At 71.0% G+C, this 54373-nt stretch carries 65 protein-coding genes and 3 tRNA genes (1 of these 68 only partly in view); 9 read left to right on the top strand and 59 right to left on the bottom strand.

All coding sequences use genetic code 11. The features are described from left to right. The 5 genes from glmM to O2W53_RS10420 all read right to left on the bottom strand — a co-directional run. Positions 1 to 419, bottom strand: the start of a protein-coding gene (gene glmM, locus O2W53_RS10440) for a phosphoglucosamine mutase (protein WP_269162950.1). 937 nt of this gene lie to the left of the window's left edge; the window shows 419 of its 1356 coding nt (coding positions 1-419); it begins with the start codon at positions 417 to 419; the stop codon falls past the left edge of the window. Between the two features lie 10 nt (positions 420 to 429). Further along, positions 430 to 849 carry a 30S ribosomal protein S9 gene (gene rpsI, locus O2W53_RS10435; RefSeq protein WP_164699893.1) on the bottom strand — a complete coding sequence of 140 codons (420 nt, stop codon included), beginning with the start codon at positions 847 to 849 and terminating at the stop codon, positions 430 to 432. After that, entirely contained in the window at positions 846 to 1289 is a 444-nt protein-coding gene (gene rplM / locus O2W53_RS10430) for a 50S ribosomal protein L13 (RefSeq protein WP_269159179.1), read from the bottom strand. Before rplM ends, rpsI begins: the two co-directional genes overlap by 4 nt. Positions 1290 to 1441: 152 nt before the next feature. Beyond that, positions 1442 to 1945 (bottom strand): beta-class carbonic anhydrase, encoded by a 504-nt coding sequence (locus O2W53_RS10425; protein WP_269162949.1) that lies wholly within the window; start codon positions 1943 to 1945, stop codon positions 1442 to 1444. 52 nt (positions 1946 to 1997) lie between these two features. Further along, positions 1998 to 2963: a PfkB family carbohydrate kinase gene (locus O2W53_RS10420; RefSeq protein WP_269162948.1), complete on the bottom strand. Its 966-nt coding sequence runs from the start codon at positions 2961 to 2963 to the stop codon at positions 1998 to 2000. A gap of 165 nt (positions 2964 to 3128) precedes the next feature. Between O2W53_RS10420 and moeA the strand changes: the two genes are divergently transcribed. Genes moeA through O2W53_RS10405 form a run of 3 tightly spaced genes read left to right on the top strand, consistent with a single transcriptional unit; the run spans position 3129 to position 5361 of the window. Next, complete coding sequence (gene moeA / locus O2W53_RS10415; RefSeq protein WP_269162947.1) at positions 3129 to 4334, top strand: molybdopterin molybdotransferase MoeA; 1206 nt, start codon at positions 3129 to 3131, stop codon at positions 4332 to 4334. After that, the gene (gene moaC, locus O2W53_RS10410) at positions 4331 to 4819 is read left to right on the top strand and encodes a cyclic pyranopterin monophosphate synthase MoaC (protein WP_036334311.1); all 489 of its coding nucleotides are present in this window, start codon (positions 4331 to 4333) and stop codon (positions 4817 to 4819) included. Before moeA ends, moaC begins: the two co-directional genes overlap by 4 nt. Beyond that, positions 4816 to 5361 (top strand): MogA/MoaB family molybdenum cofactor biosynthesis protein, encoded by a 546-nt coding sequence (locus O2W53_RS10405; protein ID WP_269162946.1) that lies wholly within the window; start codon positions 4816 to 4818, stop codon positions 5359 to 5361. Before moaC ends, O2W53_RS10405 begins: the two co-directional genes overlap by 4 nt. A 161-nt stretch (positions 5362 to 5522) precedes the next feature. Here the strand turns inward: O2W53_RS10405 and fdhD are convergent, their stop codons facing one another. Next, on the bottom strand, positions 5523 to 6353 hold the full coding sequence (gene fdhD, locus O2W53_RS10400) for a formate dehydrogenase accessory sulfurtransferase FdhD (RefSeq protein WP_269162945.1): 831 nt from the start codon (positions 6351 to 6353) through the stop codon (positions 5523 to 5525). A gap of 42 nt (positions 6354 to 6395) precedes the next feature. Here fdhD and mobA point away from each other — a divergent pair, with 42 nt between their 5' ends. Then, positions 6396 to 6983 carry a molybdenum cofactor guanylyltransferase gene (mobA, locus tag O2W53_RS10395; RefSeq protein ID WP_269162944.1) on the top strand — a complete coding sequence of 196 codons (588 nt, stop codon included), beginning with the start codon at positions 6396 to 6398 and terminating at the stop codon, positions 6981 to 6983. A gap of 58 nt (positions 6984 to 7041) precedes the next feature. Next, complete coding sequence (locus O2W53_RS10390; protein WP_269162943.1) at positions 7042 to 7707, top strand: NAD(P)H-binding protein; 666 nt, start codon at positions 7042 to 7044, stop codon at positions 7705 to 7707. Between the two features lie 42 nt (positions 7708 to 7749). Here O2W53_RS10390 and truA read toward each other — a convergent pair whose 3' ends face one another. The 36 genes from truA to rpsL all read right to left on the bottom strand — a co-directional run bounded on the left by truA (position 7750) and on the right by rpsL (position 30649). Further along, positions 7750 to 8592 (bottom strand): tRNA pseudouridine(38-40) synthase TruA, encoded by an 843-nt coding sequence (gene truA, locus O2W53_RS10385; RefSeq protein WP_269162942.1) that lies wholly within the window; start codon positions 8590 to 8592, stop codon positions 7750 to 7752. Positions 8593 to 8620: 28 nt separating this feature from the next. Continuing rightward, complete coding sequence (gene rplQ, locus O2W53_RS23905; RefSeq protein ID WP_442929278.1) at positions 8621 to 9340, bottom strand: 50S ribosomal protein L17; 720 nt, start codon at positions 9338 to 9340, stop codon at positions 8621 to 8623. Positions 9341 to 9509: 169 nt separating this feature from the next. Next, positions 9510 to 10577, bottom strand: a complete 1068-nt coding sequence (locus O2W53_RS10375) for a DNA-directed RNA polymerase subunit alpha (protein ID WP_269162941.1) — start codon at positions 10575 to 10577, stop codon at positions 9510 to 9512. Positions 10578 to 10704: 127 nt separating this feature from the next. Then, positions 10705 to 11331: a 30S ribosomal protein S4 gene (gene rpsD / locus O2W53_RS10370; RefSeq protein ID WP_036334300.1), complete on the bottom strand. Its 627-nt coding sequence runs from the start codon at positions 11329 to 11331 to the stop codon at positions 10705 to 10707. Positions 11332 to 11366: 35 nt separating this feature from the next. Continuing rightward, the gene (gene rpsK / locus O2W53_RS10365) at positions 11367 to 11774 is read right to left on the bottom strand and encodes a 30S ribosomal protein S11 (RefSeq protein ID WP_026844840.1); all 408 of its coding nucleotides are present in this window, start codon (positions 11772 to 11774) and stop codon (positions 11367 to 11369) included. 128 nt (positions 11775 to 11902) lie between these two features. Next, complete coding sequence (gene rpsM / locus O2W53_RS10360; protein ID WP_036334299.1) at positions 11903 to 12277, bottom strand: 30S ribosomal protein S13; 375 nt, start codon at positions 12275 to 12277, stop codon at positions 11903 to 11905. 14 nt (positions 12278 to 12291) lie between these two features. Beyond that, positions 12292 to 12405 (bottom strand): 50S ribosomal protein L36, encoded by a 114-nt coding sequence (gene rpmJ / locus O2W53_RS10355; protein ID WP_014742835.1) that lies wholly within the window; start codon positions 12403 to 12405, stop codon positions 12292 to 12294. 72 nt (positions 12406 to 12477) lie between these two features. Then, positions 12478 to 12699, bottom strand: coding sequence for a translation initiation factor IF-1 (gene infA, locus O2W53_RS10350; RefSeq protein WP_012950459.1), 222 nt, complete (start codon positions 12697 to 12699; stop codon positions 12478 to 12480). 291 nt (positions 12700 to 12990) lie between these two features. Next, positions 12991 to 13794, bottom strand: a complete 804-nt coding sequence (gene map, locus O2W53_RS10345; protein ID WP_269162940.1) for a type I methionyl aminopeptidase — start codon at positions 13792 to 13794, stop codon at positions 12991 to 12993. 81 nt (positions 13795 to 13875) lie between these two features. After that, positions 13876 to 14496 (bottom strand): adenylate kinase, encoded by a 621-nt coding sequence (locus O2W53_RS10340; RefSeq protein ID WP_269162939.1) that lies wholly within the window; start codon positions 14494 to 14496, stop codon positions 13876 to 13878. Beyond that, entirely contained in the window at positions 14496 to 15806 is a 1311-nt protein-coding gene (secY, locus tag O2W53_RS10335) for a preprotein translocase subunit SecY (protein ID WP_269162938.1), read from the bottom strand. The genes O2W53_RS10340 and secY overlap by 1 nt, the downstream gene beginning before the upstream one ends. Before the next feature lie 195 nt (positions 15807 to 16001). Further along, positions 16002 to 16445 (bottom strand): 50S ribosomal protein L15, encoded by a 444-nt coding sequence (gene rplO, locus O2W53_RS10330; RefSeq protein WP_036334296.1) that lies wholly within the window; start codon positions 16443 to 16445, stop codon positions 16002 to 16004. A gap of 25 nt (positions 16446 to 16470) precedes the next feature. Then, on the bottom strand, positions 16471 to 16653 hold the full coding sequence (gene rpmD / locus O2W53_RS10325) for a 50S ribosomal protein L30 (protein WP_164699904.1): 183 nt from the start codon (positions 16651 to 16653) through the stop codon (positions 16471 to 16473). Position 16654: 1 nt separating this feature from the next. Beyond that, positions 16655 to 17296, bottom strand: a complete 642-nt coding sequence (gene rpsE / locus O2W53_RS10320; protein WP_036334292.1) for a 30S ribosomal protein S5 — start codon at positions 17294 to 17296, stop codon at positions 16655 to 16657. A gap of 37 nt (positions 17297 to 17333) precedes the next feature. Then, positions 17334 to 17750: a 50S ribosomal protein L18 gene (rplR, locus tag O2W53_RS10315; protein WP_081975217.1), complete on the bottom strand. Its 417-nt coding sequence runs from the start codon at positions 17748 to 17750 to the stop codon at positions 17334 to 17336. Next, a complete protein-coding gene (gene rplF / locus O2W53_RS10310; protein WP_269162937.1) occupies positions 17750 to 18289 on the bottom strand; it encodes a 50S ribosomal protein L6 in 540 nt (179 codons plus the stop codon). Before rplF ends, rplR begins: the two co-directional genes overlap by 1 nt. A 15-nt stretch (positions 18290 to 18304) precedes the next feature. Continuing rightward, positions 18305 to 18715: a 30S ribosomal protein S8 gene (rpsH, locus tag O2W53_RS10305; protein ID WP_036334288.1), complete on the bottom strand. Its 411-nt coding sequence runs from the start codon at positions 18713 to 18715 to the stop codon at positions 18305 to 18307. A 133-nt stretch (positions 18716 to 18848) separates the two neighbouring features. After that, positions 18849 to 19034 carry a type Z 30S ribosomal protein S14 gene (locus O2W53_RS10300; protein WP_036334286.1) on the bottom strand — a complete coding sequence of 62 codons (186 nt, stop codon included), beginning with the start codon at positions 19032 to 19034 and terminating at the stop codon, positions 18849 to 18851. A gap of 32 nt (positions 19035 to 19066) precedes the next feature. After that, positions 19067 to 19651: a 50S ribosomal protein L5 gene (gene rplE, locus O2W53_RS10295; protein ID WP_036334284.1), complete on the bottom strand. Its 585-nt coding sequence runs from the start codon at positions 19649 to 19651 to the stop codon at positions 19067 to 19069. Positions 19652 to 19656: 5 nt separating this feature from the next. Beyond that, complete coding sequence (gene rplX / locus O2W53_RS10290) at positions 19657 to 20004, bottom strand: 50S ribosomal protein L24 (protein ID WP_442928849.1); 348 nt, start codon at positions 20002 to 20004, stop codon at positions 19657 to 19659. Between the two features lie 2 nt (positions 20005 to 20006). Then, entirely contained in the window at positions 20007 to 20375 is a 369-nt protein-coding gene (gene rplN / locus O2W53_RS10285; protein ID WP_026844850.1) for a 50S ribosomal protein L14, read from the bottom strand. A gap of 200 nt (positions 20376 to 20575) precedes the next feature. Beyond that, a complete protein-coding gene (rpsQ, locus tag O2W53_RS10280) occupies positions 20576 to 20878 on the bottom strand; it encodes a 30S ribosomal protein S17 (protein WP_269162936.1) in 303 nt (100 codons plus the stop codon). Next, the gene (gene rpmC, locus O2W53_RS10275; RefSeq protein WP_014742850.1) at positions 20875 to 21108 is read right to left on the bottom strand and encodes a 50S ribosomal protein L29; all 234 of its coding nucleotides are present in this window, start codon (positions 21106 to 21108) and stop codon (positions 20875 to 20877) included. The genes rpsQ and rpmC overlap by 4 nt, the downstream gene beginning before the upstream one ends. Beyond that, positions 21108 to 21524, bottom strand: a complete 417-nt coding sequence (gene rplP, locus O2W53_RS10270; protein WP_014742851.1) for a 50S ribosomal protein L16 — start codon at positions 21522 to 21524, stop codon at positions 21108 to 21110. The genes rpmC and rplP overlap by 1 nt, the downstream gene beginning before the upstream one ends. A 3-nt stretch (positions 21525 to 21527) precedes the next feature. Further along, a complete protein-coding gene (gene rpsC, locus O2W53_RS10265) occupies positions 21528 to 22457 on the bottom strand; it encodes a 30S ribosomal protein S3 (RefSeq protein WP_269162935.1) in 930 nt (309 codons plus the stop codon). Beyond that, a complete protein-coding gene (rplV, locus tag O2W53_RS10260) occupies positions 22457 to 22924 on the bottom strand; it encodes a 50S ribosomal protein L22 (protein WP_164699905.1) in 468 nt (155 codons plus the stop codon). The genes rpsC and rplV overlap by 1 nt, the downstream gene beginning before the upstream one ends. Before the next feature lie 28 nt (positions 22925 to 22952). Further along, positions 22953 to 23234, bottom strand: a complete 282-nt coding sequence (gene rpsS / locus O2W53_RS10255; protein WP_153359827.1) for a 30S ribosomal protein S19 — start codon at positions 23232 to 23234, stop codon at positions 22953 to 22955. A gap of 23 nt (positions 23235 to 23257) precedes the next feature. Continuing rightward, positions 23258 to 24091, bottom strand: a complete 834-nt coding sequence (rplB, locus tag O2W53_RS10250; RefSeq protein ID WP_036334274.1) for a 50S ribosomal protein L2 — start codon at positions 24089 to 24091, stop codon at positions 23258 to 23260. 54 nt (positions 24092 to 24145) lie between these two features. Continuing rightward, positions 24146 to 24448 carry a 50S ribosomal protein L23 gene (gene rplW / locus O2W53_RS10245; RefSeq protein WP_014742856.1) on the bottom strand — a complete coding sequence of 101 codons (303 nt, stop codon included), beginning with the start codon at positions 24446 to 24448 and terminating at the stop codon, positions 24146 to 24148. Beyond that, positions 24445 to 25233, bottom strand: a complete 789-nt coding sequence (gene rplD / locus O2W53_RS10240) for a 50S ribosomal protein L4 (protein ID WP_269162934.1) — start codon at positions 25231 to 25233, stop codon at positions 24445 to 24447. The genes rplW and rplD overlap by 4 nt, the downstream gene beginning before the upstream one ends. Then, positions 25230 to 25895, bottom strand: coding sequence for a 50S ribosomal protein L3 (rplC, locus tag O2W53_RS10235; protein WP_269162933.1), 666 nt, complete (start codon positions 25893 to 25895; stop codon positions 25230 to 25232). The genes rplD and rplC overlap by 4 nt, the downstream gene beginning before the upstream one ends. 14 nt (positions 25896 to 25909) lie before the next feature. After that, positions 25910 to 26215 carry a 30S ribosomal protein S10 gene (rpsJ, locus tag O2W53_RS10230; RefSeq protein ID WP_014742859.1) on the bottom strand — a complete coding sequence of 102 codons (306 nt, stop codon included), beginning with the start codon at positions 26213 to 26215 and terminating at the stop codon, positions 25910 to 25912. Between the two features lie 118 nt (positions 26216 to 26333). Next, positions 26334 to 27527: an elongation factor Tu gene (gene tuf, locus O2W53_RS10225; RefSeq protein ID WP_036334269.1), complete on the bottom strand. Its 1194-nt coding sequence runs from the start codon at positions 27525 to 27527 to the stop codon at positions 26334 to 26336. 90 nt (positions 27528 to 27617) lie between these two features. Beyond that, complete coding sequence (gene fusA / locus O2W53_RS10220; protein ID WP_269162932.1) at positions 27618 to 29717, bottom strand: elongation factor G; 2100 nt, start codon at positions 29715 to 29717, stop codon at positions 27618 to 27620. 87 nt (positions 29718 to 29804) lie between these two features. After that, positions 29805 to 30275, bottom strand: a complete 471-nt coding sequence (rpsG, locus tag O2W53_RS10215; protein ID WP_036334267.1) for a 30S ribosomal protein S7 — start codon at positions 30273 to 30275, stop codon at positions 29805 to 29807. After that, positions 30275 to 30649, bottom strand: coding sequence for a 30S ribosomal protein S12 (rpsL, locus tag O2W53_RS10210; RefSeq protein ID WP_036334266.1), 375 nt, complete (start codon positions 30647 to 30649; stop codon positions 30275 to 30277). Before rpsL ends, rpsG begins: the two co-directional genes overlap by 1 nt. 625 nt (positions 30650 to 31274) lie before the next feature. Between rpsL and O2W53_RS10205 the strand changes: the two genes are divergently transcribed. From O2W53_RS10205 to O2W53_RS10195, 3 genes are all read left to right on the top strand, one after another. After that, positions 31275 to 32255, top strand: coding sequence for a hypothetical protein (locus O2W53_RS10205; protein ID WP_269162931.1), 981 nt, complete (start codon positions 31275 to 31277; stop codon positions 32253 to 32255). A 71-nt stretch (positions 32256 to 32326) separates the two neighbouring features. Further along, positions 32327 to 32542 (top strand): hypothetical protein, encoded by a 216-nt coding sequence (locus tag O2W53_RS10200; RefSeq protein ID WP_269162930.1) that lies wholly within the window; start codon positions 32327 to 32329, stop codon positions 32540 to 32542. An 87-nt stretch (positions 32543 to 32629) separates the two neighbouring features. Next, positions 32630 to 33670: an LLM class F420-dependent oxidoreductase gene (locus O2W53_RS10195; protein ID WP_269162929.1), complete on the top strand. Its 1041-nt coding sequence runs from the start codon at positions 32630 to 32632 to the stop codon at positions 33668 to 33670. 112 nt (positions 33671 to 33782) lie between these two features. Here O2W53_RS10195 and O2W53_RS10190 read toward each other — a convergent pair whose 3' ends face one another. The 9 genes from O2W53_RS10190 to O2W53_RS10150 all read right to left on the bottom strand — a co-directional run bounded on the left by O2W53_RS10190 (position 33783) and on the right by O2W53_RS10150 (position 46105). After that, positions 33783 to 37682: a DNA-directed RNA polymerase subunit beta' gene (locus O2W53_RS10190; RefSeq protein ID WP_269162928.1), complete on the bottom strand. Its 3900-nt coding sequence runs from the start codon at positions 37680 to 37682 to the stop codon at positions 33783 to 33785. A gap of 96 nt (positions 37683 to 37778) precedes the next feature. Beyond that, positions 37779 to 41273 carry a DNA-directed RNA polymerase subunit beta gene (rpoB, locus tag O2W53_RS10185; protein ID WP_269162927.1) on the bottom strand — a complete coding sequence of 1165 codons (3495 nt, stop codon included), beginning with the start codon at positions 41271 to 41273 and terminating at the stop codon, positions 37779 to 37781. A 549-nt stretch (positions 41274 to 41822) separates the two neighbouring features. Then, the gene (gene rplL / locus O2W53_RS10180) at positions 41823 to 42212 is read right to left on the bottom strand and encodes a 50S ribosomal protein L7/L12 (protein ID WP_269162926.1); all 390 of its coding nucleotides are present in this window, start codon (positions 42210 to 42212) and stop codon (positions 41823 to 41825) included. 18 nt (positions 42213 to 42230) lie between these two features. Then, entirely contained in the window at positions 42231 to 42848 is a 618-nt protein-coding gene (rplJ, locus tag O2W53_RS10175) for a 50S ribosomal protein L10 (protein ID WP_269162925.1), read from the bottom strand. Positions 42849 to 43191: 343 nt separating this feature from the next. Further along, on the bottom strand, positions 43192 to 43908 hold the full coding sequence (gene rplA / locus O2W53_RS10170; protein WP_269162924.1) for a 50S ribosomal protein L1: 717 nt from the start codon (positions 43906 to 43908) through the stop codon (positions 43192 to 43194). Between the two features lie 127 nt (positions 43909 to 44035). Next, positions 44036 to 44464: a 50S ribosomal protein L11 gene (gene rplK / locus O2W53_RS10165; protein WP_269162923.1), complete on the bottom strand. Its 429-nt coding sequence runs from the start codon at positions 44462 to 44464 to the stop codon at positions 44036 to 44038. A 94-nt stretch (positions 44465 to 44558) separates the two neighbouring features. Continuing rightward, on the bottom strand, positions 44559 to 45464 hold the full coding sequence (gene nusG, locus O2W53_RS23900) for a transcription termination/antitermination protein NusG (RefSeq protein WP_269162922.1): 906 nt from the start codon (positions 45462 to 45464) through the stop codon (positions 44559 to 44561). Between the two features lie 43 nt (positions 45465 to 45507). Beyond that, positions 45508 to 45966, bottom strand: coding sequence for a preprotein translocase subunit SecE (gene secE, locus O2W53_RS10155; protein ID WP_269162921.1), 459 nt, complete (start codon positions 45964 to 45966; stop codon positions 45508 to 45510). 63 nt (positions 45967 to 46029) lie between these two features. Continuing rightward, positions 46030 to 46105, bottom strand: a tRNA-Trp gene (locus O2W53_RS10150). 214 nt (positions 46106 to 46319) lie between these two features. Here O2W53_RS10150 and O2W53_RS10145 point away from each other — a divergent pair. Beyond that, a complete protein-coding gene (locus O2W53_RS10145; RefSeq protein ID WP_269162920.1) occupies positions 46320 to 47573 on the top strand; it encodes a pyridoxal phosphate-dependent aminotransferase in 1254 nt (417 codons plus the stop codon). A gap of 15 nt (positions 47574 to 47588) precedes the next feature. Here O2W53_RS10145 and O2W53_RS10140 read toward each other — a convergent pair whose 3' ends face one another. The 8 genes from O2W53_RS10140 to O2W53_RS10105 all read right to left on the bottom strand — a co-directional run bounded on the left by O2W53_RS10140 (position 47589) and on the right by O2W53_RS10105 (position 54347). Next, positions 47589 to 48011: a MaoC family dehydratase gene (locus tag O2W53_RS10140; RefSeq protein WP_164699912.1), complete on the bottom strand. Its 423-nt coding sequence runs from the start codon at positions 48009 to 48011 to the stop codon at positions 47589 to 47591. After that, on the bottom strand, positions 48008 to 48454 hold the full coding sequence (locus O2W53_RS10135) for a MaoC family dehydratase N-terminal domain-containing protein (RefSeq protein ID WP_269162919.1): 447 nt from the start codon (positions 48452 to 48454) through the stop codon (positions 48008 to 48010). The genes O2W53_RS10140 and O2W53_RS10135 overlap by 4 nt, the downstream gene beginning before the upstream one ends. Positions 48455 to 48484: 30 nt before the next feature. Continuing rightward, on the bottom strand, positions 48485 to 48649 hold the full coding sequence (rpmG, locus tag O2W53_RS10130; RefSeq protein ID WP_014742879.1) for a 50S ribosomal protein L33: 165 nt from the start codon (positions 48647 to 48649) through the stop codon (positions 48485 to 48487). 115 nt (positions 48650 to 48764) lie between these two features. Further along, positions 48765 to 48838: transfer RNA gene (locus tag O2W53_RS10125), tRNA-Met, on the bottom strand. A gap of 49 nt (positions 48839 to 48887) precedes the next feature. After that, positions 48888 to 48960, bottom strand: a tRNA-Thr gene (locus O2W53_RS10120). A 101-nt stretch (positions 48961 to 49061) separates the two neighbouring features. After that, positions 49062 to 51563 (bottom strand): putative bifunctional diguanylate cyclase/phosphodiesterase, encoded by a 2502-nt coding sequence (locus O2W53_RS10115; protein WP_269162918.1) that lies wholly within the window; start codon positions 51561 to 51563, stop codon positions 49062 to 49064. Between the two features lie 466 nt (positions 51564 to 52029). Then, complete coding sequence (locus O2W53_RS10110) at positions 52030 to 54069, bottom strand: hypothetical protein (RefSeq protein WP_269162917.1); 2040 nt, start codon at positions 54067 to 54069, stop codon at positions 52030 to 52032. Continuing rightward, positions 54066 to 54347, bottom strand: coding sequence for a hypothetical protein (locus tag O2W53_RS10105; protein WP_269162916.1), 282 nt, complete (start codon positions 54345 to 54347; stop codon positions 54066 to 54068). Before O2W53_RS10105 ends, O2W53_RS10110 begins: the two co-directional genes overlap by 4 nt. Positions 54348 to 54373 lie beyond the last annotated feature (26 nt).

Genomic DNA, 54373 nt, shown 5'->3' with positions numbered 1-54373 from the left:
TCGGCGTCGTCGGTGCCCATGACCCGCCGCTCGATGGCGGCCTCGACGGCGTCGGGCAGCTTGTGCCCACCGCGACTGAACAGCTTGATGCCGTTGTCGGGCATCGGGTTGTGGCTCGCCGAGAGCATCACGCCCAGGTCGGCGTCGGTGCGGCCGGTCAGGTGCGCGATCGCCGGCGTCGGCAGGACGCCGACGCGCAGCACCTCGGCGCCGGCGCTCGCCAGGCCGGCGACGACCGCGGCCTCGAGCATCTCCCCGCTGGCGCGGGGGTCACGGCCGACGACCGCGACGGGACGCGAGGTCCCGTCGCGGTCGGCGAGCACGCTGGCCGCAGCACGGGCCACCGAGAGCGCCAGTTCCGGCGTCAGCTCGGCGTTGGCCCGGCCGCGGACACCGTCGGTCCCGAAGAGCCGACCCACGGACGTACCGTCAGCGCTTCGAGTACTGAGGCGCCTTGCGGGCCTTCTTCAGGCCGTACTTCTTGCGCTCGGTGACCCGCGGGTCACGGGTGAGGAAGCCGGCCTTCTTCAGGGCCGGACGGTCCTCGGGCTCGATCTCGATGAGCGCGCGGGCAATCGCCAGGCGCAGCGCACCGGCCTGGCCGCTGACGCCGCCACCGTGCAGGATGCCGACGACGTCGTACTGCTCGTTCTTCTCCAGGATCACGAACGGCTCACGGATGAGCTGCTGGTGCACCTTGTTGGGGAAGTACTGCTCGATGGTGCGGCCGTTGAGCTTGAACTCACCGGTGCCGGGGAGCAGACGCACCCGGACGATGGCCTCCTTGCGGCGGCCGACGGTCTGGATGGGACGCCCGTCGGCGTCGGTCACGGTCAGTGCGCTGGTCACTGGGCCACCTGCTTGATCTCGTAGGTCTGGGGCTGCTGGGCGGCGTGCGGGTGCTCGGGCCCGGCGTAGACCTTGAGCTTGGAGAGCATCTGCCGGCCCAGCGTGTTGTGCGGCAGCATCCCCTTGACGGCGCGCTCGACGACGCGGTCGGGACGGGTCTTCAGCTCGTCGCCGACGTTGATCGTCCGCAGCCCACCCGGGTAGCCGGAGTGGCGGTAGGCGACCTTGGTGTCGCGCTTGGAGCCGGTCAGGGCCACCTTGCCCGCGTTGACGATGACGACGAAGTCGCCGGCGTCGACGTGCGGCGCGAACTGGGGCTTGTGCTTGCCGCGGAGGAGGATCGCGGTCTGGCTGGCGAGTCGACCGAGCACCACGTCGGTGGCGTCGATGACGTGCCAGGCCCGGGTGATGTCACCGGGCTTGGGGCTGTACGTGCGCACGAGGCTCACTCGTCCTGTCGTCGTCGGGCGGGTGGCTGGTGGGATCGCCTCACCGAGGACGGGAGACTTGGGCGGACCCGATGACATCGGCGCCCCGGACGCGTGTGCACCAACCGGCATCACGCACCAACGGAAGACGATACCAGCGCCGGTTACGAACCCGGCTCCTGGCCTTCGATCTCGCGGAGCCGACCGCTCGCGACGTCGTAGACCGTGCCCCGCACCTCGGTGCTGAGCAGGTAGGGCGTCTCCTGGATGAGCCGCATCGACTCCCGGACGTCGGCGTCCACGTCGGTGAAGGTGCGCGCCACCCAGGGCGGCCGGTGCCCGGTGGTCCGCTCCACCAGGTCGGCGACCTCCTGGTCGGTGGCCTTGTTGAGCCCGCAGTCGGTGTGGTGGACCAGCACGACCGCACGGGTGCCGAGCACGTGCTGGGAGATGGCGAGCGACCGGAGGGTGTCCTCGGTGACCACGCCACCGGCGTTGCGGATGACGTGCGCGTCACCGACGGCGAGGCCCAGCATGCCGAACAGCGGCATCCGGGAGTCCATGCAGGCGACGACGGCGACCTTGCGGTCCGGCGCGACCGGGAGGTCGCCGGGGAACTCACCCAGCCACTCCTCGTTCGCCGCCAGCATCCGGTCGATCTCGGTCACCCTGCGCCACCTCTCGTCCGCCGCTGCGTCCCGGCAACGCTAGCGCGGCGCGTCAGCGGCCCGTACCGCCGCGCTCCCGGCACTCCACGGCGAGGCGCGTGACCTCCTCGGGGTCCAGTGCGGGTCGGCCGCCGAGCCTGCCCACGGTCAGGGCCGCCGCGGCTCCCGCCTGCCAGGCGGCCGCCCCCGGGTCGGCGCCACGCAGCAGCGCGACGGTGAACGCCGCCACCACGCTGTCCCCGGCGCCCGTCGGGTCGACCGGGTCCTGGCCGAGCAGCGGCACCAGCTCCTCGCGCACCCGGCCGCCGGGCTCCCGCCACACCGTGAGGTCGCCGTCCTCCCCGGCCGCCAGGCAGACCACCCGGGGGCCGGCTGCGCACAGCTGGCGGGCTGCGGCGCGCACGTCAGCCAGCCCGTCCAGCTCGCCGTCCACCCACAGCCCGGCCTCGACCAGGTCGGCCCGCAGGACCCGCACCTGACCCAGCAGCGCCTCCCGGGTCTCCGGGTCCGGCGGGGCACCGTCGGCGACCGTCAACGCGTCCCGCGGGGCCCGCGCCAGGGCGGCGCGGACGGCGACGCCCGGCTGCTGCAGCTGGAGCACGACGGCGGACGCCCGCGCGAACGACCGGGCAGCCGCGTCGACGTCGGCAGCGGTCAGCAGGGTCGGCTCCGGGACGTCCTCCAGCAGCCGCCGCGTGCCACCGGCCTCCACCAGGTCGACCAGCAGCGCGGTCTCGGCGCCCCCGCGGCGGACCACCCCGGAGACCCACAGGCCGTCGCCGACCGCCTGGGCCAGGACCAGGTCGCCGGGCGGGTCGTCGCCGAGCACCCCGACCAGGGCGACCGGCCAGCCCAGCTGCGCCATCGCGACGGCCTGGTTCGCCCCCTTCCCACCCAGCAGCTCCCGGCGGCGGCGGACGTCGGCGCTCCGTCCACCGCGCGGCAACCGGTCCACCTCCAGCACGAGGTCGCGCCCCACCTGGCCGACGACGACCGCGGGACCCTCCGGAACTGGCACGCTTCCTCCTCATCGGCTCACGTCCCACCGACTCCGGCCCGCCGCGCGGCCTCGGTCACCGTCCCAGCCTGCCCGCTCACGCTGCGTCGTGCGATCACCGGCTGTGCACGACCGGTCCCGGCCCGCGCCGCCACCCGCTGGAGCGGCATCGGTGAGGATGGGGCCGTGCGCACGGTCGAGGAACACCAGGCAGCGGTCGCCGGGCTGCTCGCCCCGCTGCCGGTCGAGGACGTCCCGCTCGCCGCGGCCGCAGGACGGGTGCTCGCCCGCGACCTGACCGCGCGGGTGGCCCTGCCGGGCTTCGACAACTCCGCCATGGACGGCTACGCCGCACGGCACGCCGAGGTGGGGGCGGCCACCGCCGAGGCCCCCGTCCAGCTGCCCGTCGCCGCCGACCTGCCGGCCGGGCGCACCGACGTGCCACCCCTGCTGCCGGGCACGGTGCACCGCATCATGACCGGCGCCCCGGTGCCGGACGGTGCGGACGTGATCGTCCCGGTCGAGCGCACCGACGCCGGCACCGACGTCGTCACCATCACCTCCGCCCCCTCGGCCGGCACCCATCTGCGGCACGCCGGTGAGGACATCCGGGCCGGCGAACTGGCCATGCCCGCCGGCACCGCGCTCGGCGCGGCCCAGCTGGGGCTCGCGGCCGCGGTCGGGTACGACACCGTGCCGGTGCGGCGCCGCCCCCGGGTCCTGGTGCTCTCCACCGGCAGCGAGCTGGTCGAACCGGGCCGCCCGCTGCTGCCGGGCCAGATCTACGAGTCCAACTCGGTGCTGCTGGCCGCCGCCGTCACCGAGGCCGGTGGCCAGGCGCGCACGCTGCACTTCGTGCCCGACGACGTCGAGCAGTTCCTCGCCACGGTCCGCGCCGAGCTGCCGGACGCCGACCTGCTGGTCACCAGCGGCGGGGTCAGCGCCGGTGCGTACGAGGTGGTCAAGGACGCCTTCGCCGGGCTGGGCACGGTCGAGTTCGGCAAGGTCGCCATGCAGCCGGGCGGTCCGCAGGGCGCCGGCACCGTCGACGGCGTCCCGGTCATCACGCTGCCCGGCAACCCGGTGAGCTCCTTCGTCTCCTTCGAGGTGTTCGTCCGGCCCGCCCTGCGCCGCGCGCTCGGCCACGCCTCCCCCGACCGGCTGCGCACCAGCGCCCGGCTCACCGCCCCGCTGCGCTCCCCCGCCGGCCGCCGGCAGTTCCTGCGCGGGCGGTTCGACGGGGAGGTCGTCGACCAGGTCGGCGGGCCCGGCTCGCACCTGGTCGCCCACCTCGCTCGCGCCAACTGCCTCGTCGTCGTCCCCGAGGACGTCACCGACCTGCCCGCGGGCGCCCAGGTCACCGTCGTCCTGATCGAAGGAGCACTCCAGTGACCACCTCACCCGAGGGCCCGGCACGACTCACCCACGTCGACGAGTCCGGCGCCGCACGGATGGTCGACGTGACCGCCAAGCCGGTCACCGCACGGGTCGCCACCGCCGCCGGCCGGGTGCTGGTCAGCCCCGAGGTGGTCGCGCTGCTGCGCGGCACGGGCGTGCCCAAGGGCGACGCCATCGCGGTGGCCCGGATCGCCGGGATCGCCGGGGCCAAGCGCACCCCCGACCTGATCCCGCTGTGCCACCCGATCGCCCTGCACGGCGTGACGGTCGACCTCGACGTCACCGACGACGCCGTGGAGATCACCGCCACCGCCCGCACCGCCGACCGCACCGGCGTGGAGATGGAGGCGCTCACCTCCGTCGCCGTCGCCGGGCTCACCGTCATCGACATGGTGAAGGCGGTCGACCCGCGCGCCTGCATCACCGACGTCCGGCTGCTCGCCAAGTCCGGCGGCAAGAAGGGCGACTGGACCCGATGAGCGCCGACCTGCCGGCCGACGCCCGGGCCGTCGTGCTCACCGCCTCCAACCGCGCCTCGGCCGGGGTCTACGAGGACCGCTCCGGTCAGGTGCTCGCCGAGGGGCTGCGCGGGCTCGGCTTCACCGTCGAGGGTCCGCACGTGCGCCCGGACGACGTCGCGGCGCTGACCGAGGTGCTGCGGGAGGCCGTGGCGGGCGGGGCCGACGTCGTCCTGACCACCGGCGGCACCGGGCTCTCCCCCACCGACGTCACGCCGGAGGCCACCCGCGCGGTGCTGGAGCGCGAGGCCCCCGGCATCGCCGAGGCGGTGCGCCGGTACGGGGAGGGGAAGGTGCCCACCTCCGTGCTGTCCCGCGGCGTCGCCGGCACCGCCGGGCGCACCCTGATCGTCAACCTGCCCGGCTCCACCGGCGGCGTCCGGGACGGTCTCGCCGTGCTGGGTCCGCTGCTGCCGCACGTGGTCAGCCAGCTCCGCGGTGGCGACCATGCTCCTGGCGACGCTGCCGCGCCGCAGCGCGGCCAGGAGCCGTCCCCCAGCTGAACTGAGCCGCTTCCCGCGATCGCAGCGGGAGCCTCCGGCCCCGCGCTGCGCTCCCGGACCGTCCTCCGGACGGGGGTCCGTACTCGTGCCCGGCTCCGTTCGTACCCGGCTCGTGCCCGGCCCGGTCCGTCCCGACTGCGTCCGTGCGCGGCGCTGTGTGCCTAGTCGGGCAGGACCAGGCGTTCGGGGTGGGTGTAGACGTTGCAGCCGTCGCCGCGGAGGAAGCCGATCAGGGTGATGCCGACCTCCTGGGCCAGCTCGACCGCCAGCGAGCTGGGCGCCGACACCGCGGCCAGCACCGGCACGGCGGCCATCGCCGCCTTCTGGGTCAGCTCGAAGGAGGAGCGGCCGCTGACCATCAGCACGTGCCCGGCCAGCGGCACCCGGCCCTCCCGCACCGCATCGCCGACCACCTTGTCCACGGCGTTGTGCCGGCCGACGTCCTCGCGCAGCGCCACCAGCTCGCCGCCGGCGGAGAACAACCCGGCCGCGTGCAGCCCGCCGGTCTTGTCGAACACCTGCTGGGCGGCGCGCAGCCGGTCCGGCAGCGCCAGCAGCGTCGCGAGGGTCAGCCGGGTGTCGTCGGCGGCGACGTCGTAGGCGGTCTTCGTGCGGATGGCGTCGATGCTGGCCTTGCCGCAGACACCGCAGGAACTGGTCGTGTAGAAGTTCCGGTCCAGCGCGGTGTCCGGGGCCTCCACGCCGGGCGCCAGGTCGACGTCCACGACGTTGTAGGTGTTGCGGCCCTCGTCGTCGACGGAGTTGCAGTACCGCAGCCCGGCGATGTCGGCCGCCGAGGCGATCACGCCCTCGGTGGTCAGGAAGCCGTGCACCAGGTCGAAGTCGTCGCCCGGGGTCCGCATCGTCACCGCCAGCGGCGTGCCGCCGAGCCGGATCTCCAGGGGTTCCTCGGAGGCGACCGTGTCGGGCCGTCGGGTGTGCACGGCGCCGCGGATGCGCAGCACCGGAGTGCGGCTGGTGACTCGTCCCACGCGGCTGACGGTACTCACCGGTCGCGCCCTACCGTTCCGGCCATGACCTCGCTCCCCCGCTTCGCGGCCGTCGTGCTGGCCGGCGGCCGGGCAGCCCGGCTCGGCGGACAGCCCAAACCGCAGCTGGACGTCGGCGGGCGCACGATGCTCGCCGCCGTCGTGGACGCCGCCCGGGACGCCGATCCGGTCGTCGTCGTCGGACCTCCGCAGCCAGTGCCCGAGGGGGTCGTGCTCGTCCGGGAGGTGCCTCCGGGCGGTGGGCCGGTCCCGGCGCTCGCCGCCGGGCTCGCCGAGGTCGGCGACGCCGAGGTGGTCGCCGTCCTCGCCGCCGACCTGCCCTTCCTCACCCGGGACCTGGTGACCGAACTGCGCCGGCGGCTGGTCGACGACGGCGTCCTGGTCGTCGACGACACCGGCCGCGACCAGCTCCTCCTGGGCGTCTGGCGGACGGCGGCACTCCGCGACGCCGTCCGTGACCCCCGCCCGCACACGCCACTGCGGACCGTGCTCTCCGCGCTGTCCGTCAGCCGCCACCGGCCGGCCGCGCTGCCCGGCCGGCCGGCGCCGTGGACCGACTGCGACACCCCCGCCGACCTCGCCCGTGCCCGGTCCGCGCCCGGCCCGGAGTGAGCCGTTCCCCACGCGACCGACCTGCGTGGGGACCACACCCGCCGGGTAGGACCGCACCATGCGCGTCGTCACAGCAGGAGCCCACGGGAAGATCGCCCGCCGCCTCGGCCGGTTGCTGAGCCAGCGGGGGGACACCGCCATCGGCATCGTCCGCAACCCCGCCCACCAGGCCGACCTGGAGTCCGACGGTGTCCAGCCGGTGGTGCTGGACCTGGAGCAGGCCTCGGTCGAGGAGCTCGCCGCCGTCGTCACCAGCGCCGATGCCGTGGTGTTCGCCGCCGGTGGTGGCCCGGACAGCGGCATCGAGCGCAAGGACTCCGTCGACCGCGGCGCCGCCGTGCTGCTGGCCGAGGCGGCGGTCGCGGCCGGCGTCCGCCCCTACCTGCTGATCTCCTCGATCGGTGTCGAGATGGTGGCCGGGGACGGCGCCCCCGAGGACATGGACGAGGTGTTCGTCGCCTACCTGCGGGCCAAGCTGGCCGCCGAGGAGCACGTGCTGTCCCGCGAGGGCCTGTCCCCCATGGTGATCCGCCCGGGGAGCCTCACCGACGACCCCGGCACCGGACGCGTCCGGCTCGAGCACACCACGGACCGCGGCGAGGTCCCCCGCGACGACGTGGCCGCCGTGCTGCTGGCCCTGCTCGACGACCCGAAGGACGGCGCCGTCGTCGAGCTGCTCTCCGGCGACACCCCGGTCACCGAGGCCGTCGCCGCCCTCCCCTGACGTCCTGACGACGGCCGGCCTCGCGGGCGCGGCAGCCGCCGGTCAGCTGCGCTTCGCCCGGGTGACCAGTGCCCGGGCCGCGAGGCCGGCGTCGTCCGGGTAGTCGACCCGCAACAACGTCAGACCGCCGGCCGGCGCGACCGGCACGTCGTTGGCCCGTTCACTGCGGGCCAGCAGGGACGACGGCCACTCCACCGGCCGGCGCCCTTCCCCCACGGCGCCCAGCGCACCGACCAGGCTGCGGACCATCGAGTGGCAGAAGGCGTCGGCGGACGCCCGGATCTCCACCAGGTCGCCGTCCCGCTCCACGTCCAGGGCGAGCAGGGTCCGGATCGTGGTCGCTCCCTCACGTCGCCGGCAGAAGGCGGCGAAGTCCTGCTGTCCGAGCAGCAGGCGCGCCGCCGTCTGCATCGCGCCGACGTCCAACCGGCGCGGCCAGCCGACCGTGTCGGCCCGGCGCAGCGGCGGTGGGCCGGCGTCGGCATCGGTGAGGCGGTACGCGTAGTGCCGGGCCAGCGCGGAAAACCGGGCGTCGAAGTCGGCTGTGACCGCCTCCGCCGAGGTGACGGCGATGTCCGGCGACAAGACGCCCCGCAGCCGGCGCAACAGCCGGTCCTGGTGGGCGGTGAAGAGGTCGCCGGGCAGGTCGGCGTGCGCCACCTGCCCGGTGGCGTGCACGCCGGCGTCCGTGCGGCCCGCGACCGTCAGGTCCACGTCCACCCGCAGCACCGTGGCCAGCGCCAGTTCCAGCTCGCCCTGGACGGTGCGCAGACCGGGCTGGCGGGCCCAGCCGTGCAGCGCCGTCCCGTCGTAGGAGATGCCCAGCCGGACGCGGACGAGCCCGCCACCGACATCGGTGGCGGGCTCGTCAGCGCGCACGTGCATCGAGTGAGACCGTCGGGACGGTCTCAGCTCACTTCGGGTCGGTGGCGGGCTCGCCACCGGGGGCCTGCCGGCCCGCGGTCGCCGCGTCGCCGATCTCGGCGGCCTCGACCTCGGCGGCGGCCGCAGCGGCCACGTCGGGGCTCAGCGCCGGGTCGTCGACGACGGCCAGGTTCTCCGACGTCGGCTCCGGGGTGACGTCGCCGTCGTCCTGACGCTCGCCGTCGGGCACGAAGACGTCGGTGACGACCTCTTCCGCCTCGGCGGACTGGTCGGTGTCGGCCTCGGTGGCGTCGGCGGTGACCTCACCGGCGGCCGCGGACGCACCGGCGCCGGCAGCGAACCGGGTGCCGCGGGCGCGCTCGGCCTCGCCGACGGCCTGCTGCGCCACCGTCTGGCCCTCGACCAGCTCGATGATCGCCATCGGCGCGTTGTCGCCCTTGCGGGGACCGACCTTGACGATGCGCGTGTAGCCACCGGGACGGTCAGCGAAGCGCGGGCCGATCTCGGCGAACAGGTGGTGCACGACGTCCTTGTCCCGGATCGTCGTCAGCACCTGCCGACGGGCGTGCAGGTCACCGCGCTTGGCGAAGGTGACCAGCTTCTCGGCCAGCGGCCGGAGCCGCTTGGCCTTGGCCTCGGTGGTGGTGATCCGCCCGTGCTCGAACAGCGAGGTGGCCATGTTGGCCAGCATCAGCCGCTCGTGCGCGGGGGAGCCGCCGAGACGGGGGCCCTTGGTGGGGGTGGGCATGTCGGTCCTTCCTCAGGCGGCCGGGCGGGGCGTGTGCCGGCTGCGTCGTCCACATCGCAGTGCTGCGTGCTGCTGGGCCACCGTGGGGATGGCCGTGCTCAGTGCTCGGTGCGGGGCTCGGCCGGCAGGGTCTCCCCCACCGGCCGCGCCCCGGATCATGAACAGCCTGTCAGAGCTGCTCGGTCTCCTGGTAGGTGCCCTCGTCGAAGGTGGCGGGGTCACCGAAGGCTGCGTCGCCCTGGTAGGCGTCGGTCTCGTAGCCCTCGTCGTAGCTCTCCACCGAGGAGGGGACGAACCCGGGAGGGCTGTCCTTGAGAGCCAGGCCCATCGCGGCCAGCTTGAGCTTGACCTCGTCGATCGACTTCGCGCCGAAGTTGCGGATGTCGAGCAGGTCGGCCTCGGAGCGGGTGACGAGCTCACCGACGGTGTGCACGCCCTCGCGCTTGAGGCAGTTGTAGGACCGCACCGTGAGGTCCATGTCCTCGATGGGCATCGAGAAGTTCGCGATGTCGGCGGCCTCGGCCGGGCTGGGCCCGACCTCGATGCCCTCGGCGTCGACGTTCAGCTCGCGCAGCAGGCCGAACAGCTCGACCAGGGTCGAGCCGGCGCTGGCGATCGCGTCGCGGGGCTCCATCGACGGCTTGGTCTCGACGTCGACCACGAGCCGGTCGAAGTCGGTGCGCTGCTCGACACGGGTCGCCTCGACCGCGTAGGTCACCTTCAGCACCGGCGAGTAGATGGAGTCGACGGGGATGCGGCCGATCTCCTGGCCGGGCTGCTTGTTCTGCGTGGCCGGCACGTAGCCGCGACCGCGCTCGACGACCAGCTCGATCTCCAGCCGGCCCTTCGCGTTCAGCGTGGCGATGTGCAGGTCGGGGTTGTGCACCTCGACGCCGGCCGGCGGGGCGATGTCCGCCGCCGTGACCTCACCAGGACCCTGCTTGCGCAGGTACATGGTCACCGGCTCGTCGGAGTCGGAGCTGACCACGAGGCCCTTGAGGTTCAGGATGATCTCGGTGACGTCCTCCTTGACCCCCGGCACGGTGGTGAACTCGTGCAGGGTGCCCTCGATCCGGATGCTGGTGACAGCAGCGCCGGGGATCGAGGACAGCAGGGTGCGACGCAGCGAGTTGCCGAGGGTGTAACCGAAACCCGGCTCGAGCGGCTCGATGACGAACCGTGAGCGCTGGGCGTCGATGGTCTCCTCGGCGAGGGTCGGACGCTGTGCGATGAGCATGGTTCTCCTTCAGGTCCTCCGGCACCCGCCATATGACGCCGTGAGGGGGTGGTGCCGGCGGGACGGACATCGGTCCGCCCGTCCCGCCGTCGTACTGGTCGTGCAGTCGTGCTGTCCTACCGGCCGATCACTTCGAGTAGAGCTCGACGATCAGCTGCTCCTGGACCGGGGTGTCGATCACCTGGCGCGCCGGGATGTTGTGGACCAACACCTTCAGCTGCGAGGAGATGACCTCCAGCCACGGCGGCACGGGACGAGAGCCGGCCTTGGCCTGGGCGAGCTGGAACGGCACCATCTCGGCGGACTTCGCAGCCACCTCGAGGATGTCGTTGGCGCTCACCCGGTAGGACGGGATGTCGACCTTGCGACCGTTGACCTTGATGTGACCGTGGCGCACCAGCTGGCGGGCCATGTCACGGGACTCGGCGAAGCCGGCCCGGTAGACCACGTTGTCGAGGCGGGACTCGAGGATCTGCAGCAGGACCTCACCGGTCTTGCCCGACTTCTTGTTCGCCTCTTCGTAGTAACCGCGGAACTGCTTCTCCAGCACGCCGTAGATGCGGCGGGCCTTCTGCTTCTCGCGGAGCTGGAGCAGGTACTCGCTGTCCTTGCTCCGGCCGCGACCGTGCTCGCCCGGCGGGTAGGGCCGGATCTCGATCGGGCACTTCGCGGACTCGCACTTGCTGCCCTTGAGGAACAGCTTCATCTTCTCGCGCCTGCACAAACGGCAGTCGGCTCCGGTGTAACGGGCCACGTCAGGTACTCCTAGTTCGTCTCGTCAGTGACCGGTCAGACCCGGCGGCGCTTCTTGGGGCGGCAGCCGTTGTGCGGCTGAGGCGTCACGTCCTGGATCTGACCCACTTCGAGGCCGGTGGCCTGCAGCGAGCGGATCGCGGTCTCCCGACCGGAGCCCGGGCCCTTCACGAAGACGTCGACCTTGCGCATGCCGTGCTCCTGCGCCTTGCGTGCGGCGTTCTCCGCAGCCATCTGCGCCGCGAACGGCGTGGACTTGCGGGAGCCCTTGAAACCGACGTGTCCGGCCGAGGCCCAGCTGATCACGTTGCCCGTGGGGTCGGTGATCGACACGATCGTGTTGTTGAAGGTGCTCTTGATGTGCGCCGCACCATGGGCGACGTTCTTCTTCTCCTTGCGGCGCACCTTCTTGGTGCCAGCTGCCGCGCGAGCCCTGGGAGGCATCTCTCTCCGGTCTGAGTCTGTGTTCGTGGCCTGGTCGCCCACCCGGTCCTAGCCGAGGGGGCGGTCGTGCTCAGGCGCACCGCCGGTCCGGCCCTACGGACCCGCGACGGTGCGCCGACGTGCTGAGATCAGCGGGCCTTCTTCTTGCCCGCGATGGTCTTGCGCGGGCCCTTGCTCGAGCGCGCGTTCGTCTTGGTGCGCTGCCCGTGCACCGGCAGGCCGCGGCGGTGCCGCAGACCCTGGTAGCAACCGATCTCCACCTTGCGGCGGATGTCGGCGGCCACCTCACGGCGCAGGTCACCCTCGACGCGGAAGTGCTCGTCGATGTAGTCGCGCAGCTTGAGCAGGTCCTCGTCGGTCAGGTCCTTGGCGCGCAGGTCCGGGCTGACGCCCGTTGCGGCCAGGGTCGCCTTGGCCGAGGTCGGCCCGATCCCGTAGATGTAGGTGAGCGCGATCTCCATCCGCTTCTCGCGGGGAAGATCGACGCCAGCAAGTCGTGCCATTGTCAGGTACTCCCTCAGCCCTGGCGCTGCTTGTGCCGGGCGTTCTCGCAGATGACCATGACCCGGCCGTGCCGGCGGATCACCTTGCACTTGTCACAGATCTTCTTCACCGACGGCTGGACCTTCACCGGTGCCGCCCTCATTCCTGTAGATCGTGCGCCGACCCCCGGACCCACGTGGGGACCCGGACCGGCAGCGGGTTACTTGTAGCGGTAGACGATGCGGCCGCGCGTCAGGTCGTAGGGCGAGAGCTCCACGACCACGCGGTCCTCGGGCAGGATCCGGATGTAGTGCTGCCGCATCTTGCCGCTGATGTGGGCGAGCACCCGGTGCCCGTTCTGCAGTTCGACCCGGAACATCGCGTTGGGCAGCGGCTCGACGACACGACCCTCGACCTCGATGGCCCCGTCCTTCTTAGCCACGCCTACACGGCCTCCTCGTTCGATCGGATCTGCATGCGCCCATGCCGGAGCGACAGGGCGGTGGTGCGGGATTCCTTGCTGGCTGCACTCGACGTGTCGGGCACAGTGGAACGGGCGATCTCGCTGAGGGCGTCCATCGGCGTACGGCCACAGCACGACGACGGACGGCGCGAACGCCATCGGCCACTGTACTCCCCACAGCACCAGGGCTCCAACCCGGTCCAGGGTGACGGACCCCTCTCACCCCAGCGCCCTCCTGCGCGCGCTCGGAGCGCGTCCGGAGGGACCCGGTTAGGAGCGGGGCGTGACCCCGAACGGCGCGAGGCCGGCAACGCCGCCGTCCTCGGCCGTGAGGACCCAGGGGCCCTCGGGCGTGATGGCGACGCTGTGCTCGAAGTGCGCGGCCCGTGAGCCGTCCTTGGTGACCACGGTCCAGCCGTCGTCGAGCTCCACGGTGGCCGGGTCACCGATGGTGACCATCGGCTCGATGGCCAGCGCCAGGCCGGGGACGAGCTTGGGCCCGCGCCCCGCACGCCCGTAGTTCAGCACGTGCGGGTCCTGGTGCATCTCCGTGCCGATGCCGTGACCGCCGTAGTGGTCCACGATCCCGTAGGGGTGCTCGTGCGCGGTGATCGACTCCTCCACCGCGTGGCTGATGTCGGTCAGCCGGCCGCCGGCGAGGGCCTTCGCCAGCCCTGCCCACATCGACCGCTCGGTGACCTCCAGCAGAGCCGCGTCCTCGGCGGACGGGGTCCCCACCGGGACCGTGATCGCCGAGTCGCTGTGCCAGCCCTGCAGGATGGCGCCACAGTCGATGGAGATGTTGTCGCCCTCGGCGAGCGTCCGGTCGGGGTTCGGGATGCCGTGCACCACCTCGTCGTTGATCGACGCACAGATGGTGCCGGTGAAGCCGTGGTACCCGAGGAAGTTGGGCACGGCCCCGCACGACCGGATGTGGTCCTCGGCGATCGCGTCGAGCTCGCCGGTGGTCACGCCGGGACGCACGGCCGCGCGGACGGCCTTGAGGGCACCTGCGGTGACCAGTCCGGAGGCTCGCATGAGCTCGATCTCGTGTGCTGTCTTGATCTGGATCATGCGTCCACTCCACTTCGCCAGCAGGGGCAGCCTGACCGTCCACGCCGCACTGCGGTCACCGTTCACCGGGACCTCGGGGACTCAGCGCCCGGACTCGTCGTCGGGGTCGTCGGCCAGCGCTTCCTCGGCACCGAGCGCCTCCAGGGCGCGCCGGGTGACCTCGTCGATCTCGCCGATGGCGTTGATCTGGCTGAGCAGCCCGACCTCTGCGTAGAACCCGGCCAGCGGCGCGGTCTGTTCCCGGTAGACCTCGAGACGGTGCCGCACGGTCTCCGGCTTGTCGTCGTCCCGCTGGACCCACTCGCCGTCCACCAGCATCCGGCGGCCGGAGAGCCGGCGCACGAGCTCGTCCTCGTCGACGACGAGCTCCAGGCACCTGTCCAGCGTGTGACCCATCTCCGCGAGCGAGTCACGCAGCTGCTCGGCCTGGGCGATGGTGCGCGGGAAGCCGTCGAGCAGGAAGCCGGCCTTGGCGTCGGACTCGGCCAGGCGATCGGAGACCATCGCGACGGTGATCGCGTCGGGCACCAGGTCGCCGGCGTCCATGTAGGTCTTGGCCTGTCGACCCAGTTCGGTCTGGCCACTGACGTTGGCCCGGAAGATGTCGCCCGTCGAGATCGCGGGCACACCGAGGCGCTCGGCGATGATCTGGGCCTGGGTCCCCTTGCCAGCACCGGGAGGGCCCAGCAGCACGACGCGCACTAGCGGAGGAACCCTTCGTAGCTGCGCTGGTTCAACTGCGTCTCGATCTGCTTCACCGTCTCCAAGCCCACTCCCACCATGATCAGCACCGCGGTCCCGCCGAACGGGAAGTTCTGGTTCTGTCCCTCTTGGGTGATCGAGAGGAACAGGTTGGGCAACACTGCCACCAACCCGAGGTAGATGGACCCCGGCAGCGTGATCCGGGACAGCACGTACTGCAGGTACTCCGCAGTGGGCCGGCCGGGCCGGATGCCCGGGATGAAGCCGCCGTAGCGCTTCATGTCGTCGGCGCGCTCTTCGGGGTTGAACGTGATCGACACGTAGAAGTACGTGAAGAAGATGATCAGCCCGAAGTAGATGGCGATGTGCACCGGGCTGCTCTGGTTGATCACGTAGTTCTCGAAGAACCGGCGGACCGGACCGCTCGAGTCGCTCTGCAGCTGGCTGAGCAGCTGCGGCAGGTACAGCAACGACGAGGCGAAGATGACCGGGATGACGCCGGCCTGGTTCACCTTCAGCGGCAGGTAGGTCGACGTGCCGCCGTACATCCGGCGTCCGACCATCCGCTTGGCGTACTGCACCGGGATGCGGCGCTGCGCCTGCTCGACGTAGACCACCGAGGCGATGACCACCAGGGCGAAGATGCAGACCACGGTGAAGATGAAGGCACCGCGGGTCTGGAGGATGGCGCCGCCCTCGGCGGGGATCCGGGCCGCGATCGAGGTGAAGATCAGCACGGACATGCCGTTGCCGATCCCCTTCTCCGTGAGGAGCTCGCCCAGCCACATGATCACGGCCGTACCGGCGGTCAGCGTGATGACGAGGATGACCGTCGTCCAGACCGAGTCCGACGGGATGATGTCCTGCGGGCAGTTGGGGAACAGCTGGCCGCTACGGGCCAGGGCGATGATCCCGGTGCTCTGCAGGACGGCGAGGGCGATCGTCAGGTAGCGGGTGTACTGGGTCAGCTTCGCCTGACCCGACTGCCCTTCCTTCTTCAGCTGCTCGAACCGCGGGATGACCACGACCAGCAGCTGGACGATGATGCTCGCGGTGATGTACGGCATGATGCCGAGCGCGAAGACCGACAGCCGGAGCAGCGCACCACCGGAGAACAGGTTGACCAGCGAGTAGACGTCCCGCTGGTCGGAGGCCGCAGCCAGGTCCAGACAGCTGTTGATCGCCTCGGTCGAGACCCCTGGCCCGGGGATGGCGGCACCGAGCCGGTAGACGGCGATCAGCGCCAGGGAGAACAGCAGCTTGCGCCGGAGATCTGGCGTCCGGAACGCCGCGGCGAACGCCTGCAGCACGTGCCCTCCCCGAGTAGGTCGTATGAGGCTATCAACGTAAGGCCGTGGCTCCGGCGACCCGCCCACCCGGAGGGGTGGACCCGGTCGCGCGGACGACGGTCAGGTGGCGCTCCGGCCGGCAGCCGGACAGACAAAAAGCCCCCCTGCGTCCCCCGCCGCGAGCGCGCTCACGGCGGGGGGCAGAGGGGTCCTTCGTCAGATCTGGGTGGTGCTGCCCCCGGCAGCGCCGATCTTCTCCTCGGCGGACTTGGAGAAGGCGTGCGCCTGCACGTCGACCTTCACCCCGCCGAGCTCGCCCGTGCCGAGGACCTTGACCGGCTGACCGCGACGGATGGCGCCGGCATCGGCCAGCGTCTCCGGGTCGATCGTGCCGCCCTGCGGGAACAGGGAGGCGATCCGGTCCAGGTTCACGACCTGGAAGACGACCTTGTTGTTGTTCTTGAAGCCCGAGAGCTTCGGCAGCCGCATGAAGAGGGGGGTCTGACCACCCTCGAAGCGGGCAGAGACCTGCACGCGAGCGCCGGAGCCCTTGGTGCCGCGACCGGCCGTCTTGCCCTTGGAGCCCTCACCACGACCCACGCGGGTCTTCTTGGTGTGAGCGCCCGGAGCCGGACGCAGGTGGTGGACCTTGAGAGTCATGTCTGTATTCCTTCTCGCCCGAAGCTCAGACGATCTCTTCGACGGCGACCAGGTGCGGCACCGTCGCGACCATCCCGCGGATCTCGGGACGGTCCTCCTGGACGACCGAGTCGTTGATCCGCTTCAGCCCGAGCGAACGCAGCGTCTGGCGCTGGTTCGGCTTGGTGCCGATGGCCGACTTGACCTGGGTGACCTTCAGTTGAGCCATCTCAGACCCCCTGACCGGCCCGCGCACGCAGCATGGCGGCCGGAGCGACGTCCTCCAGGGGCAGGCCGCGGCGAGCCGCGATCTCCTCGGGGCGGACGAGGTCCTTCAGCGCCTGCATGGTCGCGTGGACGATGTTGATCGGGTTCGAGGACCCGAGGCTCTTGGACAGGATGTCGTGGATGCCGGCGCACTCGAGCACGGCGCGCACCGGACCACCGGCGATGACACCGGTACCGGGACTGGCCGGCTTCAGCAGCACGACGCCGGCAGCCGCCTCACCTTGCACCGGGTGCGGGATGGTGCTGGCGATGCGAGGCACCTTGTAGAAGTGCTTCTTGGCCTCCTCGACGCCCTTGGCGATCGCCGCGGGCACCTCCTTGGCCTTGCCGTAGCCGACACCCACGGTGCCGTTGCCGTCGCCCACGATCACCAGCGCGGTGAAGCTGAAGCGCCGACCGCCCTTGACGACCTTCGACACGCGGTTGATGGCCACCACGCGCTCGATGAACTGGCTCTTCTCGGCGGTACCGCCGCCGGGGCCGCGGCCGCCGTCACGGCGGTCACGACGGTCGTTGCCGCCGCCGGCACCGCCGGGGCCACCCGTCCCGCCGGCGCCACCGCCGCGTCGCTGTGGTCCTGGCATCAGACGTCCCTCTCGATCTGCTCAGTGGTGGTGCTCATCAGAAGTCCAGCCCGCCTTCGCGGGCACCGTCCGCGAGGGCGGCGATGCGCCCGGCGTACCGGTTGCCGCCGCGGTCGAAGACGACAGCGGCGATACCGGCGGCCTTGGCGCGCTCGGCGACCAGGGCACCCACCTGCCGGGCGAGAGCGGACTTGTCGCCCTCCGCGCCCTTCAGGCTGGCGTCCATGGTCGACGCACTGGCCAGCGTACGGCCCACGGTGTCGTCGACGACCTGGACGTGGATGTGCCGGGAGCTGCGCTTGACGACCAGACGCGGGCGCTCCGGCGTGCCACCCACCCGCTTGCGCAGGCGGTTGTGCCGGCGCAGCCGCGAGACGCGGCGCGCGGTGCTGACATCGGTGCCGACGGGCTTGTGCACCCGGACACCCTTCTCGGTCTTGGCTGCCTGTGCCATCACTTGCCCGTCTTCCCGACCTTGCGCTTGACGACCTCGCCCTGGTACCGCACGCCCTTGCCCTTGTACGGGTCGGGCTTGCGGATCTTGCGGATCTTGGCGGAGACCTCGCCGACCTGCTGCTTGTCGATGCCGCTCACCCGCAGGCGGGTGGGCGCCTCGACGGTGAAGGAGATCCCCTCGGGGGCCTTCACCTGCACCGGGTGGCTGAAGCCGAGGGCGAACTCGAGGTCCGACCCACGGGCCTGCACGCGGTAGCCGACGCCGACGATCTCCAGGGTCTTCTCATACCCCTGGGTGACGCCGGTGATCATGTTGGCGATGAGCGAGCGGGACAGGCCGTGCAGGGCCCGGCTCTCGCGCTCGTCGTTGGGACGCTGCACCAGCAGCGCACCGTCCTCACCGTGCTCGACGGTGATGGGAGCTGCCACCGTGTGGCTGAGCTTCCCCTTCGGGCCTGAGACGTTGACCGTTCGCCCGTCGATGGCGACGTCAACCCCGCTCGGCACCGGAATCGGGAGTCGTCCGATCCGTGACATGTCTGCTCGCTCCTCTTACCAGACGTAGGCGAGGACTTCCCCACCCACGCCCTTCTTGTTCGCCTGCTTGTCGGTCAGCAGCCCGGTGGAGGTGGAGATGATCGCCACCCCGAGGCCGCCCAGGACCTTGGGCAGGGCAGTCGACTTCGCGTAGACACGCAGGCCGGGCTTGGACACCCGACGGACACCGGCGATGCTGCGCTCCCGGTTCGGGCCGTACTTGAGGGAGACCACGAGCTCCTTGCGGACGTGGCCCTCGACCTCGACGTCGTTGACGGTCCAGCCGCCGATGTAACCCTCCTGCTGGAGGATCGCGGCGACCTTCGTCTTGAGCTTCGACGACGGCATGGCCGCGGCGTCGTGGTACGCCTGGTTGGCGTTGCGGATCCGCGTGAGCATGTCCGCGATCGGGTCGGTCATCGTCATGGGTGCGTCGTGCCTCTCTCACCGCGGTTCCGCACGCTGTCGTGCGCGGGCCTCTCGGTGACGTGGGTGGTGCTCCGGGGCGGACCCGGGAGCGGGTGGCCCGCCCCGTGCGGGGCGGGCCGTACTGCGTCTGTTACCAGCTCGACTTGGTCACGCCGGGCAGCTCGCCCGCGTGCGCCATCTCCCGCAGGCAGATCCGGCACAGGCCGAACTTGCGGAAGACCGCGTGGGGCCGGCCGCACCGCTGGCATCGGGTGTAGCCGCGGACGGCGAACTTCGGCGTGCGAGCCGCCTTGTTGACAAGGGCCTTCTTGGCCATCTCTTGGTCTCCTACCTTCTACGCAGACCGCGTCAGCGGGTGGCGTTCACGACGGTCTGGCCGGCGAAGGGGAACCCGAGCAGCGACAGCAGCTCCCGGCCCTCCTCGTCGGTCGTGGCGGTGGTCACCAGGGTGATGTCCATGCCGCGGGGCCGGTCGATCTTGTCGACGTCGATCTCGCGGAACATCGACTGCTCGGTGAGACCGAACGTGTAGTTGCCGTGGCCGTCGAACTGCTTGGGGTTCAGGCCACGGAAGTCACGGATACGGGGCAGGGCCAGCGACAGCAGCCGGTCCAGGAACTCCCACATGCGGTCGCCGCGGAGGGTGACCTTCGCGCCGATCGGCATGCCCTCGCGCAGCTTGAACTGCGCGATGGACTTCCGGGCTCGCACGACGGCGGGCTTCTGGCCGGTGATGGCGGTGAGGTCGCGGACCGCGCCGTCCATCAGCTTGGCGTCACGGGTGGCCTCGCCGACGCCCATGTTGACCACGATCTTCACGAGACCGGGGATCTGCATGACGTTGGGGTAGCCGAACTCGGACTGGAGGGCCGGCGCGATCTCCTCGCGGTACCGGGCCAGCATGCGGGGCAGCTCACGGGTGGGTGCGCTCATGGTGATCAGAGGTCCTTACCGGTGCGCCGCGAGACCCGGATGTTGCGGCCTTCCTCGTCCTTGCGGTAACCGACCCGGGTCGGCTTGTCCTCGGAGTCGATCACCATCACGTTGCTCACGTGGATGGCGGCCTCCTGCGTGACGATCCCGCCCTGCTGGGCACCGCGCTGGGTGGTGCTAATCCGGGTGTGCTTCTTCACCCGGCCGATGCCCTCCACCAGGACCTTCTGGGTCCGGGGGAAGGCCGCGATGACGCGGCCCTTGGCACCCTTGTCCTTGCCGGCCAGGACGACGACCGAGTCGCCCTTCTTGACCTTCATCGACGGGGTCTTCCCGCTCGTCGGCTGAGCCATGGTCACAACACCTCCGGAGCGAGCGAGATGATCCGCATGAAGCGCTTGTCGCGCAGCTCACGGCCGACGGGGCCGAAGATGCGCGTGCCGCGCGGGTCGCCGCTGTCGCGGATGATCACCGCGGCGTTCTCGTCGAAGCGGATGTAGGAACCGTCCGGACGACGACGCTCCTTGACCGTGCGGACGATGACGGCCTTGACCACATCGCCCTTCTTGACGCCTGCGCCCGGCAGTGCGTCCTTGACGGTGGCGACGATGACGTCACCGATGCCCGCGTAGCGGCGCCCCGACCCGCCGAGCACACGGATGCACAAGATCTCCTTGGCCCCGGTGTTGTCGGCGACCCTGAGCCGCGACTCCTGCTGGATCACTTCCTGCTCCTGAATCTGAGTGGCGACAGCCGGACCGGATCGGTGAACCGGCTGTCCGGCACCCACGTGCGGACGCACCGGCGGCGAGCGCCGCCGGTGCGTCCGTGCACGGGTACCGGGATGTGGCGGGCTCCGAAGAGCGCGCCAGTCGTCCAGGGTACTCCCTGCTCACCGACCCCGAGAGGTCGGTTGTCGACTTCCTACTTGGCCTTCTCCACGACCGTCACCAGACGCCACCGCTTGGTGGCGGAGGTGGGGCGCGTCTCCATGATCTGCACCCGGTCGCCGATGCCGGCGGTGTTCTGCTCGTCGTGCGCCTTCAGCTTGCTGGTACGGCGCAGGACCTTGCCGTACAGCCCGTGCTTCACGCGGTCCTCGACCTCGACGACGATGGTCTTGTCCATCTTGTCGCTGACGACCAGGCCCTCACGGACCTTGCGGTAGCCACGCCCGGCCAGGCCGGGCCCGGTCGAGGTCTCGGCGGTGTTGGTGACCTCGCTCATGCGACACCCTCGTTCGGGGCGACCGAGAGACCCAGCTCGCGCTCGCGCATGATCGTGTAGATCCGGGCGATGTCGCGGCGGACGGTCTGCAGTCGCCGGTTGTTGTCCAGCTGGCCGGTGGCCACCTGGAACCGCAGGTTGAAGAGCTCTTCGCGCGACTCGCGCAGCCGGGTGGCCAGCTCGTCGGCGGACAGCTCGCGCAGCTCAGGCGCAGTGAGGCCGGCGGCCATCACACCTCTCCTTCGCGAGTGATGAAGCGGCACTTCATGGGGAGCTTGTGGATCGCGCGGCGCATGGCCTCGCGGGCCACCGGCTCGGCGACACCCGACAGCTCGAACATGATCCGACCGGGCTTGACGTTCGCCACCCACCACTCGGGCGAGCCCTTACCGGAACCCATGCGGGTCTCGGCCGGCTTCTTCGTCAGCGGGCGGTCGGGGTAGATCGAGATCCACACCTTGCCGCCACGCTTGATGTGACGCGTCATGGCGATACGAGCGGACTCGATCTGCCGGTTGGTCACGTACGCGGGCTCGAGAGCCTGGATCGCGAAGTCACCGAAGTTGATCGCGGTGCCGCCCTTGGCCCGCCCGGTGCGGTCGGGGTGGTGCTGCTTGCGGTGCTTGACCCGACGTGGGATGAGCACTGGTCAGCCCTCCGTGTTCTCGGCGCCGGCGGCCTTCGCGGCCGCGGTGCCCTCGGCACCGGCGGCCTCGCCGATGCTCTGCGCGGGAGCAGCCTCACCCGAGGCCACGGCGACGGCGCTGGTGGCGTCCGCGGGAGCCTCGGCCGGCTGCTCGGTGGAGACCGGGGCGTCAGCCGCAGCGCGGCCTGCCTCGGTGCCCCCGGCGGTGGTGCCGGACGAGCCGGAACGCCGCTGGGGACGCTGGGCGCGCTCACGGCGCTGCTGACGCTGCGCGAGGGCCTCGAGGGCCTCCCGCTCAGCGCGCGAACCGCTGGCGTCGCCCTTGTAGATCCAGACCTTCACACCGATGCGGCCGAAGGTCGTACGGGCCTCGTAGATGCCGTAGTCGATGTTCGCCCGGAGGGTGTGCAGCGGCACACGGCCCTCGCGGTAGAACTCCGAGCGGCTCATCTCGGTGCCGCCGAGGCGACCCGAGCACTGCACCCGGATGCCCTTGACCTGCGGGCTGCGCTGCGCGGACTGCATCGCCTTGCGCATGGCACGACGGAAGCTGACCCGGCTGGAGAGCTGCTCGGCGACACCCTGGGCGACCAGCTGCGCGTCGGACTCGGGGTTCTTCACCTCGAGGATGTTCAGCTGCACCTGCTTGCCGGTGAGCTTCTCCAGCTCACCGCGGATGCGGTCGGCCTCCGCACCACGGCGACCGATGACGATGCCCGGCCGGGCGGTGTGGATGTCCACTCGGACCCGGTCACGGGTGCGCTCGATCTCCACCTTCGAGATCCCGGCACGCTCCATGCCCTTGCCCATGAGCTTCCGGATGGCCACGTCTTCCTTGACGTAGTCGGCGTACAGCTTGTCCGCGTACCACCGGGACTTGTAGTCGGTGGTGATGCCGAGCCGGAACCCGTGCGGGTTGACCTTCTGACCCACTAGCGGGTCCCTCCCCTCGTGTTGCTCTTCTGCTGCTGGGTGGCCGGGCCGGACTGCCCGGTCTCCCGACGTGCCTTGCGCGACCGGAGGGCCAGCTCAGCGCTCGAGCTCACCTCGGTCACCTCGACGGTGATGTGGCTGGTCCGCTTGTTGATGCGGAACGCCCGGCCCTGCGCCCGCGGACGGATCCGCTTGAGCGTGGGGCCCTCGTCGACGAACGCGGCGCTGACGACGAGCGCAGCGGGGTCCAACTGCAGGTTGTGCTCGGCGTTGGCGACCGCGCTGGCGACGACCTTGGCCACCGGCTCGCTGGCGGTCTGCGGGGTGAAGCGCAGCAGCGCCAGTGCCTCGTCGGTCGGCAGGTAGCGGATCATGTCCACCACCCGGCGGGCCTTCATGGGGGTGACGCTGACGAACCGGGCCGTGGCCCGGGCGACCGGCGTCTCCTGTCCCAACTGGGAAGTCATCTGGGTCTCTTCTCTACCTGGTCGTCGCTCAGCCGCGCCGCGACCGGCGGTCGTCCTTGACGTGCCCACGGAAGGTGCGCGTGGGCGCGAACTCGCCGAGCTTGTGCCCGACCATCGCCTCGGTGACGAACACCGGGACGTGCTTGCGGCCGTCGTGCACGGCGATCGTGTGCCCGAGCATGTCGGGGATGATCGTCGAACGCCGCGACCAGGTGCGGATGACGTTCTTGGTGCCCTTGTCGTTCTGAGCGTCCACCTTGGCGAGCAGGTGGTCGTCGACGAACGGGCCCTTCTTGAGGCTGCGTGGCATGTCTGTCGGACTCCTCTACCCGCTCAGCGCTTCTTGTTGGTGCGCCGGCGGCGCACGATCAGGGCATCACTGGCCTTGCGCTTGCGCGTGCGGCCCTCCGGCTTGCCCTTCGGGTTGACCGGGTGCCGGCCACCGGAGGTCTTGCCCTCACCACCACCGTGCGGGTGGTCGACCGGGTTCATCGCGACACCGCGGACGGTCGGGCGCTTGCCCTTCCACCGCATCCGGCCGGCCTTGCCCCAGTTGATGTTCGACTGCTCGGCGTTGCCGACCTCGCCGATCGTGGCGCGGCACCGGACGTCGACGTTGCGGATCTCGCCCGAGGGCATCCGCAGCTGGGCGAAACGACCCTCACGGGCGACCAGCTGGACGCTGGTACCGGCCGAGCGGGCGATCTTCGCCCCGCCACCGGGCCGCAGCTCGATGGCGTGGATGACCGTGCCGACCGGGATGTTGCGCAGCGGCAGGTTGTTGCCGGGCTTGATGTCGGCCGCGGGGCCGCACTCGACCGTGTCGCCCTGCTTCAGCTTCGCCGGGGCGATGATGTAGCGCTTCTCCCCGTCGGCGAAGTGCAGCAGCGCGATGCGCGAGGTGCGGTTCGGGTCGTACTCGATGTGCGCGACCTTGGCCGGCACACCGTCCTTGTCGGCCCGGCGGAAGTCGATGAGGCGGTAGGCGCGCTTGTGCCCACCGCCCTGGTGACGAGCAGTCACACGACCGTGGACGTTGCGCCCGCCACGACCGTGCAGCGGTCGGACCAGCGACTTCTCGGGATGGTCGCGGGTGACCTCGGCGAAGTCGGCGACGGACGAGCCGCGGCGGCCCGGCGTCGTCGGCTTGTACTTACGGATGGCCATGGTTCCTCAGAGTCCCTGTCTGTTCTCTCTGGTCCGATCGGTGGTCACCGGCGCTCAGGCGCCGGGTCCACCGAAGAGCTCGATGCGGTCACCGGGGGCAACGGAGACGATGGCGCGCTTGGTGTCCTTGCGCTTCCCCATCACAGCGCCCTTGGAGCGCTTCCTCTTCCCCTGGCGGTTGATCGTGTTGACGGCGAGGACCTTCACGTTGAAGACCTGCTGCACAGCGATCTTGATCTGGGTCTTGTTGGCGTCGGGACGGACGATGAACGTGTACTTGTTCTCGTCCAGCAGCCCGTAGCTCTTCTCGGAGATGACCGGGGACAGCAGCACGTCCCGGGGGTCGCGGACGCTCATGCCTTCTCCTCGGACGTCTCGGTCGTGGTGGCCGGCGCGATCGAGGGCACGTCGCCGTCGATCTCGTGGGTCTCCAGGTCGGGGAGCTCGGCCGAGGAGGCCGCGCCCTTCCCGCCCCGGGCCGGGCCGGTGACGTACTCGGTCAGCGCGGTCTCGGTGAAGACGACCTCGTCGGACACCAGCACGTCGTAGGTGTTCAGCTGACCGGCCTCGATCAGGTGCACCCGCGGCACGTTGCGCAGGCTGACCCAGTTGAGGACGTCGTCGCGGTCGAGGACGACCAGCACGCGCTTGGCGGTGCTGATCGCGTCCAGGACCTTGAGCGCGGCCTTGGTCGAGGGCGCGTCGCCGTCGACGAACGCGGAGACGACGTGCACGCGGCCGTCACGAGCCCGGTCGGAGAGGGCACCACGGAGGGCGGCGGCCTTCATCTTCTTGGGCGTCTTCTGCTCGTAGTTCCGCGGCTGCGGACCGTGCGAGATGCCACCGCCGGTGAACTGCGGCGAACGCAGCGAACCCTGACGGGCCCGGCCGGTGCCCTTCTGGCGGTACGGCTTGGCGCCGGTGCCGCTGACCTGGGCGCGGGTCTTGGTCGAGTGCGTGCCCTGGCGGGCCGCGGCCAGCTGGGCCACGACGACCTGGTGCAGCAGCGAGACGTTGGCCGGGGCGTCGAACAGCTCGCCGGGCAGCGTCACGCTGCCCGAGGTCTCCCCCGCCGGCGTCCGGACGTCGACCTGACGGTCGGTCCGGGTCGCGGTCGACTCTGCAGAAGTCGGTGCGGTCACTTCGCGTCACTCCCCACGGGGCCGCCCTTGACCGCGGACCGGACGAGCAGGAGCCCGCCGCGGGGGCCGGGGACGGCGCCCTTGATCAGGACCAGGCCCTTCTCGGTGTCCACCTGGTGGACCTTCAGCGAGAGCGTGGTCGTGGTGACCGCGCCCATGCGCCCGGCCATGCGGACGCCCTTGAAGACGCGACCCGGGGTCGAGGCCCCGCCGATCGAGCCGGGGGCGCGGTGCTTGCGGTGGGTGCCGTGGCCGGCGCCGAGGCCCTTGAAGCCGTGACGCTTCATGACGCCGGCGGTGCCCTTGCCCTTGCTGGTGCCGATGACGTCGACCTTGGCCACGTCGGAGAAGACCTCAGCGGTCAGCTCCTGACCGACCGAGTAGTCGGCAGCGTCCTCGGTGCGCAGCTCGACCAGGTGCCGGCGCGGGGTGATGCCCGCCTTGGCGAAGTGCCCGCCCTCAGGCTTGTTCACCTTGCGGGGGTCGATCGCGCCGAAACCGAGCTGGACAGCGGAGTAGCCGTCCTTCTCGGGGGTGCGCACCTGGGTGACCACGCACGGGCCCGCCTTGATGACGGTCACCGGCACGATGCGGTTGTTCTCGTCGAAGACCTGGGTCATCCCCAGCTTCTCGCCGAGGAGACCACGGAATGTGCTCGCCATGTCTGGGACAGCCCTTACTGGATGTTGACGTCGACCGAGGCCGGCAGGTCGATGCGCATCAGCGCGTCGACCGTCTTCGGCGTCGGGTCGAGGATGTCGATGAGCCGCTTGTGCGTACGCATCTCGAAGTGCTCGCGCGAGTCCTTGTACTTGTGCGGCGAGCGGATGACGCAGTACACGTTCTTCTCCGTCGGCAGCGGCACCGGGCCGACGACGCGCGCTCCGGTCTTCGTCACCGTGTCCACGATGCGCCGAGCCGAGGCATCGATGGCCTCGTGGTCGTAGGCCTTCAGCCGGATGCGGATCTTCTGTCCCGCCATCGGTTGTCTTCGCTCCTGCCGATCGGTTGTGAAAGTACAAGTGGGTCTGCTGACCCTGGGTCGGTGTCCCGACCCGGCTGACGGGCGGCGGCCGTTCCGGCCGCCGCCCGTCAGGGTGTCACTGGTTGATCTTGACGACCCGGCCGGCGCCGACGGTGCGGCCACCCTCGCGGATGGCGAAGCGCAGGCCCTCCTCCATGGCGATCGGCTGGATCAGCTCGACCGACATCTCGGTGTTGTCGCCGGGCATGACCATCTCGGTGCCCGCAGGCAGCGTGACGACGCCGGTGACGTCCGTGGTCCGGAAGTAGAACTGCGGACGGTAGTTGTTGAAGAACGGCGTGTGCCGGCCACCCTCGTCCTTCGAGAGGATGTAGACCGAGCCCTCGAAGTTCGTGTGCGGGGTGATCGAGCCCGGCTTCACGACGACCTGGCCGCGCTCGACGTCCTCGCGCTTGATGCCACGCAGCAGCAGACCGACGTTGTCACCGGCCTGGCCCTGGTCGAGCAGCTTGCGGAACATCTCGACACCGGTGACGGTCGTCTTGGTCGAGTTCGGGCGGATGCCGACGATCTCGATCTCCTCGGAGACCTTGACGATGCCGCGCTCGACGCGACCGGTGACGACCGTGCCGCGACCGGTGATCGTGAAGACGTCCTCGACGGGCATGAGGAACGGCTTGTCGATCTCACGCTCGGGCTCCGGGATCGCCGTGTCGACGGCGTTCATGAGCTCCATGAGCTTGTCGCCCCACTCGGCGTCGCCCTCGAGGGCCTTCAGCGCCGAGACGCGGACCACGGGGACGTCGTCGCCCGGGAACTCGTACTCGGACAGCAGCTCACGGACCTCCAGCTCGACGAGCTCGAGGATCTCCTCGTCGTCGACCATGTCGGCCTTGTTCAGCGCCACCACGATGTAGGGGACACCGACCTGGCGGGCCAGGAGCACGTGCTCCTTGGTCTGCGGCATCGGGCCGTCGGTGGCGGCGACCACCAGGATCGCGCCGTCCATCTGGGCCGCACCGGTGATCATGTTCTTGATGTAGTCGGCGTGCCCGGGGCAGTCGACGTGCGCGTAGTGCCGGTTCTCGGTCTGGTACTCGACGTGGGCGATCGAGATCGTGATGCCGCGAGCCTTCTCCTCGGGCGCCTTGTCGATCATGTCGAACGCGGACGCCTCGTTGAGGTTCGGGAACTTGTCGTGCAGCACCTTGGTGATCGCCGCGGTCAGCGTCGTCTTGCCGTGGTCGATGTGCCCGATGGTGCCGATGTTGACGTGCGGCTTGGTCCGCTCGAACTTGGCCTTGGCCACTGGGTTCCTCTCGTCGATTCTTCGCAGTCGTTCGCGTGTCTGGGGTGCGAGCTCACGCTCGCGGTGGCCGGCGGGTGGACCGCCGTCCGGTTACTCGCCGGTCGCCTTGGCGATGATCTCCTTGGCGACGTTGGCCGGGACCTCGGCGTAGGTGTCGAACACCATGGTGTAGCTCGCCCGCCCCTGGGTGCGGCTGCGCAGGTCGCCCACGTAGCCGAACATCTCCGACAGCGGCACCAGGGCCCGGACGACGCGAGCGCCGGAACGCTCCTCCATCGCCTGGATGGTCCCGCGGCGGGAGTTCAGGTCGCCGATGACGTCGCCCATGTTCTCTTCCGGGGTGACGACCTCGACCGCCATCATCGGCTCCAGCAGGGCCGGGCTGGCCTTGCGGGCGGCCTCCTTGAAGGCGATCGATCCGGCGATCTTGAAGGCCATCTCCGAGGAGTCGACCTCGTGGTACTGGCCGTCCAGGAGCGACGCCTTGACGCCGACCATGGGGTAGCCGGCGAGGATGCCGTACTGCATGGCGTCCTGCATGCCGGCGTCGACCGACGGGATGTACTCCCGCGGGATGCGGCCACCCGTGACCTTGTTCTCGAACTCGTAGGTCGCCGAGTCGCCGCTCATCTCCAGCGGCTCGAGGGCGATCTGCACCTTCGCGAACTGGCCGGAGCCGCCCGTCTGCTTCTTGTGCGTGTAGTCGTAGCGCTCGACGGTCTTGCGGATCGTCTCGCGGTAGGCCACCTGCGGCTTGCCGACGTTGGCCTCGACGTTGAACTCACGCCGCATGCGGTCGACCAGGATCTCCAGGTGCAGCTCACCCATGCCGGAGATGACCGTCTGACCGGTCTCCTCGTCGAGGCGGACCTGGAACGTCGGGTCCTCCTCGGCCAGCTTCTGGATGGCCGTGCCCAGCTTCTCCTGGTCGCTCTTCGTCTTCGGCTCGATGGCGACCGAGATGACCGGCGCCGGGAAGGTCATCGACTCGAGGATGACCGGCTTCTGCGGGTCGCAGAGCGTGTCACCCGTCGTGGTCTGCTTCATGCCGTTGACGGCGACGATCTCACCGGCGCCCACGCCCTGACGCTCTTCGCGCTTGTTGGCGTGCATCTGGTAGATCTTGCCGACCCGCTCCTTGCGGTCCTTGGTGCTGTTGAGCACCGGGGAACCCGCGTCGAGCTTGCCGGAGTAGACCCGGATGTAGGTGAGCTTGCCGAGGTGCTGGTCCGTCTGGATCTTGAAGGCCAGCGCGGAGAAGGGCTCGTTCTCGTCGGCGTGCCGCAGGACCTCGGTCTCACCGTCGAGCGCGGTGCCGACGATCGCCTCGACGTCCAGCGGGCTGGGCAGGTAGTCGACGACCGCGTCGAGCAGGGGCTGCACGCCCTTGTTCTTGAAGGCCGTGCCGGTCAGGACCGGGTTCACCTGGCCGGCGATCGTGGCCTTGCGGATGGCCGCCTTGAGCCGGTCGGCGGCGATCTCCTCGCCGGCGAGGTAGTCCTCCATGAGCGAGTCGTCGAAGTCCGCGATGTTCTCGAGGAGCTTCTCGCGGTACTCCGCGGCCTGGTCGGCCAGCTCGGCGGGGATGTCCTCGATGGCGTAGTCCTCGCCCATCTTGGTCTCACCGCGCCAGGTCAGGGCCTTCATCTGGACCAGGTCGACGACGCCGATGAAGTCGGCCTCGGCACCGATCGGCAGCTGCAGCACCAGCGCGTTGGCGTTGAGCCGCTCCACCATCATGTCGACGCAACGGAAGAAGTCGGCGCCGGTGCGGTCGAGCTTGTTGACGAAGCACATGCGCGGGACGCTGTACTTCTCGGCCTGACGCCAGACCTGCTCGGTCTGCGGCTCCACGCCGGCGACCCCGTCGTAGACGGCGACCGCACCGTCGAGCACCCGCAGGGACCGCTCCACCTCGACGGTGAAGTCGACGTGACCCGGGGTGTCGATGATGTTGATGTCGTGGTCGTTCCAGGAGCACTTCGTCGCGGCGGACGTGATGGTGATGCCGCGCTCCTGCTCCTGCTCCATCCAGTCCATCGTGGCCGCGCCGTCGTGGACTTCACCGATCTTGTAGTTGATACCGGTGTAGAAGAGGATCCGCTCGGTCGTCGTCGTCTTGCCGGCGTCGATGTGCGCCATGATCCCGATGTTGCGGGTCTTGGCGAGTTGGGCCTCGTTCTGGGCCATTCCCTTACTCCTCTTCCTTCTCGTCCGTGCGCGGTGTCCGGGGGTCGCCCGGTTCCACCGCGGGCAGCGGCTGCTGATGGACTGGCGTCACCAGCGGTAGTGCGCGAAGGCCTTGTTCGACTCGGCCATCTTGTGCGTGTCCTCGCGGCGCTTGACCGCGGCACCGAGGCCGTTGCTGGCGTCCAGCAGCTCGTTCATGAGGCGCTCGGTCATCGTCTTCTCGCGACGCGCCCGGCTGTACTGGATGAGCCAGCGCAGGCCGAGGGTCGTGCTGCGGGAGGGGCGGACCTCGATCGGCACCTGGTAGGTCGCACCACCGACGCGGCGGCTGCGCACCTCGAGAGCCGGCTTCACGTTGTCCAGCGCGCGCTTGAGCGTGACGACCGGGTCGGTGTCGTTCTTCGCCCGGACGCCCTCGAGGGCGCCGTAGACGATCGCCTCGGCGACAGAGCGCTTGCCGTCGACGAGCACCTTGTTCACCAGCTGGGTGACCAGCGGCGACTGGTACACCGGGTCGGCGATGAGCGGACGCTTCGGCGCGGGGCCCTTGCGCGGCATTAGCTCTTCTCCTTCTTCGCGCCGTACCGGCTGCGAGCCTGCTTGCGGCCGCGGACACCCTGGGTGTCCAGCGAGCCACGGATGATCTTGTAACGGACGCCGGGGAGGTCCTTCACCCGGCCGCCGCGCACGAGCACCATCGAGTGCTCCTGCAGGTTGTGACCGACGCCCGGGATGTAGGCGGTCACCTCGACACCGCTGGTGAGGCGCACGCGAGCGACCTTGCGCAGCGCCGAGTTCGGCTTCTTCGGCGTCGTCGTGTAGACGCGCGTGCACACGCCGCGGCGCTGAGGGGATCCCTTCAACGCCGGGGTCTTGGTCTTCTCGACCTTGTCCTCGCGGCCCTTGCGGACCAGCTGCTGGATCGTGGGCATGGGTGGCCTGGATCTCCTGCCTGCGCTGGGTCGTGCTGTGGATGTGGTGCACTGCGTGTGGTGTGCCCGGTGGCCCGGCCCTCTCGAGTCTGCCCGCGACCCACCCTCCGACCCCCGCGCTCGGGCGTGTCGCCCTTCGCGAGAACCGGCCAGTTGATCGAACCGGACTCGTCGCCCCTCGCGATCCGGCGCCGGCCACACCACCTTGCAGTGGACCCCGTCGGTGACGGGAGTGGCCCCTGACATCCGGTCGATCCGAAGACCGATGGACGCCCAGGTGAACCGCTTACGGGAGCAGGCCCAGTCATCCTGGGCACAGCTGACCACAGTACCCGGCCCTGCCGGACCGGTCAAAGCCGGGTCGACATGTGGGCTGCGCACCGGTTCAGCCGGTCCGTCCTGGACCAACTGCCGTTGCCTCGGGCATGTTCCCGGGCGCTGCGCGCAGCTGCCCGAGGGGTCGTGCGGGGAACGTACCGGAACCGGACGGCGGCGGGCAGGGGTCCCGGCGCGCGTCGTCGTCCGTCGTCACGTCGCTTCTGTCGGACTCCCGCCCTACGGTCGGTGGCGACCCGCTCACGTCCCGCACCTCGTTGGTGGTGCGCCTGCCGCTCGGAGGTACGCCGTGCTCCCCGACAACGCCCGCGAACTCAAGGCCCGGCTGTCCAAGCGGCTGAGCGAGGTACCGCCGTCCAGCGTCGCGGCCAGTTCCGTCGACGGTCCCTCCCGGTGGAGCGGAGTGGCCCTGGGGCTGACCCCGGTCGCCAGAGGTCAGGTGCACCTGGCGATCCGGCTGATCGAGCAGACCGACGCCGACCTCGTGCTGGGCGGGCTGGACGCCGGCGCCCGGGAGGAGGTGGACGTCCGGGTCATCGGGCCGGTCCGACTGCTGACCTCGCCCACCCCCGATGAGCTCCGGCGTCGGGGGCGTCCGTTGCGGCCCGGGGCGTCCGTCGGCCATCGCGACGTCACCGCCGGCACCCTCGGGGGATTTGTCCGGCGCCGCGGCACGGAGGAGCTGCTCGTGCTCAGCAACAACCACGTGCTGGCCAACAGCGACGCGGGCAGGGCGGGCGACCCGGTGTTCCAGCCGGGTGTCGCGGACGGGGGTCTCGACACCGACCGGATCGGCAGTCTGGCTGCCTTCATCCGGTTCCGCCTCGAGCCGGGGAACCTGGTCGACGCCGCGGTCGCCGCCCTGGACCCCGACATGACGGCGAACCCCGCCGGCTACCCCGGCGGCCCGCTCTCCGCCGTGGTCGCCGCCGCGGACGACACCGACCCCGACGAGCTGGTGGAGAAGGTGGGGCGCACGACGGGCCACACCCACGGGCGGATCACCGCGGTCGAGGTCGACGGCGTTGGGGTGCAGTTCGACGATGCCGTGCACACCTTCGACGACCAGGTGGAGATCGAGGGCGTCAGCGGGGGGTTCAGCGCCGGGGGCGACAGCGGGTCGGTGATCTGGCGCAGCCGCGACCGCGCGCCGCTGGGTCTGCTGTTCGCCGGGTCGACCACGGGCGGCAGCGCCGGTGGCGGCGTCACCTTCGCCAACTCCCTGGCCACGGTGCTGCGCGAGCTCGACGTGGAGTGGTTCGCGGGCTGAGCGACCCCGGAAGGAGGGCCTCGGCCGGCCTTGCCCTGTCCTGATCCGGCGCCGGAGGGCACCATGGGGGCATGACCGACCGCGCCTCAGCCCGCGCAGCCAAGGACGCGCTGGCCTCCCGCTTCGCCGCCGACCCCGGCGTCGCCGCGGTCGGGCTGGCGCGGCAGGCCGCCGACTACGTCGTCCGGGTCGACCTGACCGAGGCGGGCGCCGGCGCCCGCGTGCCGGCCGACGTCGACGGCGTACGGGTCGTCACGCACGTGATCGGCACCGTCCGCGCCCTCTGAGCGCCCCGGGGGCCCACTCCCCCGCCGGGCCGTTACCGTCGGCGGCAGTGGCACCGACGAGGGTGCCACGGACGCCGAGGAGGGCGCGTGCGCATCGGGATCCAGGCCAGCTACGCCGGTGACTTCAAGCAGACCGCGGACGAGATCCGTGACCTGGAGTCCGCCGGGCTCGACGTCGCGATGTGCGCGGAGGTGTACACCTTCGACGCGGTCAGCCAGCTGGGCTACCTGGCAGCCGTGACCGACCGGGTCGAGTTGATGAGCGGCATCCTGCCCATCTACAGCCGCACACCGGCGCTGATCGCGATGACCGCGGCCGGTCTGGACTTCGTCTCCGGCGGCAGGTTCACCCTCGGACTGGGCGCCTCCGGGCCGCAGGTCATCGAGGGCTGGCACGGGCTGCCCTATGACGCCCCCCTGCAGCGGACCCGCGAGATCATCGAGATCTGCCGCCAGGTGTGGCGCCGCGAGCGGCTGGAGCACGACGGCAAGAAGTACCAGGTGCCGCTCCCGGCCGACCAGGGCACCGGCCTCGGCAAGCCGCTGAAGCTCATCAACACCCCGGTGCGGCCGCAGATCCCGGTGCTGCTCGCCGCGCTCGGGCCGAAGAACGTGGAGCTCGCCGCCGAGATCGCGGAGAAGTGGGAGCCGATCTTCTTCCACCCCGAGCGTGCTGCCGACGTCTGGGGCGCCTCGCTCGAGGCGGGCAAGGCCAAGCGGGACCCGTCGCTCGGTGAGCTCGACGTCGTCGTCGGCGTCCCGGTGGCGATCGGCGAGGACGTCGACCACCTGGTGGAGGCAGTGCGGCCGGGGATCGCGTTGTACGTCGGCGGCATGGGCGCCAAGGGCAAGAACTTCTACAACGACCTGGCCCGCCGGTACGGCTACGAGGCCGAGGCGGAGGCGATCCAGGAGCTGTACCTGGCCGGGCGCAAGGACGAGGCGGCCGCCGCCGTCCCGGAGGACCTCGTGCGCGCGACCTCGCTGATCGGGCCGGAGTCCTACGTGGCCGAGCGGATCGCCGCGTTCGCCGCGGCCGGGGTGACCACGATCAACCTGCAGCCCCTCGACGACAGCCGCGAGGGCCGGCTTCGCACCGTCGAGACGATGCGCCGCCTGGCGGGCTGACGCCGGCGGGGCCGGGGTGACCCGGCCCCTTGCGTCACGTGACGCCCGGCGAGACACAGAAGGGCCCCGGGAGCTCGCGCTCCCGGGGCCCTTCTGTCACTCACTCAGCGCATCAGCGCCAGTCGTACTCCTCGAGCCGGACGGCCTCGCCCGTGCCCTGACCGAAGACGTCCGGGCTGTAGTACTGCCCGTCGTCGTACCCGGCCATGGTGTAGACGGCGGCACGCGCCTCCTCGGTGGGCTCGACCGTGATGTTCCGGTAGCGGCTGATGCCGGTACCGGCCGGGATCAGCTTCCCGATGATCACGTTCTCCTTGAGCCCGAGCAGGCTGTCGCTCTTCCCCTGGATGGCGGCGTCGGTGAGCACCTTGGTCGTCTCCTGGAAGGAGGCGGCCGACAGCCACGACTCCGTCGCCAGCGACGCCTTGGTGATCCCCATCAGCACCGGACGGGCCGAGGCGGGCTCGCCGCCCTCGGCGACCACCCGACGGTTCTCCGTCTCGAACAGGGTCCGCTCGACCAGCGCACCGGGCAGGAACTCCGTCGCGCCCGAGTCGATGATGGTCACCCGCTTCAGCATCTGGCGGATGATCACCTCGATGTGCTTGTCGTGGATCGACACACCCTGGCTGCGGTAGACCTCCTGGACCTCGCGCACCAGGTGCAGCTGCACCTCACGCGGGCCCATGATCCGCAGCACCTCGTGCGGGTCGACCGCACCCTCGGTCAGCTGCTCGCCGACCTCGACGTGCCCGCCGTCCTCGACCCGCAGCCGCGAGCGACGCGACAGCTTGTCGTAGACGACCTCTTCGGACCCGTCGTCCGGGGTGATGGTGAGCTTGCGGAACTGGTCGCCGTCCTCGATCCGGACGTTGCCGGCCAGCTCGGCGATCGGGGCCTTGCCCTTGGGGACACGGGCCTCGAAGAGCTCGACCACACGCGGCAGACCGTGCGTGATGTCCGCGCCCGCCACACCACCGGTGTGGAAGGTGCGCATCGTCAGCTGCGTGCCGGGCTCGCCGATCGACTGGGCGGCGATGATCCCGACCGCCTCGCCGACGTCCACGAGCTTGCCGGAGGCCAGCGACCGGCCGTAGCAGGTGGCGCAGGTGCCCAGCAGCGACTCGCAGGTGAGCACGCAGCGCACCTTGACCTCGGAGACCCCGGCGTCGACCAGCTGAGCGATCAGCACGTCGCCCAGGTCGGCCCCGGCCGGGGCGATCTGGGTGCCGTCGGCAGCGACCACGTCAGCGGCCAGTGCACGGGCGTAGACGCTGGTCTCCACGTGGGCGTCGCGGATGACCGCGCCGTCCACCACGGTGCCGATCGGCATGAGGACGCCGCGCTCGGTGCCGCAGTCCTCCTCGCGGATGATGACGTCCTGCGAGACGTCCACCAGCCGGCGGGTGAGGTACCCGGAGTCGGCGGTGCGCAGCGCGGTGTCGGCCAGGCCCTTGCGGGCACCGTGCGTGGAGATGAAGTACTCCAGCACGGACAGACCCTCCCGGAAGTTGGCCTTGATCGGCCGCGGGATGATCTCGCCCTTCGGGTTGGCCACCAGGCCACGCATGCCGGCGATCTGGCTGATCTGCATCATGTTGCCGCGAGCGCCGGAGTTGACCATGACCCAGACCGGGTTGGTGGTCGGGAAGTTGTCGACCATCGCCTGGCTGACCTCGGCGCGGGCCCGCGTCCAGATCTCGATGAGCTCCGAACGACGCTCGGCGTCGGTGATGACGCCGCGCTCGTACTGACGCTCGATCTTGCGGGCCTCGTCCTCGTGCCGCTCCAGGATCGCGGCCTTCACCGGCGGGGTGACGACGTCGTCGATCGCGATCGTCACGCCCGAGCGGGTCGCCCAGCGGAAACCGGCCGACTTGAGGGCGTCCAGCGTCGCCGCCACCTGCACCTTCGGGTAGCGCTCGGCGAGGTCGTTGACGATCGCGCCCAGCGCCTTCTTCGGCACCTGGTAGTTGACGAACCGGTAGTCCTCCGGCAGGGCCTCGTTGAAGAGGACCCGGCCCAGGCTGGTGGAGACGATGGCCGGCTGACCGGGCTCCCAGCCCTCGGGAGCCTCCCACGGGTCGTTCGGGCCGCTGTCGACGCCGAAGACCTCGTCGAGGCGGATGAGGACCCGCTCCTGCAGCCCGAGCACGCCCTTGTCGAAGGCCATGACCGCCTCGGCCGTCGTCGAGTACGACCTGGGCCGCTCGCCCTCGGGCACCTCGACCGACCCGGAGAGAGAGGTCAGGTGGTAGAGGCCCAGCACCATGTCCTGGGTCGGCGCGGTGATCGGACGACCATCGGCCGGGCTCAGGATGTTGTTGCTGGAGAGCATGAGGATGCGGGCCTCGGCCTGCGCCTCGGCCGACAGCGGCAGGTGCACCGCCATCTGGTCACCGTCGAAGTCCGCGTTGAACGCGGTGCAGACGAGCGGATGGATCTGGATGGCCTTGCCCTCGACCAGCTGGGGCTCGAAGGCCTGGATGCCCAGACGGTGCAGCGTCGGCGCCCGGTTCAGCAGCACCGGGTGCTCGGTGATGACCTCTTCCAGGACGTCCCACACGACCGGCCGCGCGCGCTCCACCATCCGCTTGGCGGACTTGATGTTCTGCGCGTGGTTGAGGTCGACCAGCCGCTTCATCACGAAGGGCTTGAACAGCTCCAGCGCCATCTGCTTGGGCAGACCGCACTGGTGCAGCTTGAGCTGGGGGCCGACGACGATGACCGAACGGCCGGAGTAGTCGACGCGCTTGCCCAGCAGGTTCTGCCGGAACCGGCCCTGCTTGCCCTTGAGCAGGTCGCTCAGGGACTTCAGCGGACGGTTGCCCGGGCCGGTGACGGGACGGCCACGACGACCGTTGTCGAACAGCGCGTCCACGGACTCCTGGAGCATCCGCTTCTCGTTGTTGACGATGATCTCCGGCGCGCCCAGGTCGAGCAGTCGCTTGAGCCGGTTGTTCCGGTTGATCACCCGTCGGTACAGGTCGTTCATGTCGCTGGTCGCGAAGCGGCCACCGTCCAGCTGCACCATCGGGCGCAGGTCCGGCGGGATCACCGGCACGCAGTCCAGGACCATGCCCATGGGCGAGTTCTGGGTCTGCTGGAACGCGGCGACGACCTTCAGCCGCTTGAGCGCCCGCAGCTTGCGCTGGCCCTTGCCGCTGCGGATGGTCTCGCGCAGCGAGACGGCCTCGGCGTCGAGGTCGAAGCCGGCGAGCAGCTTCTGCAGCGCCGCGGCGCCCATGCCGCCCTCGAAGTACTCACCGAAGCGGTCGCGCAGCTCGCGGTAGAGGCCCTCGTCGGCGATGAGCTGCTTGACCTCGAGCTTGCGGAAGGTGTCCATCACCTCGTCGAGGCGGTCGATCTCCCGCTGGGCCCGGTCGCGCAGCTGGCGCATCTCGCGCTCGCCGCCCTCGCGCACCTTGCGGCGCACGTCGGACTTGGCGCCCTCGGCCTCCAGCTCGGCGAGGTCGGCCTCCAGCTTCTGCTGGCGCGCCTCCACGTCGGCGTCGCGGCGACCCTCGAGGTTGGACTTCTCCGCGCTGATCTCGGCCTCGACGGTCGGCAGGTCGCGGTGACGCGCCTCGTCGTCGACGGTGGTGATCATGTACGCAGCGAAGTAGATGATCTTCTCGAGGTCCTTGGGCGCCAGGTCGAGCAGGTAGCCCAGGCGCGAGGGGACGCCCTTGAAGAACCAGATGTGGGTGACCGGCGCGGCCAGCTCGATGTGGCCCATCCGCTCACGACGCACCTTGGCGCGAGTGACCTCGACGCCGCAGCGCTCGCAGATGATGCCCTTGAAGCGGACCCGCTTGTACTTCCCGCAGTAGCACTCCCAGTCCCGGGTGGGACCGAAGATCTTCTCGCAGAACAGACCGTCCTTCTCCGGACGGAGAGTGCGGTAGTTGATGGTCTCGGGCTTCTTCACCTCGCCGTGTGACCACTGGCGGATGTCGTCACCGCTGGCCAGACCGATGCGCAGTTCGTCGAAGAAGTTGACGTCGAGCACTCGATGTACCCCTTTCCGGGGCTAGTTCTTCGCTTCTAATCGATGAGGGTGTGGGGCCGGCCGGCCCTGACTCGGTCAGGGCCGGCCGGCGGCCGATCAGACGTCTTCGACGGACGACGGCTCGCGACGGCTGAGGTCGATGCCCAGCTCCTCCGCGGCCCGGAAGACCTCGTCGTCGGTGTCACGCAGCTCGATCGCGTTGCCGTCGCTGGAGAGGACCTCCACGTTCAGGCAGAGCGACTGGAGCTCCTTGAGCAACACCTTGAAGGACTCCGGGATGCCGGGCTCCGGGATGTTCTCGCCCTTGACGATCGCCTCGTACACCTTGACGCGGCCGAGGATGTCGTCGGACTTGATGGTGAGGAGCTCCTGCAGCGCGTAGGCCGCGCCGTAGGCCTGCATCGCCCAGCACTCCATCTCACCGAAGCGCTGACCACCGAACTGCGCCTTACCACCGAGCGGCTGCTGCGTGATCATCGAGTACGGCCCGGTCGAACGGGCGTGGATCTTGTCGTCGACGAGGTGCAGCAGCTTCAGGATGTAGACGTAGCCCACCGAGATCGGCTCGGGGAAGGGCTCCCCGGAGCGGCCGTCGAACAGCCGCGCCTTGCCGGTCTCCTTGACCATCCGGTTGCCGTCGCGGTTCGGGACCGTCGAGCCCAGCAGGCCGATGATCTCCTCCTCCTTGGCACCGTCGAAGACCGGCGTCGCGGTGCGGGTGCCCGGGGCGGCCTGGCGCGCAGCGCCCGGCAGCTTGGCCGCCCACTCCGGGGTGCCCTCGACCTCCCAGCCGGTCTTGGCGATCCACCCGAGGTGGGTCTCCAGCACCTGGCCGACGTTCATCCGGCCGGGCACGCCCAGCGGGTTGAGCACGATGTCGACCGGCGTGCCGTCCTCGAGGAACGGCATGTCCTCCTGCGGGAGGATCTTGGAGATGACGCCCTTGTTCCCGTGGCGGCCGGCCAGCTTGTCGCCGTCGCTGATCTTGCGCATCTGGGCCACGTAGACCCGGATGAGCTCGTTCACGCCGGCGGGCAGCTCGTCGCCGTCCTCGCGGGAGAAGACCCGGACGCCGATGACCTTGCCGGACTCACCGTGCTTGACCTTGAGGCTGGTGTCGCGCACCTCGCGGGCCTTCTCACCGAAGATCGCCCGCAGCAGCCGCTCCTCGGGGGTCAGCTCCGTCTCGCCCTTGGGCGTGACCTTGCCGACGAGGATGTCGCCGGGGACGACCTCGGCACCGATCCGGATGATCCCGCGCTCGTCGAGGTCCGCGAGGACCTCCTCGGAGACGTTCGGGATGTCCCGGGTGATCTCCTCGGCACCGAGCTTGGTGTCGCGGGCGTCGACCTCGAACTCCTCGATGTGGATCGAGGACAGGACGTCGTCCTGCACGAGGCGCTGCGACAGGATGATCGCGTCCTCGTAGTTGTGACCCTCCCAGGGCATGAAGGCGACGAGCAGGTTCTTGCCCAGCGCCATCTCGCCCTCGTCGGTGCACGGGCCGTCGGCGACGACCTGGCCCACCTCGACCCGCTGGCCCTCTTCGACCACCGGGCTCTGGTTGATCGAGGTGCCCTGGTTCGAGCGCTGGAACTTCAGCAGCCGGTAGGTCTGCCGGGTCCCGTCGTCGGCCATCACGGTGACGTAGTCGGCGGTGGAGTCCTCGACCACACCGGCCTTCTCGGCCACCACGACGTCACCGGCGTCGACGGCGGCACGCAGCTCCATGCCGGTGCCGACCAGCGGGGCCTCGCTGCGCAGCAGCGGGACCGCCTGACGCTGCATGTTCGCGCCCATCAGGGCGCGGTTGGCGTCGTCGTGCTCGAGGAACGGGATCATCGCCGTCGCGACCGAGGTCATCTGCCGCGGCGAGACGTCCATGTAGTCGACGTTCTCCGGGGCGAGGTCGGTGGTCTCCCCGCCCTTGGTGCGGACGAGGACCAGGTCCTCGGCGAACCGGCCCGACGCGTCCAGCGGCGAGTTGGCCTGGGCGACGACGAAGCGGTCCTCCTCGTCGGCGGTCAGGTAGTCGATCTGGTCGCTGACGGTGCCGTTGACGACCTTGCGGTACGGCGTCTCGATGAAGCCGAAGGGGTTCACCCGGCCGAAGGAGGACAGCGAGCCGATCAGACCGATGTTCGGGCCCTCAGGGGTCTCGATCGGGCACATCCGGCCGTAGTGGCTCGGGTGCACGTCGCGGACCTCCATGCCCGCACGCTCACGGGACAGACCACCCGGGCCCAGCGCCGACAGGCGGCGCTTGTGGGTCAGGCCCGCGAGCGGGTTGGTCTGGTCCATGAACTGCGAGAGCTGGCTGGTGCCGAAGAACTCCTTGATGGAGGCGACGACCGGCCGGATGTTGATCAGCGTCTGCGGCGTGATCGCCTCGACGTCCTGGGTCGTCATCCGCTCGCGGACCACGCGCTCCATGCGGGAGAGGCCGACCCGGATCTGGTTCTGGATCAGCTCGCCGACCGTGCGCAGGCGACGGTTGCCGAAGTGGTCGATGTCGTCGACGCCGTGGTCGGGCTCGCCGGCGTGCAGACGCACGACGTACTCGATGGTGGCGACGATGTCGTCCTCGGTCAGCGTCGAGGTGCCCTTGGGGACGTCGACACCGAGCTTCTTGTTGACCTTGTAGCGGCCGACCTTCGCCAGGTCGTAGCGCTTCGGGTTGAAGAAGAGGTTCTCCAGCAGCGCCTGCGCCGACTCACGCGTCGGCGGCTCGCCCGGGCGCAGCTTGCGGTAGATGTCCAGCAGCGCCTCGTCCTGGCCGGCGAGGTGGTCCTTCTCCAGGGTGGCCAGCATGGTGGGCGACCACTGGAAGTGCTCGCGGATCCGGTCCTCGGTCCAGCCGAGGGCCTTGAGCAGGACGCTGACCGGCTGGCGGCGCTTGCGGTCGATCCGGACGCCGACGGTGTCGCGCTTGTCGACGTCGAACTCCAGCCACGCGCCGCGGCTGGGGATGACCTTGGCGCTGTAGACGTCCTTGTCCGACGTCTTGTCCAGGCTCTTGTCGAAGTAGACGCCGGGGCTGCGGACCAGCTGGGAGACGACGACGCGCTCGGTCCCGTTGATGACGAACGTGCCCTTGCTCGTCATGACCGGGAAGTCGCCCATGAACACCGTCTGGCTCTTGATCTCGCCGGTGGTGTTGTTCATGAACTCGGCGGTGACGAACAGCGGCGCCGCGTAGGTCATGTCCTTGTCCTTGCACTCCTCGAGGGACGCCTTGACGTCCTCGAAGCGCGGGTTGGAGAAGGACAGCGACATCGAGCCGCTGAAGTCCTCGATCGGCGAGATCTCCTCGAGGATCTCGGCGAGGCCGCCGACGGCGTTGGCCTGGTCCTCGGGGGCGAGGGTGGCCTTCCACTCCGGGGCGCCGACCAGCCAGTCGAACGAGGCGGTCTGCAGGGCGAGCAGGTCCGGGACCTCGAGGGGCTCGCGGATCTTGGCGAACGAGACGCGGAGCGGCGCGCCGGGGATCTTCTGCTGGTCGGTGCCGCCGGTACGGGGACCGGGCTGGACGTCGACCGCGGTGGTGCTGGGATCAGTGGTGGTGGTGCTGGTGGGGCGAGAGCCTGCCAAGATGCGTCCTTTCGAGGACCTCACGACGTGCGGGCGGTGGGTGCAGTTCGTCCTGGGTCGTCGTCGTTGTCGGCGAGGCTGACCGCGGATGCCTGCCCCATCGGTACGGTCAACACGGGGTGACCCGGAGCCGTTCCCGGGCACCCCTCGTGACCCGTCTCGACGGGCTGGCAGTCAGAGGGCAGCGCAACAGGAGACCCTACCCCTGCTCAGCGCCGGTGTCCACGTCGGGCCGCCGGAGCGGTCGGGACCCACCCGCGAGGGGTGGCCGGCGCCCACCCGGCCCGAGGGACACGGGGCTCCAGCAGGAGCCCGGCGCCGCGGGATCGGGGGTGAGCGGGATGAGTGCCCTGCCGATGATGCCAGTGCCACAGCCCACGTGGGACCGCCACGCCGCGACCTGTGGGTGAACGAAGACCCCGTGGACCCCACCCGGCGACAGCGGCCGGGACGCACGACAGGGGCCGACCCACCGGAGTGGATCGGCCCCTGTCGTCAGTGCGGGGTGGTGCTACCCGGCCGCCACGGAGGTGGCGGCCGGGTGGGGGGTCACTTGACGGTGACGGTGGCGCCGGCGCCCTCGAGGGCGGCCTTGGCCTTCTCCGCAGCGTCCTTGGCGACCTTCTCCAGGACCGGCTTCGGTGCGTTGTCGACCAGGTCCTTGGCCTCCTTGAGGCCGAGGGACGTGAGGCCGCGCACCTCCTTGATGACCTGGATCTTCTTGTCGCCGGCAGCCTCGAGGACGACGTCGAACTCGTCCTGCTCGACCGGGGCCTCGGCGGCGGCAGCGCCGCCGCCACCGCCGGCAGCCGCGACAGCGACGGGGGCGGCGGCGGTGACCTCGAAGGTCTCCTCGAACTGCTTCACGAAGTCCGACAGCTCCAGGAGGGTCATCTCCTTGAAGGCGTCGAGCAGCTCGTCAGTGGAAAGCTTGGCCATGGTGTCTCCTTGAGGGGGTCAGTCGGTGCTGGCCGCGGAGTCCGCGGCAGCATCGGTCGTGTCGGGGGTGGTGTCAGCAGCAGAGTCGGCGGGAGCTGCGTCGTCCGAGGCGGCAGCGCCCTCGGCCGGCTTCTTCTCCTGCAGCGCGGCGGCCAGCCGGGCGACCTGCGACAGCGGGGCCTGGAACAGCCCGGCAGCCTTGGTGAGGTTGCCCTTCATGGCACCGGCCAGCTTGGCCAGCAGGACCTCACGGGACTCGACGTCGGCGAGGCGGGTGACCTCGGCAGCGTCGACCGTGCGGCCTTCGACCACGCCGCCCTTGATGACCAGCAGCGGGTTGGCCCGCGCGAAGTCACGGATGGCCTTGGCGGCCTCGACCGGGTCGCCCTCGATGAAGGCGATCGCGGTGGGGCCGTTGAGCAGCGGGGCCAGGTCGGAGTGACCGACCGAGTCCGCCGCCCGCTTCGTCAGGGTGTTCTTGACGACGGCGTAGCTGCTGCCCGCACCGAGGGAACGACGCAGCTCGGTGAGCTGCGCCACGGTCAGCCCGCGGTACTCGGTGAGCACGGCCGCGCTGGACTTCTGGAACCGCTCGGTGATCTCCTCGATCACCGCGGCCTTCGCCTGCGTGGGCATGGGCCTCCTCTCGTCTGTCGGGCGACCACCGGCGACGTGCGCCCGGGGCGATCGGGCCCGGAGACGAGGAACGCCCCGGCGCAGAGCGCACGGGGCGAGGGACGTTCACGGTCCGGGCGCTGAGCCCAGGCCGTGCCACGTTCGTCGAACCGTCCACCTGCGCGGGTCGCCCGGTCGATTCCGGACCTTCGATCGCACGCGGACGTGCGACGACCAGCGGTCTTGGGGGGAACAGCAGGAAGAGTACACGGCCCTGCGCCCCCCGACGCACGAGGGCCCCGCAGCGACGTGCGCTGCGGGGCCCTCGTGGGGACGGGGTCCGTCGATCAGACAGGTGCGCTGATCAGGAGGGCTCGTCCACGGTGAGGTTGCGGGTGCGGTTCGGGTCGACCTGGATGCCCGGGCCCATGGTGGTGGAGACGGTGACCTTGCGCAGGTACCGGCCCTTGGCCGCCGAGGGCTTGGCCCTCAGGACCTCGTCCAGGGCGGCGGCGTAGTTCTCCACCAGCTTGGCCTGGTCGAAGGACGTCTTGCCGATCACCAGGTGCAGGTTGGCCTGCTTGTCGACGCGGAAGTTGATCTTCCCGCCCTTGATGTCGTTGACGGCCTTGGTGACGTCGGGGGTCACCGTGCCCGTCTTCGGGTTCGGCATCAGGCCACGGGGGCCGAGGATGCGGGCGATGCGACCGACCTTGGCCATCTGATCCGGGGTGGCGATCGCGGCGTCGAAGTCCAGGAAACCGCCCTGGATCTGCTCGATCAGGTCGTCGGAGCCCACGACGTCGGCGCCGGCGGCCTCCGCCTCGGCTGCCTTGTCGCCGGTCGCGAAGACGATGACGCGGGCGGTCTTGCCGGTGCCGTGCGGCAGGTTGACCGTGCCGCGGACCATCTGGTCGGCCTTGCGCGGGTCGACCCCGAGCCGGATGGCGACCTCGACGGTGGCGTCGTACTTCGTGGTCGAGGTCTGCTTGGCCAGACCGGCGGCCTGCAGCGGGCTGTACAGCGTGTCCGCGTCGACCAGCTCGGCGACCTTGCGGTAGTTCTTGCCGTGCTTTGCCATGGTGGTTCTCCTTCCCCCCGGAGCGGGGGTCGCGTGGTGCGCGGGCCTGGCGAGGCCCTCCCACGAGTGCTGTCCGGGTCCGCGTGGACCCGGGTGGTGCAGCGCCGCCGTCAGCCGGCGGCTGCCGTCACTTGACGGTGATGCCCATCGACCGGGCGGTGCCGGCGATGATCTTCTCGGCCTGCTCGAGGTCGTTGGCGTTCAGGTCGGCCATCTTGGTCTGCGCGATCTCGCGGACCTGGTCGCGGGTGACCGTCGCGACCTTGGTCTTGTGCGGCTCACCCGAGCCCTTGTCCACACCGGCGGCCTTCAGCAGCATGCGCGCTGCCGGGGGCGTCTTGGTGACGAAGGTGAACGACCGGTCCTCGAAGACCGAGATCTCGACGGGGATGACGCTGCCGCGCTGCGCCTCCGTCGCGGCGTTGTACGCCTTGCAGAACTCCATGATGTTGACGCCGTGCTGACCGAGGGCGGGGCCCACGGGCGGCGCGGGGGTGGCCGCACCGGCGTTGATCTGGAGCTTGATGACCGCGGTCAACCGCTTCCTGGGGGGCATGACTTCCTTCTCCGTGACGGTGGTGCCTGGCTGGAACGGCCCGGTCGCAGGGCCCGCGCCGAGCGTGCGAGGCGTGGGAGACGACCGGGTCCTTCTAGATCTTGGTGACCTGGGTGAACGACAGCTCGACCGGCGTCTCGCGGCCGAAGATGGAGACGAGCACCTGGAGCTTCTGCTGCTCCGGGTTGATCTCGTTGATGGTCGCCGGCAGCGTCGCGAACGGCCCGTCCATGACGGTGACGGACTCGCCCACCTCGAACTCGACCTCCGGCGCGGGGCCGGCGCTGGGAGCCGCCTCGGCCGTGGAGACCGGCTTGGCGGTGGTGGCCGGCACCAGCAGGTTGACGACCTCGTCGATGCTCAGCGGCGACGGCTTGGAGGTGGCCCCGACGAAGCCGGTGACGCCCGGGGTGTTGCGGACCGCACCCCAGGACTCGTCGTTGAGGTCCATCCGGACGAGCAGGTAACCGGGCAGCTTCTTGCGGTTGACCTGGGTCCGCTTGCCGTTCTTGATCTCGGTGACCTCCTCGGTGGGCACCTCGATCTGGAAGATGTAGTCCTCCATGTCCAGCGACGTGATCCGGGACTCGAGGTTGGTCTTCACCTTGTTCTCGTAGCCCGCGTAGGAGTGGATCACGTACCAGTCGCCGAACTGGCCGCGCAACGTCGAGCGCAGGGCCTCTGCCGGGTCCTCGTCCTCCGCCGCCGCGGTCTCGAGGGCCTCGACGACCACGGGGTCGTGGTCGGGGGCGGGCTCGGCCAGGGGGTCGGCGACCAGGGCGTCGTCGACGGCGCCCCGGGAGTTGCCGCCGCCGGCGACGGGGGCGTCGCCCATCGGGTTGTCCGCCGTGAGGTCCGTGGTCCCGAGGGAGCCCTCGGCGGCACCGGTCTCGCGGACACCGGTCTCGACGTCGACGGTGCCGTCCTGGGCAGCGGCATCGTCCAGGTCGGTGTCCGCGACGGCGCTGTCGGTATCGAAGGGCTCGCGGGGGTCAGTCACAGGGTCTCTTCCTTGTCGGGTGTGGTGCAGTCGCGGAGGGCGGTCAGCCGAAGACGGCGAGCACGCCCTGGGCGAAGAGGAGGTCCAGGCCGGCGACGATCGCGACCATCACCGCCACGAAGATGATCACCACGGTGGTGTAGGTGATCAGCTCCTTGCGACCGGGCCAGATCACCTTGCGCAGCTCGGCGACGACCTCGCGGAGGAACCGCCCCACGTCCCGCTTCTTCCGCTGCTCGGCGGCGCGTTCCCGCTCGGCGGCGGCGCGGGTGCGCGTCCCCGTGGAACCCGTGTCGGGCGTCCGGCCGGCGGGACGGCTCGACGTGCGGGACCGGCGCTGGGTGGGGGTGGCGACGACCTTGTCCTCGTCGGTCTCCGCATCGTCGGCGACGTCGGCCTCAGCGGCCTCGAGCGCTCCCGCGTCCTCCACGCCCGGCGTCTCGGCGTCGAGCCGCTCGGCGTCGACCTGCTCGCCGTCCGGCTCGCCGTCCTTCTCGCTCACAGCGCCTCGCTCACGTCGGTCCGGCTCACTTCGGTCGGCTCTTCTCGGTCGGTCGTCAGGTCGTGGCAGGGGTGACAGGACTTGAACCTGCAGCCTGCGGTTTTGGAGACCGCTGCTCTGCCAATTGAGCTACACCCCTAGGGGACGCCGGGTCCGCGTCGCGACGCGGCCCCAGTCTCGACGTGACCCCCCGAAGAGGGCCTCCGGGGCACGCCGGTGGCGGGGTCCCACAGGCCCCAGGTCGTCGAGTGTACGGGACCGGCTCGGCCAGCAGCCAACACGGGAGCCGGGTCACCTCCCGCGGGGTGCACGGAGCGGGCTGGGGCACCCGGTCGGTCTGCCACGATCAGATCATGCCGACCGCCCCCGCCCCCGGGTCCGAGCCCGTCGAACCGGCGCCATCGGCGGAGCGGCGGGTCTCCCGGCGGGTCGCCGCCGTCGCCTCCTCCACGACGATGGCCGCCGACGCCCGCGCCAAGGCGCTGCGGGCCACCGGGCGCCCCGTGATCAGCTTCGCCGCCGGCGAGCCGGACTCCCCCACGGCCGACCACGTCGTCGAGGCGGCCGTCCGGGCGGCCCGGGACCCGGCGATGCACCGCTACACCCCGGTCGGGGGTCTCCCCCAGCTCCGGGAGGCGATCGTCGCGAAGACGCTGCGCGACTCGGGCCTGACCGCCCAGCCGACCGACGTCCTGGTCACCGCCGGGGGCAAGCAGGCGGTCGCCCAGGCACTGGCAGCGCTGCTCGACCCCGGCGACGAGGTGCTGCTCCCGACGCCGCACTGGACCACCTACCCGGAGGCTGTCCGGCTGGCCGGCGGCGTGCCCGTCCCCGTGGTCGCCGACGAGGCCAGCGGCTATCTGGTCTCCGTCGGACAGCTCGAGGCGGCGCGCACCCCCCGGACGAAGCTGCTGCTGTTTAGCTCCCCGGCCAACCCCACCGGCGCCGTCCACCCGCCCGAGGAGGTGGCCGAGATCGGCCAGTGGGCGCTGGCTGCCGGCCTCTGGGTGGTCACCGACGAGATCTACGAGCACCTGACCTACGACGGGTCGACGGCGCCGTCGTTGCCCGCCCTGGTGCCCGAGGTCCAGCCGAGGTGCGTGGTCGTCAACGGCGTCGCCAAGGCGTACGCGATGACCGGCTGGCGGGTGGGCTGGCTGATCGGGCCGGCCGACGTGGTGGCCGGGGCGACGGCCCTGCAGTCGCACTCGGCCGGGCACGTCTCGAACGTCGCCCAGGCCGCCGCGGTGGCCGCGCTCAGCGGTGACCAGTCGAGCGTCGCGGAGCTGCGGGCCACCCTCGACCGGCGCCGCCGGACCGTCGTCCGGATGCTGCGGGAGATCCCCGGGATCGCCTGCCCCGAGCCGCAGGGCGCCTTCTACGTCTACCCGTCGGTCACCGCCCTGCTCGGCCGCTCGATCGCCGGTCGCACGGCCACCACCAGCGCCGAGCTGGCCGAGCTGCTGTTGGAACTGGCCCAGGTCGCCGTCGTCCCGGGCGAGGCCTTCGGCACGCCGGGGTACCTCCGCCTGTCCTATGCCCTCGGGGACGACGACCTGGTCGAGGGTGTCCGCCGGATGCAGCAGCTCCTGGGCTCCGCAGGCTGAGACCCGCGGACCCGATCAGCCCAGCGCGACGACGGCGCGGGCCAGGGACAGGACCTTGTCGCCACCACTGGTCACGGTGAGGTCCACGCGCACCCGGCCGTCCTCGAGGAGGGCAGCGACCCGGCCCCGAACGGTCAGCTCGGCACCGAGGTCGTCGTCGGGCACCACCACCGGCCGGCTGAAACGCACCGAGTAGTCGACGACGGCACCCGGGTCGCCGGCCCAGGCGGTGACCGCACGGACGGCGAGCCCCGCGGTGAGCATCCCGTGCGCGATCACACCGGGGAGGCCGACCTCACGGGCGACCCGCTCGTTCCAGTGGATGACGTTGAGGTCACCCGAGGCGCCTGCGTAGCGGACCAGGTCGGCGCGGGTGACCCGGGAGGTCTGCTCGGGCAGTTCGGTGCCGACCTCGACGTCGGTCGGTCGCGGGCTCATGCCGTGCCCCGGGCGACGAGCATCGAGCGGGTGGTGCAGACCGGCTCGCCGTCCTCGGTGGCCAGGTCCACGCGGGTGGTCAGCATGTCGTTGCCGGCCACCGTCTTCACCGCGTCGATGGTGGCGGTCGCGACCAGTCTGTCGCCGGCCCGGATCGGGCGGTGGTGGGTGAACCGCTGCTCGCCGTGCACCACCCGGCTGTAGTCGAGCCCCACCTCCGGGTCCTCGACGACGACGTTGCCCGCACCGAGGGACAGCACGATGGCGAAGGTCGGCGGGGCGATGACGTCGGGGTGACCGGCGGCACGCGCGGCGGCCGGGTCGCGGTAGACCGGGTCAGGGTCGGCCAGCGCCGCGGCGAACTCCGCGATCTTCTCGCGCCCGACCTCGTACACGGCAGAGGGCGGGTAGCTGCGCCCGACCAGTCCTGCGTCCAGCGCCATGCTCCCGCCCTCTCCTCGCGACCGCTGCGGTCAGCGCGTCTCGCGGTGGACCGTGTGCTTGCGGTCGGTCGGGCAGTACTTCTTCAGCTCGATCCGGTCGGGGTCGTTCCGCCGGTTCTTGCGGGTGATGTAGTTGCGGTTCTTGCACTCCTGGCAGGCCAGGGTGATCTTCGGACGAACGTCGGTGGCTGCCATGAGCGCATCCTCGCCTTGTCGGTGGTCGAGTGTCCCTCGACGCTTCTCGGGTGGTGCCCGTGCCCGGCGGATGCCGAACACGACGACGGACCCCGTTCCCGGGGTCCGTCTGGGGTAGCGGTGACCGGACTTGAACCGGTGACACAACGATTATGAGCCGTTTGCTCTACCAGGCTGAGCTACACCGCCAGGTGACCGTCCGGCCCGGTCTTCCGACTGCACCGGTGGTCGTTGTGCGAGCCCCTTTACGGAATCGAACCGTAGACCTTCTCCTTACCATGGAGACGCTCTGCCGACTGAGCTAAAGGGGCCTGCTCCGAAGAGCCGTGGAGAACTGTACCTGATGCCCTTCGGCCTCCCCGCAGGGGCCCGCCGCGAGCCTGCGAGCAGTGCTGGGCAGGGCGGTCCCTTCTCAGGTGCGGACGAACAGCCGCCGGTGGGTGGCCCCCGGCGCGGCGGCGCGGACCCCGGTGCGCGCCAGCAGCCACCCCTCGAGCCGGTCCTCGGGCAACGGGCGGCTGACCAGGAAGCCCTGCAGCTTGTCGCAGCCCATCTGGGTCAGCAGGTCCCGGGTCACCTCGTCCTCGACCCCCTCGGCCACCACGCGCAACCCCAGGTTGTGCGCGAGCTCGACGATCGACCGGGCGATGAAGGACTCGTTCTGGCTCGTCGACATGCCCAGCACGAAGGACTTGTCGATCTTCAGCTCGTCGATCGGCAGCAGCCGCAGCTGGGACAGGGACGAGTAGCCGGTCCCGAAGTCGTCCATGGACAACCGCAGACCGAGCGCGTGCAGGTCGGCCAGCACGGTGCTGTTGCGCACCGTGTCGTCGACGACGCTGCCCTCGGTCAGCTCGAGGGTCAGCAGCTCGCCCGGCACCCCGTGGTGGCGCAGTGCCCGGCGGACCCGGTCGACGATGTCCGGCTCGGCGAGGCAGTGGGCCGAGAGGTTGACCGCCACCGACAGGGCGATGTCCTGGTCCAGCCACCGCCGGCAGCGGTCCAGCGCCCGGTCGAGCACGTGGTCGGTCAGCAGCCCGATCCGACCGATCTGCTCGGCCAGGCTGATGAAGTCGTCCGGCGAGATGTCCCCGTAGCGCGGGTGCGCCCAGCGCACGAGGGTCTCCACCGAGACGATGTCCGCGGTGCGGGTGTCCACGATCGGCTGGAAGACGACCGAGATCTGCCCGTCGGCCATCGCGGTCTCCAGCTCCGCGCCCAGCTGCAGGCGGCGCAGGCTCTGCTGGTCCAGGACGGGGTGGTAGGTCGCCACGCCCCCGGAGCCCTGTGCCGCGAGCAGCGCGACGTCCGCCCGCTGGATCAGCGTGCCGGACTCCGACCCGTGCACGGGCGCCGCAGCCACCCCGATCGTCAGCGCGACCTCCAGGTCCAGCCCGGCGACCCGGGCCCGGGTGGAGGCGGCCTCCCGCAGCCGACGGGCGGCCCGCTCGGTGGCGGCCAGGGACAGGCCCGGCAGCAGGACGGCGAACTGACCGCCCTCCATCCGGGCGACGACGGCCTGCGGCGGCGCGTGCTCACGGAGCAGCCCGGCGGTGACCAGGAGCAGTTCGTCGCTGGCGGCGTGCCCGAGGGTGTCGGTGACGTCGGTGTAGCCGTCCAGGGCCGCCAGCACCAGCCCGGCCCGGGCGGTGGTCGGCTCGGCCAGCAGCAGCGCGTCGATCTCCCCGCCCAGCCGCTGCCGGTTCGGCAACCCGGTCAGCCGGTCGTGGTCGCCGTCGTGCCGGATCTGGCTGAGCAGCTGCTGCTGCCGGATCGCGGCGTTGACGTGGGTCAACATCGACTCCAGCGCACTGCGGTCCCCGTCGGCGAAGGTCACCACGTCGCTGCGCCGGTCACAGACCTCCAGGTACCCGGGCTCACCGGCTGCGGTGACCACGGGCGCGCCGAGCACCTCGCGGGCGTGGCGACGGGCCAGGGCGGCCAGCTCCCATGGCTCCGCCCGGGCCGTCGAGAGGAGGACCGGTCCCGCGGCATCGGGGGCCAGGGCACGCTGCCGGATCGGGTCGTCGGGATCGCCGGGACCGTCGTACCAGGCGAGCTCGCCATCGGCGGCATCGACGACGAGTTGCGGACCCTCGTCGAGGTAGGGCGGCAGCCACAGCGCCACCCGGTCGGCGTTGAGCAGCTCACGGACCGCGCTCACGATCTCCCGCGTCCCCGCCTCGTCCGGGGTCACCAGCTCCACGCGCCGGGCGAAGTCGTAGACCTGCTGGACGGTCCGCCGTTCCCGGATGGCGTGCGAGGACTGCCGGAACATCGCCACAGCCCCGAGGACGAGCGGGCCGATCAGCACCCAGCCCCACGCCGTCTCACGGGTCAGAAGGAGGGCGACGACACCGACGACCACGCTCAGCGGAGCCACGGCGAAGGCCGGGATCGCGCTGAGCAGCAGCCCCCAACCCGGGAAGCCCCCGGACAGCCAGATGGCCAGACAGGTCATCAGGATGCCGACGACCGTCGCCGCCAGCAGCGCCAGCACCAGGGACAGCCAGCTCAGCGGGTCGTCGAGGTCGAGCGGCGGGAGCCACGACAGCACCAGCAGCGCCGTGCACACCTCGGCGACGGTCAGGCCGATGTTGTAGGCGGCCTTGGTCAACGGGAGCGACTGACGGACCAGGACGATGGCCACGGCGGCCACGCGGGCGATGACGGCCCAGACGCCTCCGACCTCGACGAGTGCGATGACCAGCACCAGCTCGGAGGGCGAGACCGCGAAGGTCTGGCGCCGGAACTCGAGCTCCAACTGGGACGACTCGGTGAGCAGGAAGGCGAGGAAGAGGGCCAGGACGGCCCACACCGACGGGGTGGTCCAGGCATGCGGCAGCGTCAACGCACCGAGCACCGCCGCCACCGAGAGCGCGACGGCGACGATCATCTCGGGGCGCCGGATCACTGCTGCCCCCCACTGCGGAGGGGCCGGCTGCTCGGCCAACGTCAGCCCGTCTGTCAAGTGGCGTGGTCGACAGACGTTAACAGCGGTGGCCCCTTCCGGGCAGCCACCTCACCCGATGGGGCAGTCGGCTCGTCACGACCGCCCCGTAGTCAGGCGGCCGCGTCAGCGGTTCCAGCGCCACCCGCGGTTCCAGCGCCAGCCACGGTCGGCGGCGGAGGGGCGGGCGGTGGCGAGCGAGGTGGTGCCGGTCATGACGTCTCCTGAGGGCGCGGATGGACTCGGGGTCGCGGTAGCCGCCCACGCGGGGGCAGAGCGTCGTCCGGCACAGACCGCAATGAAGAGACTGCAGCGGGTCACCCACACGCGCAAGATTAGACACGACTGGGCTAATGATCTTCGTTGTGTCGTGACTTTGTGTAATGAGTGATCCGCCCAGCGTCACGTCCGAGTGGCCCCCGAACGGGTGTCAGCGTGGTGGACGGCGTTCCGAGAGGTCGTCGCGGGACAGGTCGTCGAGCTGATCCCACAGCGAGGGTCCTGGTGGTCCCAGCGAGCCGAGCACGGCGGCCACCTGTACGAACCCGGTCCGCGCGGCCGCCCCGACTGCGCCCGGGTCCATCGCCTCCTCCCCCAGCAACTCGACGGCGTCCCGCTGCGCGTCCTCGGCCGTGCGGACCCGGCCGGTGTCGGGTCCCATCCGCACCTCGCCATCCGCACCGACCAGGACCGCTGCGACGTCCAGGGCAGCACTGAGCGGGTCCCCCCGGGGCCCGCGGACCGCGAAGCTGGGCACGGTCACCCCGAGCGTCCACAGCAGCTGCCGATCGACGGCCGCCTCGTGCTCCTGGCTGTACGCGAGCCCGTACCTGAGCCGTTGCGCGTGCTCCTGGACCGCCACGGTGGCACCCACGAGCTCCGCCGACGACGACACAGATGCGTCCCCGGCCGCCAGTGCGGCGTGCACAGCGGTGACGACCGGCTCGCTCCGAGCCTCGTCGGCGATCAGGAGCGCCAGCCCGCGCAGCGCGGCGTCGGTCGACGCGTCGAGGCGCCCCTCCCGGCCGCCGTCGCGCACGGCCGTCTCGAGCACCGGGAGCACGACACCGGCCTGTCCAGCCACCAGTCCGCTCACCTCCGCGCCGATCCGGACGAGCGTCACCTGGTCGACCAGCACCTCGTCCGGTGAGTCCGGGGCCAGTCCCCGACCCAGTGACTGCAGCAGCGCCCCGACCGCCGGCGCCGCAGCCGGGCCGGCCGCGGCGAGGGTGACGACCGCAGCCAGGTCCTCGGTCCCACCCGGCCAGGGCCGGCTCAGGAGCGTCGTCCAGGCAGCCGGGTCGGCGAGCAGCTCGCCCGCAGCAGCCCGGTCGCCGGCGTGGCGGAGGACGGTCAGCGCCACCGCCACGGGGTCGGCGGCCGGCGCGCCCACCCGGACCGCCGCGCCAGCCCCCTGCACCGCCTCACGGGCCAGGAACTGGCGCCCCCAGGACGCAGCGAGTGCCGAGGCTCCAGCTCCGCCCCGGCCGGCCAGGACGCCCAGCACCGTGCCCATCCCGACCGCCAGCACGTCGACCGCGCCGTCGGGGTCCGCCGGCGCCAGCCGCAGGTCGCCCAAGGCGCGACGGGCTGGGCTCCCTGGGGCCGCCCCACCGGCCACCGAGTCGAGCGTTCCCGCCAGCAGGCCGGCCAGCGCGTCGACTGCGCCGCTCCGCTCACCCAGCACGGTGAGCAGCCAGCGGAGCCCGTCGACGCCGAGCCGCCCGACCACGGCAGCCGCGAAGGCGGGGCTCGCCGCGTGGCCGGACCAGCCGGCGGCTGCAGCGTCGAGCTGCTCGGCCGTGCCCGGCCGGAGGAGGTCCGCCGCCGCCTCCCTCCCCAGCGCGGCGAACGCGCCGTCCCCCCACCCCGGCATCCGCCCGGCGAGCCAGGCGGTGACCCCTGCGGCGTCTCCCGGGCGGGCGGCCCCACCCAGCGGCGCGGCGACCGCGGCGAGCACCGCCGCGACCGCGGCGGCGTCGGCGGCCAGCTCGTCCAGCAGGGCCCGGTGCTCGACTGCGCGCTCGGCGTCGTCCACCGCGACCGCCGCGCTCAGGTCGGCGGCCTCGTCGCGGCCGGGAGCGGGTACGCCGCCGTCCCACGCCGGCCCCATCAGCACGGCGAGCCGGGACCCGGCGCGGGCGAACTGGTCACGTTGGTCGGCGCGCAGGACGGCGACCCGGGCGAGCACGGTCAGCCAGAGCTCACGGTGCTCAGCGAGCCGGGCGGCCGCCGTCGTCAGTGCGCTGTGCAGCTCGCCGGCCACCGCCGTCGCCGTGGCGACCTCGGTGGTCACCGCCGCCGCGTCGGCTCCCTGCCAGCCGGTGTCGACGGCCGTCGCGTCCAGCAGGTGCACCGTCGTCCCCGCGGCGAAGCCGGCGGATGCGAGCTGGTCGAGGACGTCGCCCAGGGCAGCCGGGGAGCCCGGCGGGTCGGGCAGCTCCACCGGCGTGGGGAGCAGCGTGCTCATCGGGGGACCGCCGCTCCCCGCCCGGGGAGCAGCTCGCCGTCCAGCTGTTGCCAGGAGTCGGCGGCCGTCGCCACGGCGCTCCGCAGCCAGGCCAGCTCGCCGGCCAGGCAGCCACCGGCGGTCGCCACCGTCTCGCCGAACCCGGCCACCACCGGGCCGAGCGGCCCACCGACCCCCGCACCGTCGCCGGCCGCACCGACCTGGGCCGCCCGGACCGATGCGGCGTCCAGCACCCCGGCCAGCGCGTACAGCCGGGCCGGGACCACCTCGATCACCATGCCGGGCAGTCTCGCGGCCGGGCGGT

It is taken from the genome of Modestobacter sp. VKM Ac-2978 (genome assembly GCF_026968025.1).
Classification (GTDB): Bacteria; Actinomycetota; Actinomycetes; order Mycobacteriales; family Geodermatophilaceae; genus Modestobacter.
Note: the sequence above shows the minus strand (reverse complement) of the source record. Positions and strands in the feature narration are given on the sequence as shown.

Coding starts and splice junctions, on each gene's coding strand:
- O2W53_RS10405 (WP_269162946.1), top strand. CDS start 4,816: ATGAGCGCCGACCTGCCGGCCGACGCCCGGGCCGTCGTGCTCACCGCC.
- mobA (WP_269162944.1), top strand. CDS start 6,396: ATGACCTCGCTCCCCCGCTTCGCGGCCGTCGTGCTGGCCGGCGGCCGG.
- O2W53_RS10390 (WP_269162943.1), top strand. CDS start 7,042: ATGCGCGTCGTCACAGCAGGAGCCCACGGGAAGATCGCCCGCCGCCTC.
- truA (WP_269162942.1), bottom strand. CDS start 8,592: ATGCACGTGCGCGCTGACGAGCCCGCCACCGATGTCGGTGGCGGGCTC.
- rplQ (WP_442929278.1), bottom strand. CDS start 9,340: ATGCCCACCCCCACCAAGGGCCCCCGTCTCGGCGGCTCCCCCGCGCAC.
- O2W53_RS10375 (WP_269162941.1), bottom strand. CDS start 10,577: ATGCTCATCGCACAGCGTCCGACCCTCGCCGAGGAGACCATCGACGCC.
- rpsK (WP_026844840.1), bottom strand. CDS start 11,774: ATGCCTCCCAGGGCTCGCGCGGCAGCTGGCACCAAGAAGGTGCGCCGC.
- rpsM (WP_036334299.1), bottom strand. CDS start 12,277: ATGGCACGACTTGCTGGCGTCGATCTTCCCCGCGAGAAGCGGATGGAG.
- map (WP_269162940.1), bottom strand. CDS start 13,794: ATGATCCAGATCAAGACAGCACACGAGATCGAGCTCATGCGAGCCTCC.
- rplO (WP_036334296.1), bottom strand. CDS start 16,445: ATGACTCTCAAGGTCCACCACCTGCGTCCGGCTCCGGGCGCTCACACC.
- rpmD (WP_164699904.1), bottom strand. CDS start 16,653: ATGGCTCAACTGAAGGTCACCCAGGTCAAGTCGGCCATCGGCACCAAG.
- rpsE (WP_036334292.1), bottom strand. CDS start 17,296: ATGCCAGGACCACAGCGACGCGGCGGTGGCGCCGGCGGGACGGGTGGC.
- rplR (WP_081975217.1), bottom strand. CDS start 17,750: ATGGCACAGGCAGCCAAGACCGAGAAGGGTGTCCGGGTGCACAAGCCC.
- rplF (WP_269162937.1), bottom strand. CDS start 18,289: ATGTCACGGATCGGACGACTCCCGATTCCGGTGCCGAGCGGGGTTGAC.
- rpsH (WP_036334288.1), bottom strand. CDS start 18,715: ATGACGATGACCGACCCGATCGCGGACATGCTCACGCGGATCCGCAAC.
- O2W53_RS10300 (WP_036334286.1), bottom strand. CDS start 19,034: ATGGCCAAGAAGGCCCTTGTCAACAAGGCGGCTCGCACGCCGAAGTTC.
- rplE (WP_036334284.1), bottom strand. CDS start 19,651: ATGAGCGCACCCACCCGTGAGCTGCCCCGCATGCTGGCCCGGTACCGC.
- rplX (WP_442928849.1), bottom strand. CDS start 20,004: ATGGCTCAGCCGACGAGCGGGAAGACCCCGTCGATGAAGGTCAAGAAG.
- rpsQ (WP_269162936.1), bottom strand. CDS start 20,878: ATGAGCGAGGTCACCAACACCGCCGAGACCTCGACCGGGCCCGGCCTG.
- rpmC (WP_014742850.1), bottom strand. CDS start 21,108: ATGGCCGCCGGCCTCACTGCGCCTGAGCTGCGCGAGCTGTCCGCCGAC.
- rplV (WP_164699905.1), bottom strand. CDS start 22,924: ATGACTTCCCAGTTGGGACAGGAGACGCCGGTCGCCCGGGCCACGGCC.
- rpsS (WP_153359827.1), bottom strand. CDS start 23,234: ATGCCACGCAGCCTCAAGAAGGGCCCGTTCGTCGACGACCACCTGCTC.
- rplB (WP_036334274.1), bottom strand. CDS start 24,091: ATGGCCATCCGTAAGTACAAGCCGACGACGCCGGGCCGCCGCGGCTCG.
- rplW (WP_014742856.1), bottom strand. CDS start 24,448: ATGAGCGTCCGCGACCCCCGGGACGTGCTGCTGTCCCCGGTCATCTCC.
- rplC (WP_269162933.1), bottom strand. CDS start 25,895: ATGGCGAGCACATTCCGTGGTCTCCTCGGCGAGAAGCTGGGGATGACC.
- rpsJ (WP_014742859.1), bottom strand. CDS start 26,215: ATGGCGGGACAGAAGATCCGCATCCGGCTGAAGGCCTACGACCACGAG.
- fusA (WP_269162932.1), bottom strand. CDS start 29,717: ATGGCCCAGAACGAGGCCCAACTCGCCAAGACCCGCAACATCGGGATC.
- rpsG (WP_036334267.1), bottom strand. CDS start 30,275: ATGCCGCGCAAGGGCCCCGCGCCGAAGCGTCCGCTCATCGCCGACCCG.
- rpsL (WP_036334266.1), bottom strand. CDS start 30,649: ATGCCCACGATCCAGCAGCTGGTCCGCAAGGGCCGCGAGGACAAGGTC.
- O2W53_RS10200 (WP_269162930.1), top strand. CDS start 32,327: ATGACCGACCGCGCCTCAGCCCGCGCAGCCAAGGACGCGCTGGCCTCC.
- rplL (WP_269162926.1), bottom strand. CDS start 42,212: ATGGCCAAGCTTTCCACTGACGAGCTGCTCGACGCCTTCAAGGAGATG.
- rplJ (WP_269162925.1), bottom strand. CDS start 42,848: ATGCCCACGCAGGCGAAGGCCGCGGTGATCGAGGAGATCACCGAGCGG.
- rplA (WP_269162924.1), bottom strand. CDS start 43,908: ATGGCAAAGCACGGCAAGAACTACCGCAAGGTCGCCGAGCTGGTCGAC.
- rplK (WP_269162923.1), bottom strand. CDS start 44,464: ATGCCCCCCAGGAAGCGGTTGACCGCGGTCATCAAGCTCCAGATCAAC.
- O2W53_RS10145 (WP_269162920.1), top strand. CDS start 46,320: ATGCCGACCGCCCCCGCCCCCGGGTCCGAGCCCGTCGAACCGGCGCCA.
- O2W53_RS10140 (WP_164699912.1), bottom strand. CDS start 48,011: ATGAGCCCGCGACCGACCGACGTCGAGGTCGGCACCGAACTGCCCGAG.
- O2W53_RS10135 (WP_269162919.1), bottom strand. CDS start 48,454: ATGGCGCTGGACGCAGGACTGGTCGGGCGCAGCTACCCGCCCTCTGCC.
- rpmG (WP_014742879.1), bottom strand. CDS start 48,649: ATGGCAGCCACCGACGTTCGTCCGAAGATCACCCTGGCCTGCCAGGAG.
- O2W53_RS10110 (WP_269162917.1), bottom strand. CDS start 54,069: ATGAGCACGCTGCTCCCCACGCCGGTGGAGCTGCCCGACCCGCCGGGC.
- O2W53_RS10105 (WP_269162916.1), bottom strand. CDS start 54,347: ATGGTGATCGAGGTGGTCCCGGCCCGGCTGTACGCGCTGGCCGGGGTG.